Genomic DNA, 57,671 nt, shown 5'->3' with positions numbered 1-57,671 from the left:
GCCGTCGGCTACGCCCGGATGTCCATCGAGGGCATCGCGCGCCGCGCGGGCGTCGGGAAGACCGCGGTCTACCGCCGCTGGCGCTCCAAGCTCCACCTCGTCCTCGACCTGGTCTCCGCGCTGGCGGTCCAGGGCCTGCCCGCACCGGACACCGGCTCGCTCGACGAGGACCTGCTGCTCCTCTACAAGGTCATGTCCCGCGCCCTGAAACACCCCGTCGCCGGCCAGATCCTCCCCGACCTCCAGGCGGAGGCGGCCCGCAACCCGGAGATCGCCGACGCCCTCCAGAAAGCACTCCGGGAGGGCCAGCACGGGGTCGCCGCCGGAATCGTCACGGCGGCGATCACCCGCGGCGAACTCCGCGACGGCCTCGACGAGGACCTCGCGCTCGACCTGATCTCGGGCCCGCTCTACTGGCGCTCCGTGGTCGTCAGGAACCCGGCGCTGCCGAAGGGCCATCTGCAACGGCTGGCGGCGGCCACGGCGGCGGCGCTCAAGGCGCTGTGACCGCGCCGCGCCCCTCTGCGCCCCACCGGGCCCTGTGACCGCGCCGCGCCCCTCTGCGCCATACCGGTGTCGTCCGGGAGCGTCGGCACGAGCGGGCGCGCGGCCCTGTGGACGATGGGCCGCATGCATACGACGTTCCTACCGGCGGCAGCCCGGCGGTCCCGTACCGGCGTGACCGCTCTGGCGTGGGCGCTGGTCGCGGGGCTGCTCCCCGTCCTCGGCCTCGGCCTGGCGGCCGCTCCGGCGGCCGCCGCCCCGCTGCCGGGCGGCCTCGGCCCGTGCGTCCCCGGCGACTGCCCGGACCCGTACCCGGGCATCAACAACGGCTCGTACGCCGGCCGCGACGACGCCGTCAACATCTTCGTCGGCGACGACTTCCTGGTCAGGGGCGGCGCGGCCGAGGCCGAGGGGCGCAGCGTCGTCCTCGGGAACTTCGACCTGAACAAGTCGGGCGGCAGCAGCGTCTACGACATCGGGGAGGCGGGCGTCGGCTCCCGCGTGCCCCCGTCGGACGGGGCGGACTGGCTGACCACGGGCGGCAGCGTCAATGTCGCGGACGGACAGCGGCTGCTCGCCGAGCGCGGCGTCGTCCGGTACGGGGTCGACACCACCGGCACCATCAACGCGGCCAGGCTCGTGCACGACCCCGACGCGGCAGCCCCGTACGAGAACCTGCGCGACGACCTCTCCACCGCCAGCCAGTGCTACGCGCGAGAGGGCGGCGAGCCCCGCGAGGCGACCGGCACCACCGTCAACCAGGGCTACCAGACCCTGTTCACCGGGGACGGCACGTCGAAGCTCCAGGTCTTCAACGTCGACTTCGACCTCGTGGGCTCGGGCGGCGGACAGCAGGGCGTCGTCTTCGCCAAGATCCCCAAAGGCGCGACCATCCTGGTCAACATGGTCGGCGACGCGCGCATCATCAACACCTACAGCGGCGGCATCGACGACGCGACGGACCCCCTCAACTCCTACCGCGACCGGCTCCTGTGGAACTTCCCGGACGCCGTCTCGGTCGACCTGAAGGGCACGGGACAGTTCCAGGGCAGCTTCCTGATCGGCGACCAGCGGTCGACGACGACCGTGTCCCTGCCCGGCATCAACGGCCGCTTCTTCACCACCGGCTCCCTCACCCACACCAGCCCCGCGGGCAACGGCGGCCAGGAGTTCCACGCCTACCCGTTCAACGGCGACCTGCCCGCCTGCGTGACACCGAACGTCATCGGCCAGGTCAAGGTGGTCAAGCGCGACGCCGACACGCACGCGCCGCTGCCCGGCGCGGAGTTCCAGCTGTGGCGCGAGACCAACGGGACCGACGGGCTGCAGACCTCGGGCGGCGACCCCGACACCCAGGTCGGCGACCCCTGCACGACCGGCGCGGACGGCGTCTGCCAGAAGGCCGTACGGACGGGCACCTACTACTGGCGCGAGACATCGGCCCCCGCCGGGTACGAGCGGCCCTCCCCGAACGTCTTCGGCCCCCTCACCCTCACCCCGGCCGACACGGGCAGTGGCGTCGAGATCACGGCCGACAACCGGCGCGAGACGACTCCGGCCGCCAAGGGCTCCCTCCGCGTGGTGAAGAAGGACGCCAAGACGGGCGCGCGGCTCGCCGGAGCCGTCTTCGAGGCCTGGCGCGAGACCAACGGCCGCAAGGGACTCCAGACGACCGGCACGCGACGGGACACCCGCGTGGGCCCCGGCTGCGCCACCGACCGCGCGGGGATCTGCCGCTTCACGGGCCTGCGCCCCGGCACCTACTACCTGCGGGAGACGGCGGTCCCCGAGGGCTATGTCCTCCCGGCCGACCGGGTCTTCGGCCCCTACCGCCTCACGGCGGCGAACAGCGAGCAAGGGGTGACAGTGACGCTGAAGAACAAGCGGGGCGAGCAAGGAAAGGGCGGCAAATGAGAACGCCGGGTCGCGGACGCGGACCGGCGATCCTCCTCTGCCTCCTCACCCTGGGCCCGGGGCTCGCGACCGCCGCCACCCCGGCGGCCGCCGCCCCCGCCTGCACCGCCCCGACCGGCCCCTACCAGCGCGAACTCGAGAAACATCTGCACCGCCCGGTCGACGGCGTCCAGTCCCGCGCCGACTGCGAGGCCATCCGCGCCCTCCAGACGAAACACCGGATGCCCCGCAAGGACGGCTACGCCGACCTCGGCACCTACCGCACCCTGGTCGCCGTCCAGGCCCGCCCGAACCCGAACGCCGCCGGCCGCTGCCCCGTCCGCACGTACCGGGTCACCTGCGTCGACCTCGGCCGCCAACTCCTCTGGGTCCAGCAGAAGAAGCGGATCCGGTTCGCCCCGGTCCCCGTCCGCACCGGACGCGACCTCCAGGAGACCCGCACGGGCTGGCACACCGTCTACTGGCGCAGCCGCCACCACCGCTCCACCCTCTACGACAACGCGCCCATGCCCTACGCCCAGTTCTTCGACCGCGGCCAGGCCCTGCACGGCCACCCCGGCCACCTCTTCGACGGCGGCGGCTCGGCGGGCTGCGTCAACCTGACCGTCCCCGACGCGAAGCGCCTCTGGAACCTCCTGGCCAAGGGCGACAAGGTCTACGTCTGGGGCTCGAAGCCGGGCACGCGAGGCTGAGGCCCGGCGCGGCGCGGCGCCGAGGAAGACGGGCCGGGCGGCGGAGCGCGGCGTTCAGGCCGCCCCGCCCGCCATCCGGTTCATCACCCCCATCCGGTTGGACGCGTTGATGAGGCTGATGAACGCGATGAGCGCGGCGAGCTGTCCCTCGTCGTAGTGCTTGGCCGCGCGCTCCCAGACCTCGTCCGGGACGCCCCCCGCCGCGTCGGCGATGCGCGTGCCCTGCTCCGCCAGTTCGAGGGCGGCACGCTCGGCGTCCGTGTGGACGGTGGCCTCGCGCCAGGCGGCGACCAGGTGGACGCGGGCCGCGCTCTCGCCCGCGTCGGCGAGGTCCTTGCTGTGCACGGCGGTGCAGAAGCCGCAGCCGTTGATCTGGCTGGCCCGGAGGAGGATCAGGTCCTGGGTGGTCCTCGGGACGCGGGAGCCGGTGATGAGGGCCTGGCTCGCGGAGGCGAAGTACTTCAGGGCCTTGGCCACCACCGGGTCGCCGAAGAGGTCGAGGCGGGGGCTGTGGGCGTGGTGGTCCGTGTGCTGCGTGTGCTGCGTCATGGCGTCGCTTCGTCCTTCGGTACGGGTTCCCCGGCGCCGCACCTCGTGGCGCGGCGTCCTGTCGGGCATGGGATGCCGGCGGCCGGCTTGCCGTGACGCCACTGCCCTGTGACCTGAATCACCCCGAGCCGGTCGGTATCGGCTGTCACAGGCGGCCGCCGGCCGGTGTCCCATGGGCGAACCGACCGGACGCGGAACAGAATCAGGAGCCCCACATGGCCGCCGCCGACCCCGCCACCGAAGCCTTCGTCGCCCACCGCAACCTCCTCTTCACCGTCGCCTACGAGATGCTCGGCTCCGCCGCCGACGCCGAGGACGTGCTCCAGGAGACCTGGCTGCGCTGGAGCGGCGTCGACCTCGCGACCGTGGTCAACCAGCGCGCCTACCTCGTCCGGATCACCACCCGGCAGGCCCTGTCCCGCCTCCGTACGCTGGGCCGCCGCAAGGAGTCGTACGTGGGCCCCTGGCTCCCGGAGCCGCTGCTCACCGCGCCCGACGTCGCCGAGGACGTCGAACTGGCCGACAGCGTCTCGATGGCGATGCTGCTCGTCCTGGAGACCCTCGCGCCGACCGAGCGCGCCGTGTTCGTCCTGCGCGAGGTGTTCGACCTCGGCTACGACGAGATCGCGGAGGCCGTCGACAAGAGCCCGGCCGCCGTCCGGCAGATCGCGCACCGGGCCCGCGCCCACGTCGCGGCACGACGGCCGCGCGGCACCGTGTCGCCCGCCGAGACCCGCGGCGCCCTCGCCGCGTTCCAGCGGGCCGTCGACACCGGTGACCTGCAGGGTCTGCTCGACATGCTCGCCCCGGACGTCGTCTTCCTCGGCGACGGCGGCGGCGTCGTCCGCGCCGCCCTCGCCCCGGTCGTCGGCATCGCGGACGTCACCGAGGTCCTCGTCCGTTTCACCACCACCGGCGTCTCGGCCGAGCCGACCCGGATCAACGGCGCCCCGGGCCTCGTGCTCCGCCTCGGCGGCGCACTCGTCGCCGCCGTCGCGGTCCGTATCGACGACGGCCTCGTCACCGGGCTCTACGCCGTCCGCAACCCGGAGAAGCTGGCGCGGGTCGACCGCGAGACCCCCGTGAGCCGCTGACCGCCCGGGCCCGCCGCTATGCGCTATGCGACCCGCGTCGCCCCCGCGAACGGCATCTGGTCGATCGGCGCGATCCGCACCGGCGCGCTCGGGTTCGGGGCGTGGATCATCTGGCCGCCGCCGATGTAGAGGCCGACATGGCTGATCCCGGAATAGAAGAACACCAGGTCACCGGGGCGGAGCTGGGAGCGCGGAACGCGCTGGCCCGCGTCGATCTGCGCGTACGTCGTGCGCGGCAGGGACACCCCCGCCGCGCGGTAGGCGGCCTGCGTGAGCCCCGAGCAGTCGAACGCGTTCGGGCCGGTGGCGCCCCAGACGTACGGGCTGCCGAGCGCACCCCGCGCGAACGAGATCGCCGCGGCGGCGCGGGAGTTCGGCGCCTCGGCCGTGATCGCGCCACCCCGGGTCGTGGAGCGTGAGGCCCGGTCTGCGGCGCCCGTCGCCGTCGCCCGGGCCGCCGGTGTCAGCCGGTCGAGCAGCGCGCGCGCCTCCGCCAGCTTCCCCGTCACCGTCTTCTTCTGCTTCTTCAGCTCGGCCTGCTTGGCGCGCAGTTCCGCGAGCGACCCGTCGGCCTGCGCGCGCAGCTGGTCGATCTCCCGCAGCTCCTTGCGGACCCCCGCGAGCGTGGCCGCCTGCCGCGTGCCGACACGGTCCGCGAGCGCCGCCCGGTCGAGGTAGCGGTCGGGGGCGGAGGAGAGGAGGAGCTGGACGGACGGGTCGACGCCGCCCGAGCGGTACTGCGCCGCCGCGACCGCGCCGAGCCGCTCGCGCCGGGAGTTCAGGGACTCGGTCCTGCGGGACGCCTCGTCCTGCAAGGCGTCCACCCGCTGACGGGCCTGCCCGGCCTTCTCCTTCGCGCCGTTGTACTTCTCGGTGGCGACCTCCGCCTCCTGGTACAGCCGGTCGACCTTCGCCTTCACCTGAGCGGGGGTGAGGTCCGGCTCGGCGTGCGCCGCGCCGCCGTCGAGGGCGGTGACGGACGCCGCGGAGGCGAGGGCGAAGGTGGCCGCGGTGCGGACCGTGCTGCCACCGAGGACACGCTGGCGGGGCTTGCGATGCGCTGCCGGCACGAAGTGCCACGTCCTTCCGGTCGTACTGCCGCCTCGTCGCACGTCCGGCGGCGGCCCGCACAGGGGGAGCTGGCCGCCGCCGGACCTTTCTCGGCGGTGGTGTCCGGCTGCCGCCCCTGGCCCGGGCGGCGGTGGGGAGCCGGTCACCTGAGCAAGGACGCTAAACCTCGGCGTAACGGGTCGGCCGCGCATTGTTCGCAACTGACCCCTTGTTTACGGGCGGTGGCGCGGAGTGACAGCCCGCTGTCCGACGCCGCCCGCTGTCAGCGCACGACAGACGCCCCATTAGGCTCCGCAACCATGGACGTACTCATCCATTTCTTCGTCGGCCTGCACATCATCGGCATCGCCGCGCTGCTCGGCGGTTTCCTCACGCAGATGTCGGCGCTGGGCCGGGGCGAGGCCCGATTCAACAAGGCGATGCTGCATGGCGCGCTGACCATGCTGGTGACCGGTGTCGCCCTGGTCGGCCTCAACCAGGCCGACGACCACACCGTCAACAACATCAAGATCGGCGTGAAGCTGGCGGTCCTGATCGTCATCCTCGGCATCGTCTATGTGAAGCGTGACGAGGAGAAGGCGGAGAAGGGCCTGTTCGCGGCCGTCGGCGCCCTCACCCTCGCCAACATCTTCATCGCGGTGCTCTGGACCTGAGCACCCGCTCGTCGTCAGGCGGGCCGCACCACGCTGTGGATCGAGGACGTCCCGTCGTAGTAGATCGACTCCTCGCGGACGTACGCGCCCGGCTTCGGCGCGTGGATCATCATCCCGTCGCCGAGGTAGAGGCCGACGTGGCTGATGTCGTCGTAGAAGAAGACCAGGTCACCGGGTTGGATGTCGGAGAGCGGGACCGTCGTGCCGGCCTCCACCTGGTCCCAGGTCGTGCGCGGCAGCGAGATGCCCGCGGCCTTCCACGCCGCCTGCGTGAGGCCCGAGCAGTCGTACGAGCCCGGCCCCGTCGCGCCCCACACGTACGGCTTGCCCTCCTGGGCCTTGGCGAACGCGAGCGCCTGCGCCGCCTTCGCCGCGTAACCGGACGAGGCGCTACCGGAGGCGCTGCCGGACGAGCCGGACCCCGTCGACCCGGTGCTGCCCGAGCCTGAACCGGCGCCCGAATCCGCCTGCTCCTGGGCCGCCGCCTCCGCCGCCGCCTTCCGCTTTTGCTCCTCCTCCGCCTTCTGCTTCGCCGCCAGCTCGGCGGCCTTCTTGCGGGCCGCCTCCTCCTTCTTCTTCTCGATCGCGGCGAGCCGCCGCTTCTCCTCCGCGGTCAGCTTCGACAGCAGCTCACGGGCGTCGGACAGCTTCGACTGCACGCTCTGCTTCGACGTCCGCAGCTCGGTCTGCGAGGAGGTGAGCTGACGCAGGTTCTCCTGCGCCTCGGTGCGCTTCTCCGCGGTCGCCCGCTGCTGCTCCTGGTAGGCGTCGACGGCCTTCTTCTGGTCCGCCGTCGCCCGGCTGAGCAGCCGGTCCTGCGCGAAGTAGTCCTCGGGGTCGTCCGCGAGGAACATCGTCGCGGTGTCGCTGATCCCGCCCGTCCGGTACTGCTCGGCGGCGAACCGGCCCAGCTCCTGGCGGGCCGTGTTCATCTGGTCGGTGCGCTTCGCGATGTCGTCGAGGAGCCTGTCGACCTGCCGCTTCTTGCTGTCGGTCTGCTCCTTGGCCGCGTTGTACTTCTGCGTGGCGGTCTCCGCCTGCCGGTACAGCGTGTCGACCTTCTTGCGCACCTCTTCGAGGCTCGGCTTCGCCGGCGCGGGCGCCGCCTGGGCGGTCTGCGACAGCAGGGCGACGGAGGTGAGGGCGGCGGTCGTGATCCCGACCGCGGGGGTGGTGCGCAGGCCACCGGTCATCCGGGAGCGGGTGCGCGGCTTGCGGTGCGACGCCAAGGCAGGCGACTCCTTCCGTGCTCCGCCTACCGGGTTAGCTGTCGGGTTCGGGCGTACGGAAGGCTGCCCTACGGCCGGCCGCCCGCTGTCGCCGACAGCGAACCGCCCGGCCGATTCACCCCAGGTTCGGTGGGTCCCCGGTTCCCTACCTCACGGCGTACGGGACTCGGCGGGGGCAGCCCGCTCGCCGCGGCGCTCGCGGTCGTGGGGACGGACGGCCCGCGCAGCACCGTAGCCAACTCGTGATGCCGCTGTGAAGGATGTTGTTCGATATGCCCGATACATTTTCGTGACCTTGGCGACAGTGCGGCGCGGTGTCCTGAAGGAGGGGGCGGCGTGTCAGTGGGTCCGCCTAAACTCGTAAGGCGATGAGCAGCCTCTTTGACGACAGCTTCCTGGCGGGCCTCCAGAACCGGACCGATGGGCCCCCGCCGCCGCCCGACAGCGAGCACGACGGACCGGAGCCCGAGCCGATCCCGGACGACCTGTTCGGCGGGAAGTTCGACGTACCCCCGGCCAGGGACGCCTACTACCGGGGCGGCGCGCCGCGCCCGGCCGTGGACGCGGCGGCGCTGCTGGAGGGGCTGAACGAGAACCAGCGGGCGGCCGTCGTGCACGGCGGCTCGCCCCTGCTCATCGTCGCGGGCGCCGGTTCCGGCAAGACCCGCGTCCTCACCCACCGCATCGCCCACCTCCTCGGCGAGCGCGGCGTGCACCCCGGCCAGATCCTCGCGATCACCTTCACGAACAAGGCCGCGGGCGAGATGAAGGAGCGCGTCGAGTCCCTGGTGGGCCCGCGGGCGAACGCGATGTGGGTCTCCACCTTCCACAGCGCCTGCGTGCGCATCCTGCGCCGCGAGTCGAAGAAGCTCGGCTTCACCTCGTCGTTCTCGATCTACGACGCCGCCGACAGCAAGCGGCTCATGGCCCTGGTCTGCCGCGACCTGGACCTCGACCCGAAGAAGTTCCCGCCGAAGTCCTTCAGCGCCAAGATCTCGAACCTGAAGAACGAGCTGATCGACGAGGAAGACTTCGCCAAGACCGCCGCCGACGGGTTCGAGAAGTCCGTCGCCCAGGCGTACGCGATGTACCAGTCGCGGCTGAGGGAGGCCAACGCCCTCGACTTCGACGACCTGATCATGACCACGGTCAACCTGCTGCGCGCGTTCCCCGACGTCGCCGAGCACTACCGGCGCCGCTTCCGCCACGTCCTCGTCGACGAGTACCAGGACACCAACCACGCGCAGTACGCGCTCGTGCGCGAACTGGTCGGGCCGGCGGAGGGGGAGGACGCCGACCCCGCCGAGCTGTGCGTCGTCGGCGACGCCGACCAGTCGATCTACGCGTTCCGCGGCGCCACGATCCGCAACATCCTCCAGTTCGAGGAGGACTACCCGGACGCGACGACGATCCTCCTGGAGCAGAACTACCGCTCCACCCAGACGATCCTCAGCGCCGCCAACGCGGTGATCGAGCGCAACGAGTCGCGCCGCCCCAAGAACCTGTGGACCAACGCGGGCGCGGGCTCCCAGATCACCGGCTACGTCGCGGACACCGAGCACGACGAGGCCCAGTTCGTCGCCGAGGAGATCGACCGGCTCACCGACGCCGGCGAGGCGAAGGCCGGGGACGTCGCCGTCTTCTACCGGACCAACGCGCAGTCCCGTGTCTTCGAAGAGATCTTCATCCGTGTCGGCCTGCCCTACAAGGTCGTCGGCGGCGTCCGCTTCTACGAGCGCAAGGAGGTCCGGGACGTCCTCGCCTACCTGCGCGTGCTGGCGAACCCCGAGGACTCCGTCCCCCTGCGCCGCATTCTGAACGTGCCGAAGCGCGGCATCGGCGACCGCGCCGAAGCCATGATCGACGCCCTCTCGCAGCGCGAGAAGATCTCCTTCCCGCAGGCGCTGCGCCGCGTCGACGAGGCGTACGGCATGGCGGCCCGCTCGACCAACGCCGTGAAGCGGTTCAACACCCTCATGGAGGACCTGCGGACCATCGTCGAGTCCGGCGCCGGACCGGCCACCGTCCTGGAGGCCGTCCTGGAGCGCACCGGATACCTCGCCGAGCTGCAGTCCTCCACCGACCCGCAGGACGAGACCCGCATCGAGAACCTGCAGGAACTCGCCGCCGTCGCCCTGGAATTCGAGCAGGAGGCCGCGCAGGCGGCCACCGAGGGTGAGGGCGAGGGCGCCGAAGGGGAGACCGGGGGTGCCGATCTCTCCGCCTTCCTGGAGCGGGTCGCGCTCGTCGCCGACTCCGACCAGATCCCCGACGAGGAGGACGACGGCAGCGGCGTCATCACCCTGATGACCCTGCACACCGCCAAGGGCCTCGAATTCCCCGTCGTCTTCCTGACGGGCATGGAGGACGGCGTCTTCCCGCACATGCGCTCCCTCGGCCAGACCAAGGAGCTGGAGGAGGAGCGCCGCCTGGCCTACGTCGGCATCACGCGCGCGCGGGAGCGGCTGTACCTGACCCGCTCCTCCATGCGCAGTGCCTGGGGCCAGCCCTCGTACAACCCGCCCTCGCGCTTCCTGGAGGAGATCCCGGACACGCACCTGGAGTGGAAGCGCAAGGGCGGCTCCGCCCCGGCGCCCTCCACGAAGGGCATCGGGGGCGGCATCGCCGCGTCACTGTCCTCGTCGCGCTCCCGTACGACCCCGGCGTTCGCCACGCGCCGCGCCAACGAGAAGCCGGTGGTCTCCCTGGCCGTCGGTGACCGCGTCACCCACGACCAGTTCGGCCTCGGCACGGTCGTCGGCGTCGGCGGCTCGGGAGGGAACGCGGAGGCGACGATCGACTTCGGCGACCCGAAGCCGAAGCGGCTCCTGCTGCGGTACGCGCCGGTCGAGAAGTTGTAAGCGGTTCTTACGTCGGGTCCAGGCCGTGGCTGCGGAGCCACGGCAGGGGGTCGATCGCTGCGCCGCCGTTCGGCCGCACCTCGAAGTGCAGGTGCGGTCCGGTGGAGTTGCCCGAGTTGCCCGAGTGCGCGATCACGTCACCGGCCTTCACGGGCCCGTTCGCCACGGTGTACGAGGAGAGGTGGCAGTACCACGTCTCCGTACCGTCCTTCGCGGTGACTATCGCCATGTTTCCGTACGCCGTGTTGAACTGCGTGCGCACGGTCCCGTCGGTCGCCGCCATCACCGGCGTCCCGTACCAGACGGGGAAGTCGATGCCGCTGTGCACGGACATCCAGTTGATGCCCGCCTGCCCGAAGTAGGCGCTCAGCCCGTGCCGCGCGACCGGCAGCGCGAACTTGGGGCGCGCCGCCTCCTTGCGCGCGGCCTCCTCGGCGGCCTTCTTGCGGTCCTCCTCCTGCTGCGCCCGCAGATCGATCCGCTCCTGCGTGCGGCTCGCCCGGTCGGCGAAGTCGCCCGCGTCCGCGGAGAGATCCTTCAGCTGCGTGTCCAGCTGGTTGTTGGCGACGGACGGTTTCACCGCGCTCGCGTCGGGCGCCGACATCGCCTGTGCCTGCCCGGCGTCGTCCCCGCCGCCGCCCACCGACGCCGCCGCGATCCCGGCGACCCCGACCACGCACACCGACGGCACCGCGATGGTCAGCAGCGCGGAACGTTTCGCGGGGGTGCGGCGCCTGGAACGGGCGGCTGAACGGGTCGCCGCGCGGCCCTCCGCACGCGTCTCCGCGCGGGGCTTGAACTCGGGCGCGGCCTCCGGCTCCGGCTCAGCGTCGGGTTCGAGTTCGAGCTCGGGTACGGGCTCCGGCTCGTCGTGCGCCTGAGGGTATTCGGCGGGGCTGTACTGGTCCGGAACGTAGGCGTGGGCCGCGGTGTCGGTGGCGGGATCGGGCTCCGCCGAGTTCCACGCGGTGGCGTCGTACGCGCCCGTGTCGTAGGCCGTCGTCCCGAAGACCGGCGCCTCGAAGGTCTGGGTGGCGTCGGGCCGCATGTCGTAGACCGGTGTGCCGTACGCCTGCGTGTCGTAGGACTGGGCGGGCCACTGGCCGGTGTGCTGCTGCTCCTCGCTCACCGCCCAGACGGCGGTCGTGTCGTAACTGCCCGTCTCGTAGCTGCCCGTCTCGTACCCGCTCGTGCCGTAGGCGTACGCGGAGGTGTCGTACGAGGAAGTCGGCCACTGGCCCGTGTTGTAGAAACCCGATTCGTGGGAACCCGTGTCGTACGACGCCGCGTTGTACGAGGTGTCGCCCGGAAGGTCACCGAAGAGGGGGTCGGCGCCGAAGCTGGTCGTGGAGTGCCCGTCGAACGCCGCGTAGTGCGCGGTCCCCGACGGATGACGGTCGTTCACCAACTTCTCTTTCGCCTCGACAACAGGGGCTGCCAGAGCAGTGTCGGCGACTGTACCCGGCGGTACGAGGGCGGGACAATCTTCGGCAGGTTTCGTGCCCCGCGTAATCGGGCAATCAGCCGCCTTTCGGTGAACTGCGGGCGCACTGTTGGCTCTGAGTTCGAGGTCCGTTCGACGATTCGCCGGATTTGCCCACCCGGTCAGGCGCCGTCAGCGCATCGTCGGCACGTCATCGGCGCGTCATCGGCGCGGCACCGGCGGTCCGTCTCAGGCCACCGTCAGGCCGCCGACCGAGTCGGCGGCAGTGCCTCCCTCCCGCGTCGGATCGGCGTCGAGCGCCTGCCGGATGCCCGTCGCGACGGCCGGGTGCACCGGCAGGGCGAGGTGTCCGATGCCCGTCACGCGCACGTTCTGCGCCTGCAGATCCCCGTGGTCCACGCACGCCGTCTCCAGCGGCACCATCAGCTGGTCGAGATCGCTCCAGAAGCTCACGAACCGGGTACGACAGCCCGGCGCGGGCCTCCTCAACTCCTCGATCACCGACGAGCCGGGGCGCATCTGCCGCACGATCGGGTGCGCGTCCGCGAGCGGCGCGACCCGGGTGCCGGCGTGCGGCGTGCCCAGCGTGACCAGGGTGCGGATCCGCTCGTCGCCGCCGAGCCGCTGCACGTAATACCGCGCGATCAGTCCGCCCAGGCTGTGGCCCACCACATCGATCCGCTCCTGGCCCGTACGCTCGCACAACTCCTCCACGTGCCGCGCGAGGAGCGTCGCCGCCGTCCTGATGTCGCAGGTCAGCGGCGAGTAGTTGAGCGACTCGACCTGGTGCCTGCCGTGCTGGGCCAGGCTGCGGCGCAGCAGGACGAAGACGGAACGGTTGTCGATGAAGCCGTGCAGGAGGAGGACCGGGGGCCTGGCCCTGGCGGGCAGTCGCGGCGCGTCCGCCAGCTCCCTCATCCCGTGGAGGGGGTCCGGGGCGCCGTCCGGCTGATCGTTCTGCGCGTCCGGGGAGTCCGGGGAGTCCGGCGCGTCCGGGAGCTGGAGTTCGGGGTGCGTGAACGCCTCCGGGTGCCTTCGTTCCGGGAGGATGCCCGAGGGGTAGAGGAGCAGATGGCCCGCGAGGATCGCCAGCTCCAGCGCGGTCGCCTTCATCAGGGCGATCGAGAGCCCCGCCAGTCTTACCGGCAGCACCCGGCAGAGCGGGCGAAAGGGCGAACTCCTCGTGACCTGCATAGGCCAGCCTCCCGTCGGCACGCGGCGGGCGGCTCCGTCCCCCGTGTGCACTCGATGGGGAGCCGGGCGAAGTTGCGTCCCGCGGGCGTGTCGTACGGATGGCGGCGCGATCGCGCGGCCTCCTCGGAGCGACTCCCCTCGCGCCTGTCCCGGAAAAGACGATGTGCCGACCGGAACGGTTGCGGCGCGCAATGAACATGTCCCTTTGTGTGATTTCCCCCTCCCCGTGCACCGTGAAACGGGCGCTTGCGGGATGCTGTCGATAACGTTCGTTCACTTCGGATGTCCCGGATGGGTATCCGGACCCGCCGGCCCGGGTACCAAGCGGTTACCAGGGCTCGGGGTCAGTCACTTCATGGAGGCAGTGATGGGTGTGGCAGCCGGTCCGATCCGCGTGGTCGTCGCGAAGCCGGGGCTCGACGGCCACGATCGCGGGGCCAAGGTGATCGCGCGGGCGCTGCGCGACGCCGGTATGGAGGTCATCTACACCGGGCTGCACCAGACGCCCGAGCAGATCGTGGACACCGCCATCCAGGAGGACGCCGACGCCATCGGTCTCTCCATCCTCTCCGGCGCCCACAACACCCTCTTCGCGCGTGTCATCGAACTCCTCAAGGAGCGCGACGCCGCCGACATCCAGGTCTTCGGCGGCGGCATCATCCCCGAGGCCGACATCCCGCCGCTCAAGGAGCAGGGCGTCGCCGCGATCTTCACCCCCGGTGCCACCACCGCCTCCATCGTGGACTGGGTGCGGGCCAACGTCAGGCAGCCCGCCGGGGCGTAGGCCGGTCCCGTCCCGTCCTGTCCCGTCCCGTCCTGTCCCGTTCCGGTTGCCGGTCAGGCTCTGCGCGGCAGCAGCTCCTCTCGCATCGTGCGGCGCAGGCGCAGCGTGCCCAGCAGGCGTTGGAACGCCTCCGACCAGTAGCTGCCCGCGCCGGGGGCCGAGTCCTCCGTCTCCTCCACGGTCGCCGTCAGCCCCTCCAGGCGTACGGCCTCCTCCGGATCGAGGCACCGCTCCGCCAGGCCCATGACGCCGCTGAAGCTCCACGGGTAACTGCCCGCGTCGCGCGCGATGTTCAGCGCGTCCACGACAGCGCCGCCGAGCGGAGGCGTCCAGGGTGTGGCGCACACCCCGAGCAGCTGGAACGCCTCCGACAGACCGTGCGCGGCGATGAACCCCGCGACCCACTCCGCCCGCTCCGCCGCCGGCAGCGCCGCGAGCAGCTTCGCCCGCTCCGCGAGCGACACCGCACCGGGGCCCGCCGCGTCCGGCGCCGTCGGCGTGCCGAGCAGCGCCCGCGACCAGCCGGTGTCGCGCTGGCGCACCGCCGCTCTGCACCACGCCGCGTGCAGCTCGCCCCGCCAGTCGTCCGCCACCGGCAGCGCCACGATCTCCCGCGGGGTGCGGCCGCCCAGCCGCGCCGGCCAGCGGTCCAGGGGCGCGGCCTCGATCAGCTGACCGAGCCACCACGACCGCTCGCCCCGGCCAGCGGGCGGTTTCGCCACCATGCCGTCGCGCTCCATCGCCGCGTCGCACTCGTGCGGGGCCTCGACGACGACCGTGCCCGTCGTACGGTCGAGCGCCACGCAGGACAGCGCCCGGTCCGCCATGCGTCCGGCGAGCGCCGAGCGCGGCAGGGCGGAGAGCAGCTCGGCGGCCGTCGCCCGGACGTTGCGGCTGCGGTCGGCCAACGCCCGCTCCAGGAACGGCTCGTCCGCGTCAGCCAGGCCCGTGCGCAGGGAGTCCAGGAACATGAGGCGGTCCTCGGCGCGCTCGGTGCTCCAGGTGCTCTTGAGGAGGGCGCGGGCCGCCTCCGGGTCGTGGTCGCGGAGTGCCGCGAGCAGGGCCACTCTCTCCGCGAACAGGCCCTCCTCCCACAGGCGTTGTATCTGTTCGGGCTCGTCCGGGGCGGCAGTGCCGCGCCTGAGCCCGGGGCCGCCCGCAGCGCGAACTTCCAGTCCGGGTTGAGGCGGGCCAGCCACAGGGCGCGGGGGCCCGCGAAGGTCAGCGCGCCGGGGCGGAGGTCCGTGCGGCCGCGGGCCGCGTCCAGCAGGGCCGGGAGCAGTTCGGGCGGGGGCGCGTAGCCGTGGCTGTTCGCCGTGGCCAGCCACTGGGGGAGGAGTTCGAGGAGGTCGGGGGTGGCGCCCCGGCGGGTGGTGCCGGTGCCGGGGCGGTCGGCGAGGAGCAGGGCGAGGCGGTTGCGGGCGAGGGGTGGCAGCGGGGGGCGCGGGTCCGCTGCCGCGGGGGTCGGTGGGGTGGTGGCGGGGGCCGGGAGCAGGCCCGCTCGGCGGCGTACGGTCTGGAGCGCCGCCTCGTCGAGGAGCTGTTCCGGGGTGAGGGACGGGCGGCGGTCCGTGCCGAGCAGCGCTGTCGTCACCAGGTCGTCCCACGTGGGGTGGGTGGTCTTTGTCTCGGGCATCGGCTTGCTCCTCCGCGTTGTCGTGCGCCCCTCGTGGTGGCGTGGGGCGGGGCCGCGCCGGCGTGCCTCCTCGGCCGCGTCGGTCCCGCCGCCCTCTGCCGGCCCAGGGGTGCGTCGTCCTGTGCTGGGTTCCTGCGGTGTCCTGCGGTGTTCTGCGGTGTCTTGCGGGGGCACCCCGACACGTTCCCTTCCGTCGTCGGGCGGGTGCGGGCCGTCGGGGGTTCGATCGGTGTGCGGTCGGTGCGCTGTCAGTGCAGGGGTATGACCCTGGGGGACTCCTGTGTCCATGCCGACAGCGGGGTGAAGCCCTTGTGGCCGCACTCTCCGAACACCGTCAGCGGGGCGCCGCCCGAGAGGGCCATCAGGCGCCAGAGGTCGGGGGGCGAGGAGGTGCGGGCCGGGACGGGCAGGGACGAGGTGCCGGCCGCGTCCGTCAGGTGCCAGGTGTGGTTGGGCGAGGTTCGGGTCGGTATGACGTTCCGCAGGGTCACCGGCCGGCTCTCCAGCCATGGGTCCGCCGTCAGGGCCCTGCCGTAGGCCGCGAGTGCCTGGGGGATGGTGGTGCCCTCGGGGTGAGCGGGCTCCTCGGGGTGGGCGGGCCTCTCGGGGTGGGGCGTGGGTTCCGGCTCTGTGAGGGGTGTCTGGTGCGTGGTGGTCAGGTCCGCGCGGAGGGTTCCCGCTCCTGGGTGCGGGGTGAGCTCCGCGTCCAGGGTCAGGCCCGTCGGCAGTGCCAGGGCCGGGGCGCGGCCCGCCGCTCCGAAGGAGAGGAGCAGGGCCGTGTGGTCCGTCTTCTCGCCGTGCAGCCAGATGCGGCGCGTGGTGAGGTGGCCGTCAGCCGTGTCGTACTGGGAGAGGACCAGCCAGCGGTCGCGCAGGGGAGTGGCGGTCGGGGTCGCCGCGAGACCTGTGCGGGTGCGGACCGTGGTGGCCAGGTCTTCGGGGAGTGCGGTGCGGTGCAGCCACGCTCGGGTGAGCAGGTGCAGGAGGGCACACTCCTCCAGGAGACGCATCGGCCAGCCCGGTCCTGATGCCGGGATCGCGCCCAACTCGCGTACCCGCGCCGCCAGTCCGGGTGCCTGCGCGTCCACCATGCGGGCCGCCGTCTCCTCCCACAGCCCGTACCCCGCCTGCTCCGCCTGCGCCAGTCCGCCGCGGAGCAGATCGGTCAGGCGCTGTTCCAGCTCGGTGGCGCCTGTGGTGATCCGCTGGGTCCGGCGCTCCGCCCTGCGTCGGGCCGCCTCCTGGTTGGTCGTGGAAGTGGCGGAGGCCGAGGCGGGAGAGGCGGCGGGTTGCTTCGGCTGTGCTCGCTTCCTACGGGACTCCAGCCACTGTTCCGTCCACTCCGGGGGTGTCCGCTCCGGCGGCACGTGCGTGTCGTCCGCCGCCCAGAGCAGGAGCAGGCCCAGTGCGTGTTTGCACGGGAACTTCCGGCTCGGGCACGAGCACTTGTACGCCGGGCCCGTCCCGCCCGTGTCCACGATCGTCTGGTACGGCTTGCTGCCGCTGCCCTTGCACAGTCCCCATACCGCCCCCTCGGCCGAACTCCCGGTCTCCGACCACGGTCCGGCCCCTCCGAGCCTGCTTCCCGCCCTCTGTGACGAGGCGTCAGGCGCCAGTGCCAGCACCTGGTCCGTCGTCCAGCGCACCCCCTGCTGAGTCATGTCTTCGACGGTAGATCCCACCACTGACAATCCATCGGGCTCCCCTGTTGACCTGCGGTGATCGTGCGGGCCTGAGCGATTGTCAGTGGCGTGGTGCACCGTGGGACCAGTTGCGCGGCGAGGGAGTTCAGCATCTCGTCGTGGTGATTCGAGTTGGGCTAGTCGAGGGGTGGGAAGCCATGACCGTTTCCGTCGAGGACCGGGCCGGCGAGCAAGCCGGGGGAGAGGTGCTGCGGGCGCACGCCGAGGACGCGTTCGCCGCTGAACTCGCGGCGCTGGCCGCCCAGGACGACCGGCCCCGGCCGGCCCGCTGGCGTCTGTCGCCCTGGGCCGTCGCCACGTATCTGCTCGGGGGCACGCTGGCGGACGGGACGGTGATCACACCCAAGTACGTGGGGCCCCGGCGCATCGTCGAGGTCGCCGTGACGACGCTGGCGACCGACCGCGCGCTCCTGCTGCTCGGGGTGCCCGGCACCGCCAAGACCTGGGTGTCCGAGCATCTCGCCGCCGCCGTCAGCGGGGACTCCACGCTTCTCGTGCAGGGCACGGCGGGCACGCCGGAGGAAGCGATCCGGTACGGCTGGAACTACGCGCAGCTGCTGGCCCACGGGCCGAGCCGGGACGCGCTGGTGCCCAGTCCCGTCATGCGGGCCATGGCGGACGGCATGACGGCGCGGGTCGAGGAGCTGACCCGCATCCCCGCCGACGTGCAGGACACGCTCATCACCATCCTGTCCGAGAAGACGCTGCCGATACCGGAGTTGGGGCAGGAGGTGCAGGCCGTGCGCGGGTTCAACCTGATCGCCACGGCCAACGACCGGGACCGGGGAGTCAACGATCTGTCGAGCGCGCTGCGGCGGCGGTTCAACACCGTGGTGCTGCCGCTGCCCGCGAGCGTCGAGGCCGAGGTCGACATCGTCTCGCGCCGGGTCGAGCAGGTCGGGCGCGGCCTCGGGCTGCCCGCCGGTCCCGACGGCATCGACGAGATCCGGCGGGTCGTCACCGTCTTCCGTGAGCTGCGCGACGGCGTCACCGCTGACGGGCGCACCAAGGTGAAGTCGCCGAGCGGGACGCTCTCGACGGCCGAGGCGATCTCCGTCGTCACCAACGGGCTCGCGCTCTGCGCCCACTTCGGGGACGGCGTGCTGCGGTCCTCGGACGTCGCCGCCGGGATCCTCGGCGCCGTCGTCCGTGATCCGGCGGCCGACCGGGTGGTCTGGCAGGAGTACCTGGAGGCCGTGGTCCGCGAGCGGGACGGGTGGAAGGACTTCTACCGGGCCTGCCGCGAGGTGAGCGCATGACAGGGCCGCTGCTCCTCGGCGTCCGGCACCACGGGCCGGGCTCCGCGCGCGCCGTGCGCCGTGCGCTGGACGCGGCCGGGCCCCGGGTCGTGCTCATCGAGGGCCCGCCCGAGGCCGACGCGCTGGTGCCGCTCGCCGCCGAGGAGGACATGCGGCCGCCGGTCGCGCTGCTCGCGCACGTGGTGGACGAGCCCGGGAAGTCGGCGTTCTGGCCGTTCGCCGAGTTCTCGCCCGAGTGGGTCGCCATCCGCTGGGCGCTGGAGCACGGGGCGCCGGTCCGCTTCATCGACCTGCCCGCCGCGCACACCCTGGCGATGCGGGACGGCGAAGAGGAGACACCGGGCAAGGAGGAGGCGGCGGAGGGCGCGGAGGGCGCGGAGGGCGCGGAGGGCGCGGAGGACGTACGGATCGATCCGCTGCGGGTCCTCGCCGAGACCGCCGGGTACGACGACGCCGAGCGCTGGTGGGAGGACGTCGTCGAGCACCGGGAAGGCGACGCCTTCGCCGCGCTCGGTGAGGCCATGGGGGCGCTGCGCGAGACGCTCGGGGACGGCGGGCACGGACGCGACCTCGTGCGCGAGGCCTACATGCGGTTGCAAGTGCGGGCCGCCACGCAGGAGTTCGGGGACGACGTCGCCGTGGTGTGCGGGGCGTGGCATGTCCCCGCGCTGCGGCAGAAGACGACGGTCACCGCGGACCGCGCCCTGCTCAAAGGGCTGCCCAAGGCCAAGGTCGACCTGACCTGGGTGCCGTGGACCCACCGCAGGCTCGCCCGCGCGGGCGGCTACGGCGCCGGGATCGAGTCGCCGGGCTGGTACGGGCATCTGTTCAGCGCCCCCGACCGGCCCGTGGAGCGGTGGCTGACCAAGGTCGCCGGGCTGCTGCGCGACGAGGACCGCATCGTGTCCTCCGCCCACGTCATCGAGGCGGTGCGGCTCGCGGAGAGCCTCGCCGCGATGCGCGGACGGCCGCTCGCCGGACTCACCGAGACCACCGACGCGGTGCGGGCCGTGCTCTGCGAGGGGTCCGACGTCCCGCTCGCGCTGATCCACGACAAGCTCGTCGTCGGTGACGTGCTCGGAGAGGTGCCCGACGCGGCGCCCGCCGTGCCGTTGCAGCGTGACCTCAGCCGCCTCCAGCGCAGTCTGCGGCTCAAGCCCAGTGCGGCGGAGAAGGAGCTGGACCTCGACCTGCGCGGTGACACGGACGTCGCGCGGAGCCGTCTGCTGCACCGGCTCCGGCTCCTTGGAGTGCCCTGGGGCGAGCCCGCCAGATCGGCCCGCGGTTCCACCGGCACCTTCCGCGAGACCTGGCGGCTGCGGTGGGAGCCCGAGCTGTCCGTCCGGGTCGCCGAGGCCGGGATCTGGGGGACGACCGTTCTCGCCGCGGCCGGGGCCAAGGCCGCCGCGGACGCCGTCGCCGCGAGCGCCCTCGCCGACGTGACGGCGCTCGCCGAGCGGTGCCTGCTGGCCGAGTTGCCGGACGCGTTGCCGGTCGTCATGCGGGTCCTCGCCGACCGGGCCGCCCTGGACGCCGATGTCGGCCACCTCGCCCAGGCCCTGCCCGCACTGGTCCGCGCCCTGCGCTACGGGGACGTGCGCGGCACCGGCACCGGGGCCCTCGCCGGCGTCGCCACCGGGCTCGCCCAGCGGATCTTCGTGGGGCTGCCCCCGGCCTGCGCCAACCTCGACAACGACGCGGCCGAGGAGATGCGCGGTCACGTCGACGCGGTGCACTCCGCGCTCGGACTCCTCGACGACGCCGCACTGCGCGTCCGCTGGCGCACCGTGCTGCACACACTCGCCGCGCGGGACAGCGTGGCCGGTGTCGTCCGGGGGCGTTGCGCGCGCATCCTGCTCGACGAAGGCGCCCTGGAGGACGAGGGCGCGGCCCGGCTCATGGGGCTCGCCCTCTCACCCGGCACCCCGCCGGGCGAGGCGGCCGCCTGGATCGAGGGCTTCGTCGGCGGCGGCTCCGGGGGCGGGCTCCTCCTCGTCCACGACGAGCGGCTGCTCGGCCTCGTCGACGCGTGGCTGGTGGGCGTGTCGCCGGACGCGTTCACGGATGTCCTGCCCCTGCTGCGGCGCACCTTCTCCGCGTACGAGTCCGGGGTGCGGCGCACGCTCGGGGAGCTGGTCCGGCGGGGGCCGGCGACTTCGGCCCCGGTGACCGGGGGCTTGCCGCCCGGGTTCGCGGATCGGCTGGATGGGGAGCGGGCGGATGCGGTGGTGTCGGTGGTGCGGATGTTGTTGGGGGCGGGGTCGGGGGCGTTGTGACGCCGGGTGCGGGGTGGTGCGGGGGCGGGGCGCGGGGTGCGGGTGGGGGTCAGGGGTGGGGTGGCTGGGTTGTGGGGCCGACCGCGGGGCCGTCGTGGCTGGTCGCGCAGTTCCCCGCGCCCCCGAGACGCGCACTCCGTGCGCCATCTCAGGGGCGCGGATTCAGCCCCGCGTGTCGCGCAAGGCGGATGTATTCGCATGAGACATGGGACATGGGACATGGGACGGAGGCGGCGACATGACAGAGACCATGAGCAGCGGTGACGAACGGTTGCGGCGGTGGCGGCTCGTCCTCGGGGGCGACGCGGCCGACGGCACGGGGCACGGGCTGACGGGCCGGGACGCCGCGATGGACGGCGCCCTCACCGCCCTGTACGGCTCCGGCGGCCCCGCAGGACCCGGGCGACAGAACAACGGCGGCAGCCGAAGCGCGGGCCTCGGGGGCTCCGCCCCCTCCGTCGCCCGGTGGCTCGGCGACATCCGCACGTACTTCCCGTCCTCCGTCGTCCAGGTCATGCAACGCGACGCGATCGACCGGCTCGGCCTGTCCGCGCTGCTCCTCGAACCGGAGATGCTGGAGGCCGTGGAGGCGGACGTGCACCTCGTCGGCACCCTGCTCTCGCTGAACAAGGCGATGCCGGAGACGACGAAGGAGACGGCCCGCGCAGTGGTCCGCAAGGTCGTCGAGGAGCTGGAGAAGAAGCTCGCCACGCGCACCCGCGCCACCCTCACCGGCGCCCTCGACCGCAGCGCCCGGATCAGCCGGCCCCGCCACCACGACATCGACTGGAACCGCACGATCGCGGCCAACCTGAAGCACTACCTGCCGGAGTACCGCACGATCGTGCCGGAGCGGCTCATCGGGTACGGGCGGGCCTCGCAGTCGGTGAAGAAGGAGGTCGTCCTCTGCATCGACCAGTCGGGCTCGATGGCCGCGTCCGTCGTGTACGCCTCGGTCTTCGGCGCCGTGCTGGCGTCCATGCGGTCGATCCGGACCCGGCTCGTCGTCTTCGACACGGCGGTCGTGGACCTCACGGACCAGCTCGACGACCCGGTCGACGTTCTCTTCGGCACCCAGCTGGGTGGCGGCACCGACATCAACCGCGCGCTCGCCTACTGCCAGTCGCAGATCACCCGCCCCGCCGAGACAGTCGTCGTCCTGATCTCCGACCTCTACGAGGGCGGCATCCGCGACGAGATGCTGAAGCGGGTCGCCGCGATGAAGGCGTCCGGGGTGCAGTTCGTGACGCTGCTCGCCCTGTCCGACGAGGGGGCGCCCGCCTACGACCGGGAGCACGCGGCGGCGCTGGCCGCGCTCGGCGCACCGGCGTTCGCCTGCACCCCCGACCTGTTCCCCGACGTGATGGCCGCGGCCATCGAGAAGCGGCCGCTGCCCATACCCGACGCAGGGGCGGAAAGCGGGGCCGCGGCGGCAAACCGGAAATGAGTACCCATCGGTAACACGGGGCTTGCGCAGGCGCACACGTCCCGTGCGAGGATTCGCGCACCGTGATCTATGCGACCGTGTCTCCCGCCCCTGCCGAGCGCCTGCCGCGCCCGGTGGCGAGACGCCGCGCGCTCCAACTGGCGCTGCTGCTGGGCGGGTTGATCGGTCTCGGCTTCCTGTGCGGCGGCCAGGCCCACGCGCAGGAGGACGCCTCGCACGCCGTTCGTCACACGGTGGTGGCGGACACGGACGCGGGCACGGACTCGGACACGGGCACGGACTCGGATGAAGGCCGTCGCGGGTTGCTCGGCGGAGTACTCGGGCAGGACGAAGCGTCGTCCGGTGTCGTCGGGGCGGTACGGGACACGGTCCTGCGCCCGGTCCTCGGCACCGTGCGGAACACCGTGCAGAACACGGTGCAGGACGTGACCGAGCCGGTCGGCGAACTGCTCGGGCAGGTCGGAGAGGTCGTGGACGGGGTCGTCCCGGCGACCTCGTCACCGTCACCGTTGCCGTTGCCGGACGGGCCGCCGGCGCTCCCCGGGCTGCCGGACGCGCCCGGTGGGATCGTTCCGCTGCCCGCCCCGTCCGAGCCCTGGACGCCCACCACCCCCGTGCACCAGGCCGAACCCCCGGCGTCCGCCGAGCCCGCCGGGTCCGGCGCCGACGCCACCGGCTCCGCCGCGTCCGGCGCATCCGGCGAGCCCGGCGCGTCCGCCGCCTCCGCCGACGAAGACCGGGCCGAGCGCTCCGGCGCCGCGCGCGGCAAGCGGCACGCCCCTGGTCCGTACGCCCTCGCGCCGGTCGGCCCGACGGCGTACGGCTCCGCCGGGACCGGCGTCGTACCGCGCGACCGGGCGGACGCGCACCCGCGCCACTCCGCCGCGGTCCGGCACGCCGCCGCGCCCCGGCCCGCCGTGCCCGGCGCCCCGGCGCACCCGGACGGCGTACCCGTGGCGGGTGCTTCCGCGGGTGACGGCGGCGGTTCGCGCCACGGCGATGTGCACGCCGCCGCGTTCGGCAGCCGCCGGGTGCCGGTGCTGCTGCCGCCCGGCGCGTTCGTCCGCGGCACGGCCGCGCCGGTGACCGACCGGCATCGCGACATTCCCGTACTCCCTGGCTAGACAGCCCGGCATCTGACCGACGCCGGAGTGCCCTGTCAGCCGAATCCGTCGGCGTGACCTGGCCTGTCACCGGCGTGCGGGCGGTCCCGTTGGGGACGGGCCGCCCGTTCCGGGCCCCACTGTGTGTCGTGTGCGCCGCATGCGAGGCACGGGGCTCATCGGGTGGCCTCACCGTGCGTACCCCCGCGCGGTGAGGCCGCGAACGACCGTACGAAAAAGGGTCGGAAGGACGCGCTCTGTGACAGGTATCACCGCTCATGTGTGATCTGCGATTTAGAAGCCGTCGGTGAGCGGCGATAACCTGCGAGACGGACATGCCGCGTACCCGGCCACTGTGTACGCCTCGTACGCCTCCCTTGTGACAGCGGAGTCACGTTGCCCATCGCGGCACGCCCACGCAGGAAGATCGAACCGCGAGATCACTGATAGGGACGGACGCGCGTGGACCTGTTCGAGTACCAGGCGAGGGACCTCTTCGCCAAGCACGGTGTACCGGTGCTGGCCGGTGAAGTCATCGACACGCCTGAGGCAGCCCGCGAGGCGACCGAGCGGCTTGGCGGCAAGTCCGTCGTCAAGGCGCAGGTGAAGGTCGGCGGCCGCGGCAAGGCCGGCGGCGTCAAGCTGGCCGCCTCCACCGACGAGGCCGTGCAGCACGCCACCAACATCCTCGGCATGGACATCAAGGGCCACACGGTCCACAAGGTGATGATCGCCGAGACGGCCCCGGAGATCGTGGAGGAGTACTACGTCTCCTTCCTCCTGGACCGCACCAACCGCACCTTCCTCTCCATCGCGTCCGTCGAGGGCGGCATGGAGATCGAGGAGGTGGCGGCCACCCGCCCGGAGGCCGTCGCCAAGACGCCGATCGACGCCAACGAGGGTGTGACCCCCGAGGTCGCCCGCCGCATCGTCGAGGACGCCAAGTTCCCGGCCGAGGTCGCCGACAAGGTCGCCGACGTGCTGGTCACGCTCTGGAAGACCTTCATCGAGGAGGACGCCCTCCTCGTCGAGGTCAACCCCCTCGCCAAGGTCGCCTCCGGTGACATCATCGCCCTCGACGGCAAGGTGTCCCTGGACGAGAACGCGGACTTCCGCCACCCCGACCACGAGGCGCTCCAGGACAAGGACGCGGCCGACCCGCTCGAGGCCGCTGCCAAGGAGAAGAACCTCAACTACGTCAAGCTCGACGGCGAGGTCGGCATCATCGGCAACGGTGCCGGTCTGGTCATGTCGACCCTCGACGTCGTCGCGTACGCCGGTGAGAAGCACGGCGGCGTGAAGCCGGCCAACTTCCTCGACATCGGTGGCGGCGCCTCCGCCCAGGTGATGGCGAACGGCCTGGAGATCATCCTCGGCGACTCGGACGTCAAGTCCGTCTTCGTCAACGTCTTCGGCGGCATCACCGCCTGCGACGAGGTCGCCAACGGCATCGTCCAGGCGCTCGCGCTCCTGGAGGAGAAGGGCGAGAAGGTCGAGAAGCCCCTCGTCGTGCGTCTCGACGGCAACAACGCCGAGCTGGGTCGCAAGATCCTCTCCGACGCCAACCACCCGCTGGTGCAGCGCGTGGACACCATGGACGGCGCGGCCGACAAGGCCGCCGAGCTCGCGGCCGCGAAGTAAGGGACGAGGGACAGAACAGCCATGGCTATCTTCCTCAACAAGGACAGCAAGGTCATCGTCCAGGGCATGACCGGTGCCACGGGCATGAAGCACACCAAGCTCATGCTGGCCGACGGCACGAACATCGTCGGCGGCGTGAACCCGCGCAAGGCCGGCACCGAGGTGGACTTCGACGGCACGTCGATCCCCGTCTTCGGCTCCGTCGCCGAGGCGATCGAGAAGACGGGCGCCAACGTGTCCGTCCTCTTCGTCCCGCCGGCCTTCTCCAAGGCCGCCGTGGTCGAGGCGATCGACGCCGAGATCCCCCTCGCCGTCGTGATCACCGAGGGTATCGCCGTCCATGACTCCGCCGCGTTCTACGCGTACGCGAAGTCCAAGGGCGACAAGACCCGCATCATCGGCCCGAACTGCCCCGGTCTCATCACGCCGGGCCAGTCGAACGCCGGCATCATCCCGGGCGACATCACGAAGCCGGGCCGCATCGGCCTGGTCTCGAAGTCCGGCACGCTGACCTACCAGATGATGTACGAGCTGCGGGACATCGGCTTCTCGTCCGCCGTCGGCATCGGTGGCGACCCGGTCATCGGCACGACGCACATCGACGCGCTCGCCGCGTTCGAGGCCGACCCCGAGACCGACCTCATCGTCATGATCGGCGAGATCGGCGGCGACGCCGAGGAGCGCGCGGCCGACTTCATCAAGGCCAACGTGACCAAGCCGGTCGTCGGTTACGTCGCGGGCTTCACCGCCCCCGAGGGCAAGACCATGGGCCACGCCGGCGCCATCGTCTCCGGTTCGTCCGGCACCGCCCAGGCGAAGAAGGAGGCCCTCGAGGCCGCCGGCGTCAAGGTCGGCAAGACCCCGACCGAGACGGCGAAGCTCGCGCGCGAGCTGCTTTCGTAGCCGGTAGCCGGTAGCCGGTAGCCGGTAGCCGGTAGTCGGTAGTCGTACGTACATCAGTGGGCCCGCACCGTCACCGGTGCGGGCCCACTGATGCGTCCGGAGGTTATTCGGCGGCCGGTACGAGCCGCTCCGGGCCGCCGCTCAGCTCCGCCCGCAGCAGCGTGCGGAGCTGCCGTTCCCGCTCCGACAGCGGACCCGGGCCGGCCGGCGCGGGCACGCCGCTGACCGGGGCGCCGGGCGCGGGGACCGGCTCGTAGTGTGTCGGGGCCACCCGCAGCGTCAGCACCGTCGCCCCGACGATCAGCGTCGTGACGGCGATCGCCGCCCGCGTCCAGAACCGGGTGCGCCGCTCACCGACCTCCCGCACCAGCGTCGGCTTCGGCGCGTCCAGCTTCTCCGCGCCCGCGAGGCCGCTCAGCCGCCGGTGCAACTGCTCGGGGACGGCCAGCTCCGGCAGCCGTTCGGCGACGGCCTCGCGCGCGTGCAGGATGCGGTTGGCGGCGGCCGGCGTACTGGCCTCCGTCTCGGCGGCCGTCTCCGGCAGATCGAGGCCGACCCAGTCGTAGAGCAGCAGCGTGCGCCGGTACACGGGCGGCAGGCTCTGGAGAACGTCGAGGAGCTCACGGTCCGCGGGCTCCGCGGGCGGCGCGTCCGGGCGGCGGAAACCGGGGCGCAGCCGGTGCCAGGGCGACATCGCGTACTCGTACGCCGCCGCGCGCACCCAGCCGGCCGGGTCCGGGTCGACCGCGACCTCGGGCCAGCGCTGCCAGGCCAGCTGGAACGCGCGCTCGACGGCTTCGCGGGCGAGGCCGCGGCGGCCGCAGAGCAGGTAGGTGTGGCGGACCAGGAGGGGCGCGGCGTAGGCGTACAGGGCGTCGAAGGCCTGGGCCGGGGGGCGGGTGACGGCCTGTCCGGGCGCGGCGGCCTCTGCGACGGGGGCGGGGGGCTCCGCCGTGGCGAGTGAGACGGCCTTCGCGGCGGGCGCCGCCGGATCCTCGGCGGATGCGGCGGATGGGGCGGCTTCGGCGGGTCGCGGGGCTGATCCGGAGGCGGGCTTCCCGGTCGCCTTCCGGATCGCCTTGCGGGGCGCCGGGCGTTCCACCGGGGCGAGCAGCAGCTCCGCGTACTTCTCCCTCCTCGTTCCCCCGGGCGTGGTGCGGCCCGACTCCCACGCGCGGAGCGTCTCCCGCGTCACGCCGATCTTCGCGGCGAGCTGGGCCTGGGTCAGGGACTTCGCCTCACGGAGCCTGCGGCGCTCCTTCGGCGTCGGCAGTGGGGTGGCGGCGCTCTGCGTCATGAGGTACTCCACACACCCTTTCGCGCCAAAAAGTACATAAATGTATCTTGAGCGACACATCCATACTTCGCCTGTTACGCGAGGAAAGCGGGTGTCCTTGGCAGCATGGGCCCGTGACGCAGATGACCGGCCGTGGACCGTCGATGCCCGTGCTCCTGACCCGCGTGCGCGAACGTTCGCCGGGGCCCGCCGCCGGGATGTTCGGCGGGTTCGTCGCCGCGGGGCTCGGACTCGGCCTCTTCGCGGTCCTGGTGATCGCGATGTGGATCAGCTCGCCCTACCCGGACAGCGGCCCCGGCGGCGCACTGCACACCGCCGCCGCGCTGTGGCTGCTCGCGCACGGTGCCGAGATCATCCGGACGGACACGCTGTCCGGCACGCCCGCCCCGGTGGGCGTCAGCCCGCTGATGCTGCTCGCGCTGCCCGTGTGGCTGGTGTTCCGGGCCGGGCGGGACGCGGCCGAACCCCCGGAGGACGAGGCCGACGCGCCGCCCGCGCCCGCCGCCGGGGTGTGGGGCGGGGTCGCGCTCGGCTATCTGCTGATCGGTGTCGCCGCCGCGCTCTACACCTCCGGCGGGGAGTTGCGGCCCTCCTGGATCAGCTGCGTCGCCCACCTCGTCCTCGTCGCCGTGGCGGCGTCCGGCGCCGGGGTGTGGACCGCGCACGGCAGGCCGTACGGGCCACTGCCGCAGGCCCTGCGCAGGGCGCTCGACGTGCTGCCGCGGATCCTCGTACGGGAGGTCCTCCCGGTCGCCGCGCGGGCCGCTGCCGCGGGGGTCCTCGTCCTGCTCGCCGGGGGAGCGCTCCTGGTGGCGGTCGGACTCGTCTGGCACGGGGGCGCCGCGCGGGAGGCGTTCACCCAGCTCACGGCGGCGTGGACGGGGCGCATCGGCGTCCTGCTGCTCTGCCTGGCCCTGGTGCCGAACGCGGCGGTCTGGGGCGCCGCGTACGCCCTCGGGCCCGGCTTCGCCGTCGGCGCCGGGCACACCGTGGGGCCGCTCGGCAGTGCGGGCGGGCCGCTGCTGCCCGCCGTCCCGCTGCTCGCGGCGGTGCCACCGGAGGGCGAGGGAACGCCGCTGACCTGGGCGGTCGCGGCCGTGCCCGTCGTGGCGGCGGTGACCGTGGCCTGGTTCGTGGTGATCGGGGGCGAGCGGTCCGGCTGGTCGCGGGGGCGGACGGCCTACGGCGCGGTCGTCGCGGCGGCGCTGTGCGGAGTGGCGCTCTCCGTGCTCGCCGTGGCGGCGGGCGGCGCGCTGGGCGTGGAGCTCCTCGCCACGTTCGGCCCCGCCGGCTGGCTGACCGGCCTCGCCGCGACGGCGTGGACCGGCGCGGTCGGGCTGCCGGTGGCGCTGGTGGTGCGGTGGCTGCGCGGCAGGCGGGGCGGGTCGAGGGGTGCGCCCGTGACTGACGGGGCCGGGCCCGAGCCCGCGTCCGGGACCGGGCCGAGGGCGCCGGGGGCCAGGTTCCCGGCCGAACCGGGGGCGGGGCCCAGGGCCGGGTTCGTAGCGGGGGACGAGGACGAGGACGAGTACGGGGAGGTGTCCGGGGACGGAACCAAGGCGCGGCGGCGCGGGCTGTGGCGCCGGAAGAGCGCCGGGCGGACCAGCGCGGCACCGGAGCCCGGACCGGCCGTCGGGGCGGACGACGACTTCGACCCCTTCGACTTCTTCGACGAGGCGTCTCGCGCGGAACGCTGGGCCATCCTGCGGGACGGCCCATTGACCCCGGAACCCAAAGCACAACTGGCCGCGCTGTCACAGTCGCCCTCGAACCCGGGCCAGCATCCGGCCCCGGCCCCGGACCAAGAACCGCCCTCGAACCCGGAGGACCCGGCCCCGACGCGAAACTCGGACCCAGACCCAGACCCAGACCCGGCCCCGGACCCAGGCCGACACTCGGACCAGAGCCCGGACTGAGGGTCAGACCGACCCTGGGGCCCATGCCAGGACCGGGCCCGAGCCCCCGTCATCAGGCCCCTTCGGCCCCCGTCAGCGGGATCCGAGCAGTGGCCGGAGCTGCTTCGGGAGGAGGTCTTCGCAGGATTGGGTGGCCGCGTGGGTCAGGGCGTCCGAGCGGCACTCGTAGTAGTCGCTGTAGACGAGCTTCGCCGCGAACATCGACGCCACCATGGCCAGCGCCAGCGCCCCCGTGACGAGGCCGCTGATCGCCGCCGTCGTCTGCGGACGGGAGGCGGGGGCGCCGTCGGCCTTCGCGGGCGGGGCCGGGGTGTCCGGGTTCGGGGTACGGGGCTTCGCGCGGAGGGCGCTGATGCTCCAGTACAGGGCGAGCGCGCCGAGCAGCAGGGCCACGTACGGCCAGGCGAACAGGGCGAAGAAGAAGCCCCACATGCCCGACAGGAGCGCGTAGCGCGCACGCCGCTGGGCCGGGTCGGTGGGGTCCCAGCGCATGCCGCCGGAGCCGGGGCCGCGGCCGGGGCCCTGTCCTTCGGGGCCGCCCTGGCCGCCGTTGTTCCCCGGGCGGTCGCCGAACCGGCCGCCCTGCGCGGGGCCGGGCTGGCGGTCGCTCCACTGGCTGCCCCAGGGCGAGCGGCTGTCGCCGTGCTCGCCCTGTTCGGTGTCGGAGCCCTCGGGCCTGCGCGGCTGCCAGGGGCGGTCCGGGGCGTCCTCGGGCGGCGGTGCGAACGGATTGTCCGCGCCGGAGTTCCCGGAGTTCCCGGATCCGCCGGAGGCCCCGGAGTTCTTGCCCTCGTCGGACTCCTTGGACTCCTGGGACTGGCGAAGGCTTCGGTCCGGCATCAGGTGTGCGTCTTCCCCTAGGTCGTCGGTTGCGCAGGCGTCCGTCTCGTGGGACGTCGTCGGTCGGATCGCGCCTGCGGTTTGGTCCGTTCTTTACGTTCCCTCACGTCAACGTTCCGCACCCGCTCCGCGTTCCGCGCGAAGGCTCGCTCTTCCCGCACGCTGACGCTACCTCCCGGCCGCGCCCCCGTCCCGTGGGGGCTGGCTGGTGTGCCGGTATCGTTGCTGACGGTCGGCCGCTTCGTAGAGTCCCCCGTACGGGGCAGCGCGAAGCTTCCGTAGGAACATACAAGTACGCCCCTGTACGAGAAAGGGCCCCGCCGTGGCCAAGGCCAAGCGCCTCGTCGTGCTGGTCTCCGGATCAGGTACGAATCTGCAGGCTCTGCTCGACGCCATCACGGAGCGGGGAGCGGACGCTTACGGCGCGCAGATCGTCGCCGTCGGCGCCGACCGGACCGGCATCGTCGGTCTGGAGCGCGCCGAGCGCGCCGGGATCCCGACGTTCGTCCGCCGGGTCGGGGACCACGAGACCCGCGAGGACTGGGACCGCGCGCTCGCCGAGGCGACGGCCGCGTACGAGCCGGACCTGGTGGTCTCCGCGGGGTTCATGAAGATCGTGGGCAAGGAGTTCCTGGCCCGTTTCGGCGGCCGGTTCGTGAACACGCACCCGGCCCTGCTGCCCAGCTTTCCCGGTGCCCACGGTGTGCGCGACGCCCTCGCGTACGGCGCGAAGGTCACCGGCTGCACCGTCCACTTCGTCGACGACGGCGTCGACACCGGCCCGATCATCGCCCAGGGCGTGGTGGAGATCGTGGAAGCCGATTCGGACGACGGTGAGCGCGCTCTGCACGAGCGCATCAAGGAAATCGAGCGCACGCTGCTCGTCGATGTCGTGGGGCGTCTGGCCCGTAACGGCTACAGCATTGAGGGACGAAAGGTAGTTATTTCGTGACCGCCGAGAGCAACAAGCGGCCCATCCGCCGGGCGCTGGTCAGCGTCTACGACAAGACCGGTCTGGAGGAGCTGGCGCGCGGGCTCCACGAGGCGGGTGTCGAGCTGGTGTCCACCGGTTCGACCGCCGCGAAGATCGCCGCCGCCGGGGTCCCGGTCACCAAGGTCGAGGACGTCACCGGGTTCCCCGAGTGCCTCGACGGGCGCGTCAAGACCCTGCACCCCAAGGTGCACGCCGGCATCCTCGCCGACCTGCGCCTGGAGGACCACCGGAAGCAGCTCGCCGACCTGGGTGTGCAGCCGTTCGAGCTGGTGGTCGTGAACCTGTACCCGTTCAAGGAGACCGTCGCCTCGGGCGCGACCCCGGACGAGTGCGTCGAGCAGATCGACATCGGCGGCCCCTCGATGGTCCGCGCCGCCGCCAAGAACCACCCGTCGGTCGCCGTGGTCACCAGCCCGCGCCGCTACGCCGACGTCCTCGCGGCGGTCAAGGACGGCGGTTTCGACCTCACCACGCGCAAGCGGCTCGCCGCCGAGGCGTTCCAGCACACCGCCTCCTACGACGTGGCCGTCGCCTCCTGGTTCGCCGCCGACTACGCGGCCGCCGACGACAGTGGCCACCCCGAGTTCCTCGGCGCCACGTACACGCGCAAGAACGTCCTGCGCTACGGCGAGAACCCGCACCAGGGCGCGGCCCTCTACGTCGACGGCACCGGCGGCCTGGCCGAGGCGGAGCAGCTGCACGGCAAGGAGATGTCGTACAACAACTTCACGGACACGGACGCCGCGCGCCGTGCCGCGTACGACCACGAGGACCCCTGCGTCGCGATCATCAAGCACGCGAACCCGTGCGGTATCGCCGTCGCCTCGGACGTCGCGGAGGCCCACCGCAAGGCGCACGCCTGCGACCCGCTCTCCGCGTTCGGTGGCGTGATCGCGGTCAACCGCCCGGTGACCAAGGAGATGGCGGAGCAGGTCGCCGAGATCTTCACCGAGGTCATCGTCGCGCCCGACTACGAGGACGGCGCCCTCGAAGCCCTCACCAAGAAGAAGAACATCCGCGTGCTGCGGGCCCCGAACGGCCCGTCCGCCCCGGTCGAGACCAAGCAGATCGACGGCGGCGCGCTCCTCCAGGTCACCGACCGCCTCCAGGCCGACGGCGACAACCCGGCCTCCTGGACCCTCGCGACCGGCGACGCGCTCTCGCAGGGCGAGCTGGACGAGCTGGCGTTCGCGTGGAAGGCGTGCCGCGCCGTGAAGTCCAACGCGATCCTGCTCGCCAAGGACGGCGCCTCCGTCGGCGTCGGCATGGGCCAGGTCAACCGCGTCGACTCCTGCAAGCTCGCCGTCGAGCGGGCGGGCGAGGAGCGGGCGCGCGGTGCGTACGCCGCCTCGGACGCGTTCTTCCCGTTCCCGGACGGGCCGCAGATCCTCATCGACGCGGGCGTCAAGGCGATCGTGCAGCCCGGCGGCTCGATCCGTGACGAGCAGGTCGTCGAGGCCGCGAAGAAGGCGGGCGTGACGATGTACTTCACGGGGACGCGCCACTTCTTCCACTGAGCACCACCCCGTACGCGAGGAGGGCCCGCCGGTCACCGACCGGCGGGCCCTCCTCGTGCGTTCGCGCGTGTCAGCCCTTCACGTGCACGACGACCGTGCTCGCGACCTTGTCGTGCCAGCCCTGCCTGCGGCCCGACTTGTCCCAGAAGGGGGAGAGGTAGACGAGGAGCGCGCCGATGCCGCAGGCGAAGCTGCCGACGGTGGGGATGATCCAGCGCAGGAAGCCGCCGCCGATGCCCGGCTTCGCCCCGGTCTCCGCCTTCAGGACGCGGATGCCGACGGCCAGCTTGCCGAGCGTCGCGCCGACGAAGGCGATCATCAGGACCTGGTAGAGCAGCACGACGAGCATGAAGACGCCGGCGATCGGCAGCGTCGCGGACTGGAAGTCCGACGTGGCGTTGTTCACGCAGGTGTCGTACGTGGACGAGCCGGCGTCGCAGGCTTGTACCGCGTCGATGAAGTCGCTGAACTTCGGTGCCAGGAACACGATGTAGACGATGCCGATGAGTACCCCGTCGATCAGCTGGGCGCAGAGTCTGCGGCCCATCGAGGCGAGCGGCGGCACACCGGGCATGCCCATGCCATTGTTCGGCCCGGGCATTCCCTGCTGCTGCGGGTGCTGCGGATACGCCCCATAGGGCTGTGACTGGCCCGGCTGCTGCGGGTAGCCGTAGCCCTGCTGCGGCGGGACGCCTTGCGGGGCCTGCTGGCCGTACGGGTTCGGCTGCGGCGGTTGCTGACCGTAAGGGTTGTTCGGTTCGCCGTAACTCATGGCGAGATTCCTCCGGGGACGACTACGGGGACGGCGCGGCCCCGCGGAGGAATGCGGAGGTTAAAGAACGGAATTGCCACCACTTGCGCGGTTCGCCCCCCTGCCGCCGTCCGCGGCACTGCGTGGATCATGCTCCTTAATCGGACATGCTCCTGTCCAGTGGGCCGTCGGGCCGTTGTGCAAGTGCAACTTGGGCGAAGCAGGGGCGCCCTGAAAGAATGGGCACCATGACCGCCCAGATTCTCGATGGCAAGGCCACCGCAGCCGCGATCAAGTCCGAACTGACCGCCCGCGTGGCGGCCCTGAAGGAGAAGGGGGTCACGCCCGGGCTCGGCACCGTCCTGGTCGGCGAGGATCCCGGCAGCCAGAAGTACGTGGCAGGAAAGCACCGCGACTGCGCGCAGGTCGGCATCGCCTCCATCCAGCGCGAGCTGCCCGCCACGGCCACGCAGGAGGAGATCGAGGCCGTCGTCCGCGAGCTGAACGAGGACCCGGCCTGCACCGGCTACATCGTCCAGCTGCCGCTGCCCAAGGGCATCGACGAGAACCGCATCCTCGAACTGATGGACCCGGCCAAGGACGCGGACGGCCTGCACCCGATGAACCTCGGCCGCCTCGTCCTGAACGAGCCGGCGCCGCTGCCCTGCACCCCCTTCGGCATCATCACGCTGCTGCGCAAGCACGGCGTGGAGATCAAGGGCGCCGAGGTCGTCGTCGTCGGCCGCGGCGTGACCATCGGCCGTCCGATGCCGCTGCTGCTCACCCGCAAGTCGGAGAACGCGACCGTCACCCAGTGCCACACCGGCACCCGTGACCTCTCCGCGCACCTCAAGCGCGCCGACATCGTCGTCGCCGCGGCGGGCGTCCCGCACCTGATCAAGCCCGAGGACATCAAGCCGGGCGCCGCGATCCTCGACGTCGGTGTCTCGCGCGACGAGAACGGCAAGATCGTCGGCGATGTGCACCCCGGCGTCGCCGAGGTCGCCGGCTGGATCTCCCCGAACCCCGGCGGTGTGGGCCCGATGACCCGCGCCCAGCTCCTCGTCAACGTCGTCGAGGCGGCCGAGCGGAACGCGAACGGTGTTCGCTGACGCCTCCCGGGACGGCGCGCGCACCAAGAAGCGGGGCACGCGCCGCTTCCCGCTGTGGACCCGCGACACCGCGCGCCCCGAGGGCGGCGGCCGCGCGGCCCCCGCCGACGCGCCCGTCCCCGCCCGCCAGTGGCCGTTGATCGCGGTGCTCGTGGTGACCGGGCTCGGGCTGCTGCTCACCGCGTTCGGCCTGTTCCGGGTCGGCACCATCCTGGTGGGCGTGGCCCTCCTCGGCGGCGCCGCGCTGCGCTGGGTCCTGCCGTCCGTCGGCATGCTCGCCGTGCGCTCCCGCTTCACGGACCTGATCACGTACGGGGTGCTCGGGCTCGCCATCGTGCTGCTCGCGATGATGGCGCAGCCGAACCCGTGGCTGAAGATCCCCTTCCTCCAGGACACGCTGCACTTCACCTTGCGGTGACGGTTCGTCGCCGGGTGACTGTCCGACGCGCGGGGCCTCCGGGACGGAGGCCCCGCTTCCTTGTGTGGCGATGTCCGGTCCGCCTCCGGGTTTTTGTCGGCAGAGGGCGCACACCGCCGTCCCGCCGGGAACTGTCACCCTGGCTCTACGCATCCCAGTCAGTCGGGGGGACGCTGGGAAAACGGCGGGGTAATTCGGCACGTACGGGGGCTCGTACAGGCTCGTACGGGCTCGTACGGGGGGAAGAGGGGTAAGCAATGCCTCGATGGAAGGCGCTACTACCGGACGAACTCGACCCGCAGCTGGCGGAGTTCACCGCCCAGCTCCGCAGACTGGTCGACCGCAGCGGACTCGGCATCGCCGCGCTGGCGGACCGCACCGGGTACAGCAAGACGTCCTGGGAGCGGTATCTGAACGGACGGCTGCTCGCGCCCAAGGGCGCCGTCGTCGCGCTCGCCGAGGTGACCGGCACCAGCCCCGTCCACCTGACGACCCTGTGGGAGCTCGCGGAGCGCGCCTGGAGCCGCTCCGAGATGCGCCACGACATGACCATGGAAGCGATACGGATATCCCAGGCGCGGGCGGCGCTGGGGGAGTTCGGGGGACCGACCGCGACGGCTGCCGTGGGGCCGGGCGCCGGTGCGGCGGGTGCGACGGGTGTGGGTGGTGCGGGTGGTGCGGGTGGTGTGCCGACCGTGCCGCCGCAGAGGTCGGCGCCGCCGGTGGGCCAGTTCGGGCCACCCGTCGATTTCACGGTGCCCGTCCCTCAGGTCTCGCCCTCGTACGCGCCCCCGTCCTCGCCCTCGCCCTCGCCCTCGCCTCCGGAGGGGCCGGGCTCCGGGGCCGGTGGCGGGCGGGGCAGGCGGCGGGTGCTCGTGTTTTTCGCCGGGGCCGTCGGCACGGCGCTCCTCGTTCTCGTCGCCTACGTTCTGACCAGCTATCTCACCGGCCACCACAAGGACAGGAAGGCCGAACCCCCGCCGTCGCCGACGACCAGCGCGCCCGTACTGCCCGCCGGTGTCGAGTGCGTGGGCGCGGGCTGCACCGGCAAGGACCCGGAGGCCATGGGGTGCGGCGGCGACCAGGCCGACAGCCCCGCGCGGGCCGTCGTCGGCGCCGTCACCGTGGAGGTCCGCTACAGCAGGACGTGCGCGGCGGCATGGGCGCGGATCCAGGGCGCGGCGCCGGGCGACAGCGTCCGACTCGACGTGGGCCGCAAGAAGTCGAAGAAGGGACTGGTCGGCGACGCCGACACGGACGCGTACACGCCGATGGTCGCGGTGGGATCGCCCGCGGACGCGAAGGCCTGCGCGACGCTCGTCTCCGGACAGCGCGGCTGCACCGAGTAGGGCGCCCGCCCCGGACCCCGTACGGCAGCGGCCGACGACCGTGCATGGGTACGTGCATTCGGGGAAGGCGCAGGAGTACCCCCACGGGATGGTCACTCGGTGACACCCCGGCGGCCGCCGATGCCCCTTCCCCCGGGCCGGCGGCCGCCCCGTGTCCGGGGCCCCCTCCGTCGATCGCCCTTTGATCGCCCTGTGGGGTGAGCCACACGTACCGATAGGTCCGGCCGGGGCGCGGCGCGATAGCCTGACGAGCGGATCTCTTGATGCCGAGAGATCGATCAAAAGACCCGCTGTCCTACGGAGAACGCCATGACCCGCACTCCCGTGAACGTCACCGTCACCGGCGCGGCCGGCCAGATCGGCTACGCACTGCTCTTCCGCATCGCCTCCGGCCAGCTGCTCGGCGCGGACGTGCCGGTCAAGCTCCGCCTCCTGGAGATCACCCCGGCGCTCAAGGCCGCCGAGGGCACCGCCATGGAGCTCGACGACTGCGCCTTCCCGCTGCTCCAGGGCATCGAGATCACCGACGACCCGAACGTCGCCTTCGACGGCGCCAACGTCGGCCTCCTCGTCGGCGCCCGCCCCCGCACCAAGGGCATGGAGCGCGGTGACCTCCTGGAGGCCAACGGCGGCATCTTCAAGCCCCAGGGCAAGGCCATCAACGACCACGCCGCGGACGACATCAAGGTCCTCGTCGTCGGCAACCCGGCCAACACCAACGCCCTCATCGCCCAGGCCGCCGCGCCGGACGTACCGGCCGAGCGCTTCACCGCGATGACGCGCCTCGACCACAACCGCGCGCTGACGCAGCTCGCGAAGAAGACGGGCTCGACGGTCGCCGACATCAAGCGCCTGACGATCTGGGGCAACCACTCCGCCACCCAGTACCCCGACATCTTCCACGCCACGATCGCCGGCAAGAACGCCGCCGAGACCGTGAACGACGAGAAGTGGCTCGCGGACGAGTTCATCCCGACCGTCGCCAAGCGCGGCGCCGCGATCATCGAGGCGCGGGGCGCGTCCTCCGCCGCCTCCGCCGCCAACGCCGCGATCGACCACGTGTACACCTGGGTCAACGGCACGGCCGAGGGCGACTGGACCTCCATGGGCATCCCGTCGGACGGCTCCTACGGCGTCCCCGAGGGCCTCATCTCCTCCTTCCCCGTCACCACCAAGGACGGCAAGTACGAGATCGTCCAGGGTCTCGACATCAACGAGTTCTCGCGGGCGCGGATCGATGCGTCCGTCGCGGAGCTGGCGGAGGAGCGGGAGGCTGTGCGAGGCCTCGGCCTTCTCTGACCTTCCGGTCGGACCGGGTTTGCCGCCCATGGCGAGTCGTCGGTGCGACTCGCCATGGGCGGTTTCCGTTCGTCCGGCGAGCGCGGGGCGCGTCACCACGCGTCCGCGGCGGCCGGTGTCCGGGCCGGCACCGGTTGCCCGTAGCCCGCGTACAGCGTCGTCGTGTCGGTCCTGCGCGCCCCGGGCGCACCGGCGCCGACCTCGGTGTACTTCAGGGCGTACGGGGTGCCGCGGGCGGCCACGTACAGGGTCTCGCGGGTGCCGTCCTTCTCCGTGCCGGTCAGCGGGATGACGGGGGTGCCGTCCAGGGTCGTCGGCGCGCCCTTCGTGACGGCCTTGCCGGACTCCGCCCCGCCGCGCAGTTGTTCCCGCAGGGCGTCGAGGTCGCAGACCCGCGCGTAATCCTTGAGGACCGGGGCGGTGACGGGGCCGGTGACCCAGTGGCCCTTGAACCGTTCGGCCGCCGCCCGGCCCTTGGCGCCCGGCACCCGCGCCCGCCACAGCGCGTCGTCCATGCGCAGCCAGAGCCGGTCCCCGCGCCGGACGATGTCGGCCTCGCCGTCCGCTCCGAACGTGAGCGTCGCCGTGCAGTTCTTGTCCTGGTCGAGCGCGAGGTCCATCGCGGAGGGGGCGGTGGCGCCGGCCCCCGTCGACCGGTCGACCACCGTGACGTGCAGCGACGCGGCGTTCAGCAGTTCGTGCCGCGCCTTGTCGGAGATCTCGGCGGCGGGGAGCCCTTCGACCGACCTCTCGCCGGATTTATCGCCGGACTTCTCGGCCGACTTCCCGACCGACTTCTCGGCCGACTTCTCGACCGGCCTCTCGGCGTCGCCGCCGTCGCCCGACCCCGCGGTCGCCGCGATCAGCGTCGCCGTACAGACGGCCGCCACCAGCACCCACCCGTACCCGTTCCTTGCCATGGCGCACCCCCCGAGGGCAGATCGTCCTTCAGGGTACGTTTCGCCGCTTTCCTCGGCACATACGCCGTCGTACCGGTGACGCGGCGCACTTTCGACCGTCGAACGCGCATGGTTCCCGCTGCCCCGGGCAGGGGCATCCGGCATCACGGCAGAGCGCGCCGAGAGGCCGTTCCACGGTGCTCGGAGCGCTGCGGAACGGAAGCGGAAGGCGAAGCAGGACGTGTCAGACGGGGCAGTACAGAGCACCATCCATGTCGGCGGAGAGTGGCGCGGCGCCGCCTCAGGGGCGACCCGGGAGATCCTCGACCCCGCGGACGGCAAGCCGTTCGCGGTGATCGCCGAGGGCGGCGCGGAGGACGCGGACGCCGCGATCGCCGCCGCGCGCCGCGCCTTCGACGAGGGGCCGTGGCCGGGGACGCCGGTCGCCGAGCGCGCCGCGCTGCTGCGCCGCGTCGCCGACCTCCTCGTCCGCGACCGGGAGAAGATCGGCCTCCTGGAGAGCCGGGACGCGGGCAAGACGGTGGAGGAGGGCCGCGTCGACGTCGACTGCGTCGCGGACGCCTTCCGCTACTTCGCCGACCTCGTGATCGGCGAGGGCGCGGGCCGTGTCGTCGACGCGGGCTCCGATGACGTCCACAGCGTCGTCGTGCACGAGCCGGTCGGCGTCTGCTCGATGATCACGCCCTGGAACTACCCGCTGCTCCAGGCCAGCTGGAAGATCGCCCCGGCGCTCGCCGCGGGCAACACCTTCGTCATCAAGCCGAGCGAGATCACGCCGCTGACCACGGTCGTCCTGGTCGAGCTGCTGACGGAGGCGGGGCTTCCCGACGGCGTCGCCAACATCGTGACGGGCCCCGGCGCCTCCGTGGGCGCCCGCCTGGCCGACCACCCCGACGTCGACCTGGTCTCCTTCACCGGCGGCCTGGTCAGCGGCGTCAAGGTGGCGCAGGCCGCCGCCGCGGGCGTCAAGAAGGTCGCCCTGGAACTCGGCGGCAAGAACCCGAACGTCGTCTTCGCCGACGCCTGCGAGACCGAGGACGGCTTCGACACCGCCGTCGACCAGGCCCTCAACGCCGCGTTCATCCACAGCGGCCAGGTCTGCTCCGCCGGGTCCCGGCTCATCATCGAGGAGTCCGTCCGCGAACGCTTCGTCGCCGAACTCGCCCGCCGCGCCGAGAAGATCCGTCTCGGCCGCGGTACGGAGGACGGCGTCGAGTGCGGGCCGCTCGTCAGCGAGCAGCAGCGCGACAAGACCGAGTCCTACGTCGCCTCCGCGCTCGCCGAGGGCGCTGTCCTGCGCAGCGGCGGCAAGCGCCCCGAGCCGAGCGCCGTACGCCCCGCCACCGGCTACTTCTACGAGCCGACCGTCCTCGACCAGTGCCACCGCGAGATGCGCGTCGTCCGTGAGGAGACGTTCGGGCCGATCCTCACCGTCGAGACGTTCCGCACGGAGGACGAGGCCGTCACCCTCGCCAACGACACCGAGTACGGGCTCGCCGGCGGCGTCTGGACCGCCGACCCGGGCCGCGCCCGCCGCGTCGCCGCCCGCCTGCGCCACGGCACGGTCTGGATCAACGACTTCCACCCCTATCTGCCGCAGGCCGAGTGGGGCGGCTTCGGCAAGAGCGGCGTCGGACGGGAGCTGGGCCCGGCCGGGCTCGCCGAGTACCGCGAGGCCAAGCACGTGTACCAGAACCTGGCGCCGAAGCCGGTGCGGTGGTTCGCGGGCTGACCCCGCGCGCCCGGCCTTTTCGACACCTAAGTACCGCGCCCTGCACTGGAGTTGACGCATGTCCATGAATCCCGAACCCCCGACGGACACGTACGACTACGTGATCGTCGGCGGCGGCACCGCCGGATCGGTGATCGCCTCCCGACTGACCGAGAACCCCGAGGTCACCGTCGCCGTCATCGAGGGCGGCCCGAGCGACATCGACCGCGACGACGTCCTGACCCTGCGCCGCTGGCTCGGCCTGCTCGGCGGGGACCTCGACTACGGCTACACCACGACCGAGCAGCCGCGCGGCAACTCGCACATCCTGCACAGCCGCGCCAAGGTCCTCGGCGGCTGCTCGTCGCACAACACCCTGATCTCGTTCAAGCCGCTCCCGGGCGACTGGGACGAATGGGCGGCCGCCGGGGCCGAGGGCTGGGACCACAAGGCGATGGACCCGTACTTCGGCAAGCTGCGGAACAACATCGTCGCCGTCGACGAGAAGGACCGGAACGCCATCGCCCGCGACTTCGTCGAAGCGGCGCGGGCCGCGACCGGTGTGCCGCGCGTGGAGGGCTTCAACAAGGCCCCGTTCAAGGACGGCGTCGGCTTCTTCGACCTCGCCTACCACCCCGAGAACAACAAGCGGTCGTCGGCGTCGGTCGCCTACCTCCACCCGCACATGGAGGCGGGCGACCGCCCGAACCTGACGCTGCTCCTGGAGACGTGGGCGTACAAGCTCGACTTCGTCGACGGCGACGGCGACGGCGACGGCGGCGCTCCGCGCGCCCGCGGCGTGCACGTCCGCGCGAAGGACGGCGGGGAGAGGCTGATCGCCGCGCGCCGCGAGGTCGTCGTGTGCGCCGGGGCCGTCGACACGCCCCGGCTGCTCCTGCACTCCGGCGTCGGCCCCCGGGGCGACCTGGAGCGGCTCGGCATCCCCGTCGTGCACGACCTGCCGGGCGTCGGCGAGAACCTGCTCGACCACCCGGAGTCGGTCGTCGTCTGGGAGACGGACGGACCGATCCCCGACAACAGCGCCATGGACAGCGACGCGGGCCTGTTCGTCCAGCGCGACCCGGAGGCCGCCGGGCCCGACCTGATGTTCCACTTCTACCAAATCCCGTTCACGGACAACCCGGAGCGGCTCGGCTACGTCAGGCCCGAGCACGGCGTGTCCATGACCCCCAACATCCCCAAGCCGAAGAGCCGCGGCCGCCTCTACCTGACCAGCGCGGACCCCGAGGACAAGCCCGCCCTCGACTTCCGCTACTTCACGGACGAGGACGACTACGACGGGCGCACCCTCGTCGACGGCATCCGCATCGCCCGCGAGATCGCGAAGACGCAGCCGCTGGCCGGCTGGCTCAAGCGCGAGGTGTGCCCCGGCCCCGACGTCACCGGTGACGAGGAGCTGTCCGCGTACGCCCGCAAGGTCGCCCACACCGTCTACCACCCGGCCGGCACCTGTCGCATGGGCGCCGCGAGTGATGAACTCGCTGTGGTGGACCCCGAGTTGAGGGTGCGCGGGCTGCGCTCCATCCGAATCGCCGACGCGTCCGTCTTCCCGACGATGCCCGCGGTGAACCCGATGATCGGGGTGCTCATGGTCGGGGAGAAGTGCGCCGAGATGCTGGGTGGTGACGCGTGATGAGTACGCAGACCGTCGTGAAGGACCCCGCCCCGGACGCAAACGCGGGCCCGGGCTCCGCCGAGGCCGTCTTCTCCGTCCGCAACCTGTGGAAGGTGTTCGGCCCCAAGCCCGAACGCGTCCCCGGCGACCCCGGGCTGGCCGGGCTCGGCGCCGCCGAGCTGCGCTCCCGCACCGGCTGTACGGCCGCCGTGCGCGACGTCTCCTTCGACGTGCGGCGCGGCGAGGTCTTCGTTGTCATGGGCCTGTCCGGCTCGGGCAAGTCCACCCTGGTGCGCTGCCTGACCCGCCTCATCGAACCGACGGCCGGCTCCCTGTCCATCGACGGCGAGGACGTCCGCGCCATGGACAAGAGCCGGCTCCGCGCCCTGCGCCGCCACCGCGCCGCGATGGTCTTCCAGCACTTCGGCCTGCTGCCGCACCGCACGGTCCTCGACAACGTCGCCTACGGCCTGGAGATCCAGGGCGTCGGCCGCGCCGAACGCCGGGCGAAGGCGCTCGAGGTCGTCGAGAAGGTGGGCCTCCAGGGCCTGGAGTCGCGCCGCCCCGGCCAGCTGTCCGGCGGCCAGCAGCAGCGCGTCGGCCTCGCCCGCGCGCTCGCCGTGGACCCCGAGGTCCTCCTCTTCGACGAACCGTTCAGCGCGCTCGACCCGCTGATCCGGCGCGACATGCAGGAGGAGGTCGTGCGCCTGCACCGCGAGGAGGGCCGCACGATGGTCTTCATCACCCACGACCTCAACGAGGCGCTGCGCCTCGGCGACCGCATCGCCCTCATGCGCGACGGCCGCATCGTCCAGCTCGGCACGCCGGAGGAGATCGTCGGCGCCCCCGCCGACGACTACGTCCGCGCCTTCGTCCGCGACGTCCCCCGCGAACAGGTCATGACGGTCCGCCGCGCCATGCGCCCCGCCGACACCGACGAGACGGCCCGCGGCCCCGAGATAGCCCCCGACGCCACGGTCTCCGAGGCGATCGACGCGGTGGCGCGCAGCGGGTTCGCGGTCCGGGTCATGGACGAGGGGGAGTGCGTCGGCGTCGTCGACCACGAACGGCTCCTGGGCGTCGTGGCAGGCACCGTGGACCAGGACGCGAAGAGCGAGCCCACGCCGACGGCCCCGCGCCCCGAACACGACGAGACACCGACGGCCCCGCGCCCCGTACGGGAGGACGCCGCGTCCGGCACGGCCTCGCGTCCCGTCGTACGGGAGGACGCCGCGTCCGGCACGCCCCCGCTCCGCGACGCCGGAGAGGACGGCTCCTGACATGGCCGTCACTGTCACCGTCACCCCGGCCGGGAACCAGGGCCCCAAGGGCTCGGAGGGCGCCCCGGAGGAGCGGAGCGTCCGGGCCCGTCGCAGCGCGGTGCTGCGCAACCGTGTGCTCGGGAAGCTGCTTCTGCTCGCCGCCCTCACCGCCGTCCTGGCCCCGCTCGTCAACGCCCGCTGGTCGAGCGGCACCTGGCCCGACGCCCTCACCGTCGACGTCTCCGAACCGCTCGGCAAGGCCAGCGACTGGATCATCGACAACCGGGACAGCCACCCCCTGTTCCTCTACTTCCTCGGCCACATCAGCAACGCGATCGTCCTCTCCGTCCGCGGCGTCTATCTCGTCCTGCTCGCCGCGGGCTGGGCGGGTGTCACGGCCGCGGCCGGACTGATCGCCTGGCGCGTCGCGGGCGTCCGCCTCGCCGTCACGTCCGTCCTCGCCCTGCTGGCGTGCGGCGTCCTCGGCATGTGGGTGCCCACGGTCCAGACGCTGGCGCTCATGGTGGTCGCCGTGGTCGCCTCGGTCGTCCTCGGCGCCCTGCTCGGGCTCGCCGCGGGCCTCAGCGACCGCATGAACCGCGCCCTGCGCCCGGTCCTCGACACCATGCAGGTGTTCCCGGCGTACGCGTACCTCCTGCCGGTCGTGCTGATCTTCGGCATCGGCGTGCCCGCCGCGGTCCTCGCCACCGTCGTCTACGCGGCTCCGCCCATGGCCCGCCTCACCGCGCTCGGCCTGCGCTCGGCCGACAGCGGCGTCATGGAGGCCGTCGCCTCGCTCGGCGCGACCGCCCGCCAGCGGCTGTTCACCGCCCGCCTCCCACTGGCCCGCAAGGAGCTTCTCCTCGGCGTCAACCAGACGATCATGATGGCTCTGTCCATGGCCGTCATCGCCTCCGTCATCGGCGCGGGCGGCCTCGGCGACCGCGTCTACCAGGCGCTCGCCTCGGTCGACGTCGGCGCCGCCCTCGCCGCGGGCATCCCGATCGTGCTGCTCGCCGTCGTCCTCGACCGGGTGACCGGCGCGGCGGGCGAACGGCTCGGCTCCCACGAGCCCCCGGCCCCCTGGAAGTGGGGCGTCGTCGCGGCCGGCACGCTCCTGGCGGCCCTCGCGGCCCGCTTCACCGACCACCTCGACTGGCCCGGCTCCTGGGTCGTCACCCTCGCCACGCCCGTCAACGACGCCGTCGACTGGATGACCGACCACCTCTACACCGGCGTCCCCTACGTGGGCGGCACCGCCGACTGGGCCGGTCACTTCACCACCTGGATCCTCGACCCCCTGCGCTCGGGCCTGACCTGGCTGCCCTGGTGGTCGGTGCTCCTGATCGTCGCGGCTCTCGCCTGGCTGATCGGCACCTGGCGCACCGCCCTGACCGCCGTCCTCGCCATGGCCGCGATCGGCGTGCTCGGCGTGTGGAAGCCGTCGCTCGACACGCTGTCCCAGGTCCTCGCCGCGGTCGCCGTGACGCTCGTCCTCGGCTTCGCCGTCGGTATCGCGGCCGCCCGCAGCGAACGGCTCGAACGCGTCCTGCGCCCCGTCCTCGACGTCTTCCAGACGATGCCCCAGTTCGTCTACCTGATCCCGGTCGTCGCGCTCTTCGGTGTCGGCCGCGCCCCGGCCGCCGCCGCGGCCGTCGTCTACGCGCTGCCCGCCGTCGTCCGCATCACCTCCCAGGGGCTGCGCCAGGTCGACCCGGCCGCGATGGAGGCGTCCCGCTCGATGGGCGCCACCACGGGGCAGCAACTGCGCAAGGTCCAACTGCCGCTGGCGCGCTCCGCGTTGCTCCTCGCCGTCAACCAGGGGGTCGTCCTCGTCCTCGCCGTCGTCATCATCGGCGGCCTCGTCGGCGGCGGCGCGCTCGGCTACGACGTCGTCTTCGGCCTCGCCCAGGGCGACCTCGCCACCGGCCTGGTCGCGGGCGCCGCGATCGTCTGCCTCGGCCTGATGCTCGACCGGGTGACCCAGCCGACGGAACGCCGCACCCGCCTCGGAAAGGGGGCCTGACATGCGCACACGTCACACACCGGCCGCGATCGCCGCCGCCTGCGCCCTCCTGGCCACCGCCGGCTGCGGCGCCGCCGACATGACCAAGCAGGCGTCCCCCTACGCCAACGCCCAGGGCGCGAGGACCGTGACCCTGTCCGTCCAGTCCTGGGTCGGCGCCCAGGCCAACGTCGCGGTCGCCCAGTACCTCCTGGAGCACGAACTCGGCTACCGCGTCGACACCGTCCAGGTCGACGAGGTGCCCGCCTGGGACGCCCTCAGCCAGGGCCGCGTCGACGCGATCCTGGAGGACTGGGGCCACCCCGACCAGGAACAGCGCTACGTCAAGGACAAGAAGACCATCCGCGGCGGCGGCGACCTCGGCGTCACCGGGCACATCGGCTGGTTCGTCCCCACGTACTTCGCGAAGCAGCACCCCGACGTCACGGACTGGAAGAACCTCAACAAGTACGCGGACCAGTTGAGGACGGCGGAGAGCGGCGGCAAGGGCCAGCTGCTCGACGGCTCACCCTCGTACGTCACGAACGACAAAGCGCTCGTCCAGAACCTCAAACTGGACTACCAGGTCGTCTTCTCCGGCTCCGAGGCCGCTCAGATCACCCAGATCAAGCAGTTCGCCAAGCAGAAGAAGCCGTTCCTCACGTACTGGTACCAGCCGCAATGGCTGTTCGAGAAGGTGCCGATGACCGAGGTGAAGCTGCCTGCCTACAAGGAGGGCTGCGACGCCGACCCCGAGAAGGTCGCCTGCGCCTATCCGCGGACCCCGCTGCAGAAGTACCTCAACGCCGACTTCGCCAGGAAGGGCGGCAAGGCGGCGGCCCTGCTGCGGAACTTCCAGTGGACGACGGAGGACCAGAACGAGGTCTCCCTCATGATCGCCGAGCAGAAGCTCTCGCCGGACGAGGCGGCGAAGAAGTGGATCGACGCACATCGCGCGACCTGGCAGGCGTGGCTGCCCGAGTAGCCGGGCAGGTTCTACGGTGCCGGGTGCCTTTCCTGACGGGGGCACCCGGCACAACCTTTCGGACCAGGTCCCGCGCGGCCCGGTCGTGGTGCAGCGCACGGAATACGTCCGCCCCGGCCGCGGTCACCACGCGGGCCCGCCCGGCTCGATCCTGCGGCTGACCATCAGCCGGTTCCAGCCGTTGATGACCGTGATCACCCCGATGAGGTGGGCGAGCTCCGCCTCGCCGAAGTGCTTCGCGGCGCTCTCGTACACCTCGTCGGGCACGAAGCCGTCCGTGAGGACCGTGACCGCCTCGGTCAGCGCGAGAGCCGCCCGCTCCCGTTCGCTGTACAGATCCCCGGCCTCACGCCAGGCGTCCAGCAACGCGACGCGCTTCGCGCTCTCGCCGTTCCTGTCGACGGCGACATCGACGTGCATGTCCAGGCAGAACGCGCACGCGTTGATCTGCGAGGCCCGGATCATCACCAGCTCGGCGAGGACCGGGTCCCCGAGCCCCTTCTTCGCGGCGGCGCCGAGCGCGGTCATCGCGTCCCGGACCCCGGCGTCCAACCACGTGGTCCGGGCGCTCACTTGAAGTCGCCCGCCTTGTAGTGTCCAGGCGATTGTCGTGTGGACACCCCGAACCGGTTCCACGCGTTGATCGTGGTGATCGCCGCGATCAGCTGGCTCAGCTCCCGCTCGTCGTAGAGCTTCGCCGCCCGCTCGTAGACCTCGTCGGGCACGAAGCCGTCCGTGAGCACCGTGATCGCCTCCGTCAGCTCGATCGCGGCGATCTCCTTCTCGGTGTAGTAGTGCTTCGACTCCTCCCAGGCGGCGAGCTGGATGATCCGCTCCACGCTCTCCCCGGCGGCCAGCGCGTCCTTGGAGTGCATGTCCAGGCAGAGCGCGCAGCGGTTGATCTGCGACGCCCGGATCTTCACCAGTTCGTACGTCACCGGGTCGACCCCCTGACGCGCCGCCGCGTCCAGGCGGACCATCGCCTTGAAGACCTCGGGGGCGTGCCGGGACCAGGCGAGCCGAGGAGTGTGCTCGTGCGCGTATCCGCCGTCCGTCCCGTGTGCCGCGTCGCCCTGCGGGGCCTGTCCTGAGGTGCTCTCGTGCGTGGTCATGAGGCGAGCCTACGAACAAGGTGGCCCAACGGTATGGTCCATTGTCATGGACAAATCCTGGGCCACTTCGCGCTCCGGTCAGGCGCTCGGCATCGACCTCCACATCGAGCCCACCGGCACGGGTACGGGGACCGGCACAGGCACCGGCCCGCGCACCGGCCTGCGCCGGGGCCTGACCGACGCGCTCCGCGAGGCCGTCCGCGGCGGGCGCCTCGCCCCCGGCACCCGGCTCCCCGCCACCCGCACCCTCGCCGTCGACCTGGGCATCGCCCGCAACACCGTCGCCGACGCCTACGCGGACCTCGTCGCCGAAGGCTGGCTCACCGCCCGCCAGGGCTCGGGCACCCGCGTCGCCGAACGCTCCGTCGACGCCCCGCGTCCCGCACCCGCACCCGCCCCCGGCCGCCGGGCCCCGGGCAGCCTCCTGCACGACCTGCACCCGGGCACCCCCGACCTCGCCTCCTTCCCCCGCGCCGAGTGGCTCAAGGCGTCCCGGCGGGCCCTGACCGCCGCCCCGAACGAGGCCCTCGGCTACGGCGACCCCCGCGGCCGCCCCGAACTGCGCACCGCCCTCGCGGGTTACCTCTCCCGCGCCCGGGGCGTCCACGCCCACCCCGACCGCGTCGTCGTCTGCGCGGGCTTCGCGCAGGGCCTGATGCTGCTCGGCGAGGTGCTGCGCCGCCGGGGCGTGCGGGACGTGGCCGTGGAGTCGTACGGCCTCGACGTCCACTGGAACCTCCTGCACCGCGCCGACCTGCGCACCCACCCGCTGCCCCTCGACGAACACGGCACGGACACCGGCGCGCTGGACACCGGAGCGCTGGACACCGGCACGCCGGGCGCCCGGTCCGCGGACGGGCCGTCCCGGGGCCCCGGACCCGGCGCGGTCGGCGCGGCCCTGCTCACGCCCGCCCACCAGTTCCCCATGGGCGTCCCGCTGCACCCGGACCGCAGGGCGGCCGCCGTCGACTGGGCCCGCCGCACCGGAGGGCTGATCCTGGAGGACGACTACGACGGCGAGTTCCGCTACGACCGCCAGCCCGTCGGCGCCCTCCAGGGCCTCGACCCCGACCGGGTCGTCCACCTCGGCACGGCCAGCAAGTCGCTCGCCCCCGGACTGCGGCTCGGCTGGATGGTCCTCCCGGCGTCCCTCACCGACGAGGTCGTGGCGGCCAAGGGTGCCACCGACTGGTCCTGCGGGGTCCTCGACCAGCTGACCCTCGCCGAGTTCCTGAACTCCGGCGCCTACGACCGCCATCTGCGCACCGCCCGCCTGCGCTACCGCCGCCGCCGCGACCAGCTCGTCGCCGCCCTCGCCCGGCACGCGCCCGCCGTCCACGCCACCGGTATCGCCGCGGGACTGCACGCGGTCCTCCAACTCCCGCCCGGCACCGAGCAGTCCGTGGTCCGCGCCGCCGCCTGGCACCGCCTCGGCGTCGCGGGCCTCTCCAGCTTCCGCCACGAGCACGCCGCGCCGACGCCCGCCGCGGGCGACGCCCTGGTCGTCGGCTACGGCACGCCGCCCGACCACGCCTGGGCCGGCGCCCTCGACGCGCTGTGCCGGGTGCTCCCGTAGCCGGTGGAGGCGGGCGGTGCGCGGACCGCGACCGCGTTCTTCTACGCTGGCAGGGCAGACGTGTCTGAACACCGACATGCCTGAGCATCGACAGACGGGGGAGTCCTGAGGATGGCGGAGAGACGGCGACGGCTGCGGTCGAGCACAGTGGTGCTCGGCGGCATGGGGGTGCTGGCCACGGCCCTGACCTCGTGCGGGTCCGATCCGGACCGGCGCTGCGTGGACCGCGACAGCTACGACACGTACAACGGCTACAAGATCGTCAGCGACCAGTACTGCAAGAGCGGCTCGGGCACGTCCTCCGCCGGCAAGGGCCGCAAGTCCACCGGCGGCACCACGAGCGGCAGCGGCAGGAGCGGACGGGTCGACGGCGCCTGGTACTACGACCCCGACGTCAGCGGCCGCCGCGCCGACGACGGCACCTTCAGCAAGAGCGAGGCCGTCGACCGCGGCGGCTTCGGCTGCTCGGGCGGGTCCGGGGGCGGCTGAACCGGGGATGCGGCGCCACACCATCAAGCCCCGCGACGGCTGGCAGCAGACCGTCGAGAACCAGGGCCTCGTCTACCCGCTCACCCGCTACCCCGACGACTCCCTGCGCCCCTACTGGGACGAGAGCGCCTACTACGCGTTCTCCCTCCCCGAGGTCGAAGCCCTTGAGGAGGTCGTCGAGGAGCTGCACGCCATGTGCCTGGCCGCGGCCGAGCACCTCGTCGCCGAGGACCGCCTCGCCGACCTGGGCATCACCGACCCCCGCCTCGGGTCACTCGTACGCGAGTCCTGGCACCGGCGCGCGGAACTGCCATCCGTGTACGGCCGTTTCGACCTCCGCTACGACGGCCGCGACGGCGGTCCCGCGAAGCTCCTGGAGTACAACGCCGACACGCCCACCTCCCTCGTCGAGGCCGCGAGCCCGCAGTGGTTCTGGATGGAGGAGCGCTTCCCCGGCGCCGACCAGTGGAACTCGCTCCACGAACGCCTGGTCGACGCGTGGAAGAAGCAGGCCGCGCTCCTGCCGCCCGGCAGCCCCCTGTACTTCGCGCACTCCGCCGCCGACGAACTCGGCGAGGACCTGATGACGGTGGCCTACCTGCGCGAGACCGCCGCCCAGGCGGGCCTGGACACGGAGGCGATCTCCGTGGAGGACATCGGCTGGGACCCCCTGTCGCGGCGCTTCGTCGACAAGCGGCTCCGCTTCATCCGCGGCTGCTTCAAGCTCTACCCCTGGGAGTGGCTGACCACCGACCGCTTCGCGCCGCACGTCCTGGACACGCTCGACAACGGCGGCGGCACCGGCACCACCCTGTGGATCGAACCCGCCTGGAAGATGCTCCTCTCCAACAAGGCGCTCCTCGCGGTCCTCTGGGAGCTGTTCCCGGGCCATCCGAACCTCCTGCCCGCCTACCTGGACGGCCCGCGCGAACTCGCCCGCACCACCGGCTACGTCGCCAAGCCCCTCCTCGGCCGCGAGGGCGCGGGCATCACCCTCCACGAGGCGGACGGCGCCGCTTCCGCGCCGCCCGTCCGCGACGAGCCCTGTTGCTACCAGGAGTTGTGCCCGCTCCCGGACTTCGACGGCAACCGGGTGGTGCTCGGCGCCTGGGTCGTGGAGAACGAGGCGGCAGGACTCGGCATCCGTGAGTCCGCGGGCCCGGTCACGGACGAGTACGCCCGCTTCCTGCCGCACGTCATCCGGTAGGGACCGTCAGCTGAGGACCGCCCGGAGCTGGTCGAGCCCCCAGTCCAGGTCCTCCTTGTTGATCACCAGCGGCGGGGCGATCCGGATCGTGGAGCCGTGGGTGTCCTTGACGAGGACGCCCCGCTCCAGGAGTTTCTCCGAGATCTCCCGGCCCGTCCCGTACGCGGGGTCGATGTCGACCCCGGCCCAGAGCCCGCGGCCCCGGACCTCCGTCACCTTGCCCGTCCCGGCGAGCAGGGCCAGCTCGGCGTGGAGGTGCTCGCCCAGCTCCGCCGCCCGCTCCTGGAACTCCCCGGTGCGCAGCATCGCGATGACCTCAAGGCCCACGGCGCACGCCAGCGGATTGCCGCCGAACGTCGACCCGTGCTCGCCCGGCCGGAACACCCCGAGCACGGCCTTGCTCGACACCACCGCCGAGACGGGGACGACACCCCCGCCGAGCGCCTTGCCGAGGACGTACATGTCGGGGACCACGCCCTCGTGCTCACAGGCGAAGGTCCGCCCCGTGCGGCCGAGGCCCGACTGGATCTCGTCCGCGACGAACAGCACGTTCCGCTCGCGCGTCAGCTCCCGTACGCCCGCGAGGTAGCCGGGCGGCGGTACGAGCACCCCCGCCTCGCCCTGCACCGGTTCGAGCAGCACCGCCACCGTGTCCTCGGTGACCGCGGCACGGAGCGCCGCCAGGTCCCCGTACGGCACGATGTCGAACCCCGGCGTGTACGGGCCGAAGTCCGCGCGGGCCTCCGGGTCGGTGGAGAAGCTGACGATGGTCGTCGTGCGGCCGTGGAAATTGTCGCTCGCGACCACGATCCTGGCCCGCCCGTCCGGCACCCCCTTCACCCGGTAGCCCCATTTGCGCGCGGTCTTCACCGCGGTCTCCACCGCCTCCGCCCCCGTGTTCATCGGCAGCACCATCTCCATGCCGCACAAGGCGGCGAGCTGCGTACAGAACTCGGCGAAGCGGTCGTGGTGGAACGCCCGGGAGGTCAGGGTGACCCGTTCCAGCTGGGCCTTCGCGGCGTCGATCAGCCGCCGGTTGCCGTGCCCGAAATTGAGCGCGGAGTATCCGGCCAGCATGTCGAGGAAGCGCCGCCCCTCGACGTCGGTCATCCAGGCGCCCTCCGCCGTGGCGACGACGACGGGCAGCGGGTGGTAGTTGTGCGCGCTGTGCTCGTCGGAGACAGCGATCAGGCTCTCCGTAGTGGTGTGCGTGTTCCCAGCGGCGTGGGCGGGGGTCACAGAAGTCACGGGATCTCCGTTCTTACGGCTCTGAAGGCCTTGCGGCTCTTACGGCGCGAAACGGGTTTGTCGCCCATTCCTATCGTCGCTCGCATCCTGGACGCGGAAACCTCCCGCACCGGCGCGCCCGGTAGGGTGAGAACGGGCCGTGACTGGCGCGCTGGGATGGGACCGACCATCGGGGAGCGGCCCGCGAACTGTGTGCCGTGCGCCTGGGCCGAACCGTGCACCGCCCCGTGCGCCCGCTCCCCGCGGGCCCGGGGGAACCCGTCCCGGAGGTCCGTCATGCCAGAGCCCACCCCGTCGTCCGCCGCCGCGTCCACCGAGTCGGTCGCCTTCCGCAGCGCCCTCGACGTCATCCGGGGCGTGGAGCCCCGGGTCGCCGACGCCATCGGCCAGGAGATCGCCGACCAGCGCGAGATGCTCAAGCTGATCGCCAGCGAGAACTACGCCTCTCCCGCCACCCTGCTCGCGATGGGCAACTGGTTCAGCGACAAGTACGCCGAGGGCACCGTCGGCCGCCGCTTCTACGCGGGCTGCCGCAATGTCGACACCGTCGAGTCCCTGGCCGCCGAGCACGCCCGCGAGCTGTTCGGCGCCCGGCACGCCTACGTCCAGCCGCACTCCGGCATCGACGCCAACCTCGTCGCCTTCTGGGCCGTCCTCGCCGACCGCGTCGAGGCCCCGGCCCTGGAGCGGGCGGGCGTCCGCAACGTCAACGACCTGTCCGACGCCGACTGGGCCGAGCTGCGCCAGGCCTTCGGCAACCAGCGCATGCTCGGCATGTCCCTGGACGCGGGCGGCCACCTCACCCACGGCTTCCGCCCCAACATCTCCGGCAAGATGTTCGACCAGCGCAGCTACGGCACCGACCCGGCCACCGGGCTCCTGGACTACGAGGCGCTGCGCGCCACGGCCCGCGAGTTCAAGCCGATGATCATCGTCGCCGGGTACTCCGCCTACCCCCGCCTGGTGAACTTCCGGATCATGCGGGAGATCGCCGACGAGGTCGGGGCGACGCTCATGGTCGACATGGCGCACTTCGCCGGTCTCGTCGCGGGCAAGGTCCTCACCGGCGACTTCGACCCGGTGCCGCACGCCCAGATCGTCACCACGACCACCCACAAGTCGCTGCGCGGCCCGCGCGGCGGCATGGTCCTGTGCGACGACTCGCTCGCCGACCAGGTCGACCGCGGCTGCCCGATGGTCCTCGGCGGGCCGCTCCCGCACGTCATGGCCGCCAAGGCCGTCGCCCTCGCCGAGGCGCGCCGCCCCGAGTTCCAGGGCTACGCCCGGGCCGTCGTCGACAACGCCCGCGCCCTCGCCGAGGGCCTCACCCGGCGCGGCGCCACCCTGGTCACCGGCGGCACGGACAACCACCTCAACCTGATCGACGTCGCCACCTCCTACGGCCTGACCGGGCGGCAGGCCGAGTCCGCGCTCCTCGACTCCGGCATCGTCACCAACCGCAACGCCATCCCCGCCGACCCGAACGGCGCCTGGTACACCTCCGGCATCCGCATCGGCACCCCCGCGCTCACCACGCGCGGCCTCGGCACGGCCGAGATGGACGAGATCGCCGCGCTGATCGACCGCGTCCTCACCGCCACCGAGCCCGGCACCACCAGCAAGGGCGCCACCTCCAAGGCGCAGCACGTCCTGGACGCCAAGGTCGCCGACGAGGTCTCCCACCGGGCGGCGGAGCTGCTGACCGGCTTCCCGCTCTACCCCTCCGTCGACCTCACCTGAGACACGCCCGGGGCGCCGGCCGCACCGGCCCGGCGCCCCACTGTGTTCCTCGTCTCAGCACACGCGCCGCGCACCTGGGCCCGAGCAAGGAGAGTCACCTGAGAGAATGAGGAGCATGGCCTCTGACAGTCCTCGCGTGCTCTCCGGGATCCAGCCCACCGCCGGCTCGTTCCACCTCGGCAACTACCTCGGCGCGGTCCGCCAGTGGGTGGCGCTGCAGGAGTCCCACGACGCCTTCTACATGGTGGTGGACCTGCACGCGATCACGGTTCCGCAGGACCCGAAGGAGCTGCTCGCGAACACGCGGCTCGCCGCGGCCCAGCTCCTCGCCGCCGGTCTCGACCCGGACCGCTGCACGCTCTTCGTCCAGAGCCATGTGCCCGAGCACGCCCAGCTCGGCTGGGTCATGAACTGCCTCACCGGGTTCGGCGAGGCGAGCCGGATGACGCAGTTCAAGGACAAGTCGGCCAAGCAGGGTGCCGACCGCGCCACCGTCGGCCTCTTCACGTACCCGATCCTCCAAGTCGCGGACATCCTCCTGTACCAGGCCAACCAGGTCCCGGTCGGCGAGGACCAGCGCCAGCACATCGAGCTGACCCGCGACCTCGCCGAGCGCTTCAACGGCCGCTTCGGCGAGACCTTCACGATCCCGGCGCCGTACATCCTGAAGGAGACGGCCAAGATCTACGACCTGCAGGACCCGACGGTCAAGATGAGCAAGTCGGCGTCGACGCCGAAGGGCCTCATCAACCTCCTCGACGAGCCGAAGATCACCGCCAAGAAGGTCAAGAGCGCCGTCACCGACACCGACACCGTGATCCGCTACGACGCGGAGAACAAGCCGGGCGTCAGCAACCTGCTCACCATCTACTCGACCCTCACCGGCGCCGGTATCCCGGAACTGGAGCAGAAGTACGAGGGCAAGATGTACGGTGCGCTCAAGACGGACCTGGCTGAGGTCATGGTGGACTTCGTGACGCCGTTCCGGACCCGCACCCAGGAGTATCTGGACGATCCGGAGACGCTCGACTCGATCCTGGCCAAGGGTGCGGAGAAGGCGCGTACCGTCGCCGCCGAGACCCTCTCCCAGGCGTACGAGAAGATCGGCTTCCTGCCCGCCAAGCACTAGCCCGCACCTGCGCAACGCCCGCCCGCACGCCCGCCACACGACGACAGGAGTTTGACGTGGGGACCGTAACGATCGGTGTCTCGATCGCGGTCCCGGAGCCTCACGGCAGCCTGCTCCAGGAGCGGCGTGCGGGCTTCGGCGACCCCGCGGCGCACGGCATCCCCACGCACATCACCCTGCTGCCGCCGACCGAGGTGGAGGCGGGCGACCTCCCGGCGATCGAGTCGCACCTGGTGGAGGTCGCCGCCTCCGGCCGCTCCTTCGCGATGCGGCTGTCGGGCACGGGAACCTTCCGGCCGCTGTCGCCCGTCGTGTTCGTGCAGGTCGTCGAGGGCGCCGAGGCCTGCACCTGGCTGCAGAAGCAGGTGCGGGACGCGTCGGGTCCCGTCGCCCGCGAGCTGCAGTTCCCGTACCACCCGCACGTCACCGTGGCCCACGGCATCTCCGAAGAGGCGATGGACCACGCCTTCGAGGAGCTCGCCGACTACGAAGCGGCCTGGTCGTGCACCGGCTTCGCCCTGTACGAGCAGGGCGAGGACGGCATCTGGCGGCGGCTGCGCGACTTCACCTTCGGCAGGCCCACGCTCCCCGCCCAGGCCCCCGACCGCTCCAAGCGCGGACGGCGGCTGCCCGCACGCTGAGCGCGGCGGCCCGTCAGACCGGGAGCCTGCGGAACAGCGGCCGCGGCACGTGCCGCAGCGCCGACATCACCACCCGCAGCGCCCCCGGCACCCACACCGTCTCCGAGCGGCGCCTGAGCCCCGTCTCGATGGCCAGGGCCACCGCCTCCGGCGTCGTGGCCATCGGCGCCTCCGCCCTGCCGGCCGTCATCTTCGAGCGGACGAAGCCGGGGCGCACCACCATGACGTGGACGCCGGTGCCGTGCAGCGCGTCCCCGAGCCCCTGCGCGAAGGCGTCGAGGCCCGCCTTGCTCGATCCGTAGATGAAGTTGGCGCGCCGGGCCCGCTCGCCCGCGACCGAGGAGAGCACCACCAGCGAGCCGTGCCCCTGGGTCTGCAGCGCACGGGCGCAGACCAGCCCGGCCGAGACCGCGCCCGTGTAGTTGGTCTGCGCGACCCGCACCGCCGCCATCGGCTCGCCCTCGTCCCTGGCCTGGTCGCCGAGGACCCCGAAGGCGAGGAGCACCATGTCGATGTCGCCCTCGGCGAAGACCTTGCCGAGCGTCTCCTCGTGGGTCTGCGAGTCCAGGGCGTCGAAGGGGACGGCGTGCGCGTCGGCGCCCACCTTCCGCAGTTGCGCGACCGCGTCGTCGAGCGCCGGGGAGGGGCGGCCCGCGAGCCACACGGTGCGGGTGCGGCGGGCGACGAGGCGGCGGGCCGTCGCCAGCGCGATCTCGGACGTGCCACCGAGGATGAGCAGGGACTGCGGGGTGCCGAAGGCGTCCTTCATGGGATCCGAACTCCAGGGGTGCGGGGCCGGCCGGCGGCCGGGGCGGGACAGGGCGGGCGCGCGGAGCGGTTCAGAGGTTCAGCCGTCGCGACAGGTCGGAGCGGAACACCTGCCGAGGGTCCATGCGCGCCCGCAGCGAGCGGAAGCTGTCCAGGCGCGGATACATGGCGGAGAGCAGTTCGGGGCGCACCCGTGAGTCCTTCGCCAGGTAGACGCGGCCGTCCGCCGCGGCCACTTCCTCGTCGAGTTCGTCGAGGAACGCGGGGAGTCCCGGCAGGTCGGCAGGGATGTCGAGGGCGAGGGTCCAGCCGGGCATGGGGAAGGAGAGCCAGCCCGCGTCGCCGTCGCCGAAGCGTTTGAGCACCGCGAGGAAGGAGGGGCAGCGGCGGTCCGAGATACGCCGCACGATGCGCCGGAGCGCCTCTTCCTTCCCGTAGCCGATCACGAACTGGTACTGCACGAATCCGCCGCGCCCGTAGACGCGGTTCCAGTGCGGGACGCCGTCGAGGGGGTGGAAGAAGGCCGGCATCCGCTGGATCTCGCCGACCCGGGACACCGGCGCCCTGCGGTACCAGAACTCGTTGAACAGGCCGACGGTCGTCCGGCCGAGCAGTCCGTTCGGGATGAAGGAGGGGGCGGCGGGGAGCCGGCCGGGGCGGAAGGCCAGCGGCGCCCTGCGGGTGCGGGCGGGCAGGGCGTCGAGCGGGGCGTGGTCGCCCCGGGTGAGGACGGAGCGGCCGAGCGCGGCTCCGCGGGCCAGCAGGTCGATCCAGGCGACCGAGTAGCGGTAGCGGTGGTCGGTGGCGGTGAGCCGGGCAAGCAAATCGTCGAGGTCGCGGGCGCGTTCGGTGTCGACCGTCATCAACGAGGTCTCGACGGGCTGCAGTCGCACGGTGGCGGTGAGGATGACGCCGGTCAGCCCCATGCCCCCGGCGGTGGCGTCGAAGAGTTCGGTGCCGCGCTCGACGACGCGGATCTCGCCGTCGGCCGTGAGGAGCTCGAAGGCGAGGACGTGGCGGGAGAACGACCCGGAGACGTGATGGTTCTTGCCGTGGATGTCGGCGCCGATCGCGCCGCCGACCGTGACGTAGCGGGTGCCGGGGGTCACCGGGACGAACCAGCCGAGGGGGAGGAGCACCTCCATCAGCCGGTGCAGCGAGATGCCCGCGTCGCACAGCACGGTGCCGCCCGCGGAGTCGATGGCGTGGATGGCGTCGAGGCCGGTCATGTCGAGGACGGCGCCCCCGGCGTTCTGCGCCGCGTCGCCGTAGGCGCGGCCCAGGCCGCGGGCGATGCCGCCCCGGCGGCCGGGGAGCGCGCACTCCCTGATCGCCGCCACGACCTCCTCGTACGAGCGGGGGCGCACCAGGTGTGCGGAGGTGGGCGCCGTCCGGCCCCAGCCGGTGAGGGGCGCGGTGTCGTAGCCCGGGGTCCGTGCGGGGGAGGGGGCGGCGGCGGGTGCGGGCACGGCGGTGGGGGCGGGTGCGAGGTCGGCAGCCATGTGCGAGACCGTATCGCCCGGAAAGGGGTAATTCACTCTAAATCTCACGATCCCTCCCCGGTACGGGTGATTCAGGGGATGTCGTGATGAATAGCCAACAATATGAAGGGGCCGGGCCACAGAGTGAGCCACATGGACGACATGGACCGTCGACTGTTGTCGGCACTGCGCGACTGCGGCACCGACCCGCGCGTGGCCGGGGCGGCGCGTGCGCTGTCCTGGGCGGGCGAACACGCGGCGCTGTGGCTGGCGGTCGGGTTCGCCGGGGCCGCCGCCGACCGCGAGCGGCG

General features: G+C 72.5%; 47 protein-coding genes, 1 pseudogene and 2 riboswitches (2 of these 50 running past the window's edge). Of the genes and pseudogenes, 32 read left to right on the top strand and 16 right to left on the bottom strand.

The genetic code is table 11. The features are described 5' to 3' along the window. The 3 genes from C1N81_RS20855 to C1N81_RS20845 form a co-directional block, all read left to right on the top strand. Positions 1-507, top strand: partial view of a TetR/AcrR family transcriptional regulator gene (locus tag C1N81_RS20855; protein ID WP_394431292.1) — the 3' portion only. Its footprint begins 132 nt before the window's first position; only the last 507 of its 639 coding nucleotides appear in the window; its start codon lies off the left edge, out of view; the stop codon is at positions 505-507. Positions 508-678: 171 nt separating this feature from the next. Further along, positions 679-2,418, top strand: coding sequence for a choice-of-anchor A family protein (locus C1N81_RS20850; RefSeq protein WP_394431290.1), 1,740 nt, complete (start codon positions 679-681; stop codon positions 2,416-2,418). Then, positions 2,415-3,110, top strand: coding sequence for a L,D-transpeptidase (locus C1N81_RS20845; protein ID WP_394431288.1), 696 nt, complete (start codon positions 2,415-2,417; stop codon positions 3,108-3,110). The genes C1N81_RS20850 and C1N81_RS20845 overlap by 4 nt, the downstream gene beginning before the upstream one ends. Before the next feature lie 54 nt (positions 3,111-3,164). On the opposite strand, the gene C1N81_RS20840 is transcribed toward C1N81_RS20845, so the two are convergent. Continuing rightward, positions 3,165-3,659, bottom strand: a complete 495-nt coding sequence (locus tag C1N81_RS20840; protein WP_394431286.1) for a carboxymuconolactone decarboxylase family protein — start codon at positions 3,657-3,659, stop codon at positions 3,165-3,167. Between the two features lie 215 nt (positions 3,660-3,874). Between C1N81_RS20840 and C1N81_RS20835 the strand changes: the two genes are divergently transcribed. Next, positions 3,875-4,753 carry an RNA polymerase sigma-70 factor gene (locus C1N81_RS20835; protein ID WP_394431284.1) on the top strand — a complete coding sequence of 293 codons (879 nt, stop codon included), beginning with the start codon at positions 3,875-3,877 and terminating at the stop codon, positions 4,751-4,753. 23 nt (positions 4,754-4,776) lie between these two features. Here C1N81_RS20835 and C1N81_RS20830 read toward each other — a convergent pair whose 3' ends face one another. Then, positions 4,777-5,823, bottom strand: coding sequence for a C40 family peptidase (locus tag C1N81_RS20830; RefSeq protein WP_394431282.1), 1,047 nt, complete (start codon positions 5,821-5,823; stop codon positions 4,777-4,779). Positions 5,824-6,123: 300 nt separating this feature from the next. Here C1N81_RS20830 and C1N81_RS20825 point away from each other — a divergent pair, with 300 nt between their 5' ends. Further along, positions 6,124-6,477 (top strand): hypothetical protein, encoded by a 354-nt coding sequence (locus C1N81_RS20825; RefSeq protein ID WP_394431281.1) that lies wholly within the window; start codon positions 6,124-6,126, stop codon positions 6,475-6,477. 14 nt (positions 6,478-6,491) lie between these two features. On the opposite strand, the gene C1N81_RS20820 is transcribed toward C1N81_RS20825, so the two are convergent. After that, positions 6,492-7,706 carry a C40 family peptidase gene (locus C1N81_RS20820; RefSeq protein WP_394431279.1) on the bottom strand — a complete coding sequence of 405 codons (1,215 nt, stop codon included), beginning with the start codon at positions 7,704-7,706 and terminating at the stop codon, positions 6,492-6,494. Positions 7,707-7,714: 8 nt separating this feature from the next. Then, positions 7,715-7,888: riboswitch (cyclic di-AMP (ydaO/yuaA leader) on the bottom strand. A gap of 186 nt (positions 7,889-8,074) precedes the next feature. On the opposite strand from C1N81_RS20820, the gene pcrA reads away from it, so the two are divergent. Beyond that, positions 8,075-10,567: a DNA helicase PcrA gene (gene pcrA, locus C1N81_RS20815; protein WP_394431277.1), complete on the top strand. Its 2,493-nt coding sequence runs from the start codon at positions 8,075-8,077 to the stop codon at positions 10,565-10,567. 7 nt (positions 10,568-10,574) lie between these two features. Here the strand turns inward: pcrA and C1N81_RS20810 are convergent, their stop codons facing one another. After that, positions 10,575-11,972: a M23 family metallopeptidase gene (locus C1N81_RS20810; protein ID WP_394431275.1), complete on the bottom strand. Its 1,398-nt coding sequence runs from the start codon at positions 11,970-11,972 to the stop codon at positions 10,575-10,577. 267 nt (positions 11,973-12,239) lie between these two features. Continuing rightward, a complete protein-coding gene (locus tag C1N81_RS20805; RefSeq protein ID WP_394431273.1) occupies positions 12,240-13,205 on the bottom strand; it encodes a lipase family alpha/beta hydrolase in 966 nt (321 codons plus the stop codon). A gap of 367 nt (positions 13,206-13,572) precedes the next feature. On the opposite strand from C1N81_RS20805, the gene C1N81_RS20800 reads away from it, so the two are divergent. Then, positions 13,573-13,989, top strand: a complete 417-nt coding sequence (locus C1N81_RS20800) for a cobalamin B12-binding domain-containing protein (RefSeq protein ID WP_394431271.1) — start codon at positions 13,573-13,575, stop codon at positions 13,987-13,989. Positions 13,990-14,042: 53 nt separating this feature from the next. Here C1N81_RS20800 and C1N81_RS20795 read toward each other — a convergent pair. Both C1N81_RS20795 and C1N81_RS20790 read right to left on the bottom strand, forming a co-directional pair. After that, positions 14,043-15,625, bottom strand: a pseudogene (locus C1N81_RS20795) (DUF5691 domain-containing protein). A 248-nt stretch (positions 15,626-15,873) separates the two neighbouring features. Then, complete coding sequence (locus C1N81_RS20790) at positions 15,874-17,286, bottom strand: SWIM zinc finger family protein (RefSeq protein WP_394431269.1); 1,413 nt, start codon at positions 17,284-17,286, stop codon at positions 15,874-15,876. Between the two features lie 179 nt (positions 17,287-17,465). Here C1N81_RS20790 and C1N81_RS20785 point away from each other — a divergent pair, with 179 nt between their 5' ends. From C1N81_RS20785 to sucD, 6 genes are all read left to right on the top strand, one after another. Continuing rightward, positions 17,466-18,587: an ATP-binding protein gene (locus tag C1N81_RS20785; RefSeq protein ID WP_394431267.1), complete on the top strand. Its 1,122-nt coding sequence runs from the start codon at positions 17,466-17,468 to the stop codon at positions 18,585-18,587. Beyond that, the gene (locus C1N81_RS20780) at positions 18,584-20,863 is read left to right on the top strand and encodes a DUF5682 family protein (protein WP_394431265.1); all 2,280 of its coding nucleotides are present in this window, start codon (positions 18,584-18,586) and stop codon (positions 20,861-20,863) included. The genes C1N81_RS20785 and C1N81_RS20780 overlap by 4 nt, the downstream gene beginning before the upstream one ends. 238 nt (positions 20,864-21,101) lie before the next feature. Then, positions 21,102-22,310: a VWA domain-containing protein gene (locus C1N81_RS20775; RefSeq protein ID WP_394431263.1), complete on the top strand. Its 1,209-nt coding sequence runs from the start codon at positions 21,102-21,104 to the stop codon at positions 22,308-22,310. A gap of 62 nt (positions 22,311-22,372) precedes the next feature. Beyond that, the gene (locus C1N81_RS20770) at positions 22,373-23,434 is read left to right on the top strand and encodes a hypothetical protein (protein ID WP_394431261.1); all 1,062 of its coding nucleotides are present in this window, start codon (positions 22,373-22,375) and stop codon (positions 23,432-23,434) included. Positions 23,435-23,875: 441 nt separating this feature from the next. Then, a complete protein-coding gene (sucC, locus tag C1N81_RS20765; RefSeq protein WP_394431259.1) occupies positions 23,876-25,054 on the top strand; it encodes an ADP-forming succinate--CoA ligase subunit beta in 1,179 nt (392 codons plus the stop codon). A 21-nt stretch (positions 25,055-25,075) separates the two neighbouring features. Next, positions 25,076-25,957, top strand: a complete 882-nt coding sequence (gene sucD, locus C1N81_RS20760; RefSeq protein WP_394431257.1) for a succinate--CoA ligase subunit alpha — start codon at positions 25,076-25,078, stop codon at positions 25,955-25,957. A 103-nt stretch (positions 25,958-26,060) separates the two neighbouring features. Here the strand turns inward: sucD and C1N81_RS20755 are convergent, their stop codons facing one another. Beyond that, a complete protein-coding gene (locus tag C1N81_RS20755) occupies positions 26,061-27,254 on the bottom strand; it encodes a helix-turn-helix domain-containing protein (RefSeq protein ID WP_394431255.1) in 1,194 nt (397 codons plus the stop codon). 122 nt (positions 27,255-27,376) lie between these two features. Between C1N81_RS20755 and C1N81_RS20750 the strand changes: the two genes are divergently transcribed. Further along, positions 27,377-29,170 (top strand): cell division protein PerM, encoded by a 1,794-nt coding sequence (locus C1N81_RS20750; RefSeq protein ID WP_394438102.1) that lies wholly within the window; start codon positions 27,377-27,379, stop codon positions 29,168-29,170. 72 nt (positions 29,171-29,242) lie between these two features. On the opposite strand, the gene C1N81_RS20745 is transcribed toward C1N81_RS20750, so the two are convergent. Then, complete coding sequence (locus tag C1N81_RS20745; RefSeq protein WP_394431253.1) at positions 29,243-30,010, bottom strand: hypothetical protein; 768 nt, start codon at positions 30,008-30,010, stop codon at positions 29,243-29,245. A gap of 322 nt (positions 30,011-30,332) precedes the next feature. Here C1N81_RS20745 and purN point away from each other — a divergent pair, with 322 nt between their 5' ends. Further along, entirely contained in the window at positions 30,333-30,962 is a 630-nt protein-coding gene (purN, locus tag C1N81_RS20740) for a phosphoribosylglycinamide formyltransferase (RefSeq protein ID WP_394431251.1), read from the top strand. Next, entirely contained in the window at positions 30,959-32,521 is a 1,563-nt protein-coding gene (gene purH, locus C1N81_RS20735) for a bifunctional phosphoribosylaminoimidazolecarboxamide formyltransferase/IMP cyclohydrolase (RefSeq protein WP_394431249.1), read from the top strand. The genes purN and purH overlap by 4 nt, the downstream gene beginning before the upstream one ends. Before the next feature lie 70 nt (positions 32,522-32,591). On the opposite strand, the gene C1N81_RS20730 is transcribed toward purH, so the two are convergent. Continuing rightward, entirely contained in the window at positions 32,592-33,293 is a 702-nt protein-coding gene (locus C1N81_RS20730) for an RDD family protein (protein WP_394431247.1), read from the bottom strand. Positions 33,294-33,520: 227 nt separating this feature from the next. On the opposite strand from C1N81_RS20730, the gene C1N81_RS20725 reads away from it, so the two are divergent. The 4 genes from C1N81_RS20725 to C1N81_RS20710 all read left to right on the top strand — a co-directional run bounded on the left by C1N81_RS20725 (position 33,521) and on the right by C1N81_RS20710 (position 37,450). Further along, on the top strand, positions 33,521-34,384 hold the full coding sequence (locus C1N81_RS20725) for a bifunctional methylenetetrahydrofolate dehydrogenase/methenyltetrahydrofolate cyclohydrolase (RefSeq protein ID WP_394431245.1): 864 nt from the start codon (positions 33,521-33,523) through the stop codon (positions 34,382-34,384). Further along, positions 34,374-34,802: a DUF3017 domain-containing protein gene (locus tag C1N81_RS20720; protein ID WP_394431243.1), complete on the top strand. Its 429-nt coding sequence runs from the start codon at positions 34,374-34,376 to the stop codon at positions 34,800-34,802. Before C1N81_RS20725 ends, C1N81_RS20720 begins: the two co-directional genes overlap by 11 nt. A 257-nt stretch (positions 34,803-35,059) precedes the next feature. After that, positions 35,060-36,151, top strand: coding sequence for an XRE family transcriptional regulator (locus C1N81_RS20715; RefSeq protein ID WP_394431241.1), 1,092 nt, complete (start codon positions 35,060-35,062; stop codon positions 36,149-36,151). Between the two features lie 309 nt (positions 36,152-36,460). Continuing rightward, on the top strand, positions 36,461-37,450 hold the full coding sequence (locus C1N81_RS20710; RefSeq protein WP_394431239.1) for a malate dehydrogenase: 990 nt from the start codon (positions 36,461-36,463) through the stop codon (positions 37,448-37,450). 92 nt (positions 37,451-37,542) lie between these two features. Here C1N81_RS20710 and C1N81_RS20705 read toward each other — a convergent pair whose 3' ends face one another. After that, positions 37,543-38,370, bottom strand: coding sequence for a hypothetical protein (locus C1N81_RS20705; RefSeq protein ID WP_394431237.1), 828 nt, complete (start codon positions 38,368-38,370; stop codon positions 37,543-37,545). A 220-nt stretch (positions 38,371-38,590) separates the two neighbouring features. Here C1N81_RS20705 and C1N81_RS20700 point away from each other — a divergent pair, with 220 nt between their 5' ends. From C1N81_RS20700 to C1N81_RS20680, 5 genes are all read left to right on the top strand, one after another. After that, on the top strand, positions 38,591-40,102 hold the full coding sequence (locus C1N81_RS20700) for an aldehyde dehydrogenase family protein (RefSeq protein WP_394431235.1): 1,512 nt from the start codon (positions 38,591-38,593) through the stop codon (positions 40,100-40,102). A 64-nt stretch (positions 40,103-40,166) separates the two neighbouring features. Further along, positions 40,167-41,735 carry a GMC family oxidoreductase gene (locus tag C1N81_RS20695; protein ID WP_394438100.1) on the top strand — a complete coding sequence of 523 codons (1,569 nt, stop codon included), beginning with the start codon at positions 40,167-40,169 and terminating at the stop codon, positions 41,733-41,735. Further along, entirely contained in the window at positions 41,735-42,997 is a 1,263-nt protein-coding gene (locus tag C1N81_RS20690) for a quaternary amine ABC transporter ATP-binding protein (protein ID WP_394431233.1), read from the top strand. Before C1N81_RS20695 ends, C1N81_RS20690 begins: the two co-directional genes overlap by 1 nt. A gap of 1 nt (position 42,998) precedes the next feature. After that, a complete protein-coding gene (locus C1N81_RS20685; protein WP_394431231.1) occupies positions 42,999-45,005 on the top strand; it encodes an ABC transporter permease in 2,007 nt (668 codons plus the stop codon). 1 nt (position 45,006) lies between these two features. Further along, positions 45,007-45,969: an ABC transporter substrate-binding protein gene (locus C1N81_RS20680; RefSeq protein WP_394431229.1), complete on the top strand. Its 963-nt coding sequence runs from the start codon at positions 45,007-45,009 to the stop codon at positions 45,967-45,969. Positions 45,970-46,092: 123 nt separating this feature from the next. On the opposite strand, the gene C1N81_RS20675 is transcribed toward C1N81_RS20680, so the two are convergent. Then, complete coding sequence (locus C1N81_RS20675) at positions 46,093-46,542, bottom strand: carboxymuconolactone decarboxylase family protein (protein ID WP_394431228.1); 450 nt, start codon at positions 46,540-46,542, stop codon at positions 46,093-46,095. Beyond that, complete coding sequence (locus C1N81_RS20670) at positions 46,539-47,081, bottom strand: carboxymuconolactone decarboxylase family protein (RefSeq protein ID WP_394431226.1); 543 nt, start codon at positions 47,079-47,081, stop codon at positions 46,539-46,541. Before C1N81_RS20670 ends, C1N81_RS20675 begins: the two co-directional genes overlap by 4 nt. Positions 47,082-47,127: 46 nt before the next feature. Here C1N81_RS20670 and C1N81_RS20665 point away from each other — a divergent pair, with 46 nt between their 5' ends. From C1N81_RS20665 to C1N81_RS20655, 3 genes are all read left to right on the top strand, one after another. Then, positions 47,128-48,657 carry a MocR-like pyridoxine biosynthesis transcription factor PdxR gene (locus C1N81_RS20665; protein ID WP_394431224.1) on the top strand — a complete coding sequence of 510 codons (1,530 nt, stop codon included), beginning with the start codon at positions 47,128-47,130 and terminating at the stop codon, positions 48,655-48,657. A 111-nt stretch (positions 48,658-48,768) separates the two neighbouring features. Beyond that, positions 48,769-49,146 (top strand): hypothetical protein, encoded by a 378-nt coding sequence (locus C1N81_RS20660; RefSeq protein WP_394431222.1) that lies wholly within the window; start codon positions 48,769-48,771, stop codon positions 49,144-49,146. A 7-nt stretch (positions 49,147-49,153) separates the two neighbouring features. Next, positions 49,154-50,353 carry a glutathionylspermidine synthase family protein gene (locus C1N81_RS20655; RefSeq protein ID WP_394431220.1) on the top strand — a complete coding sequence of 400 codons (1,200 nt, stop codon included), beginning with the start codon at positions 49,154-49,156 and terminating at the stop codon, positions 50,351-50,353. Positions 50,354-50,359: 6 nt separating this feature from the next. Here C1N81_RS20655 and rocD read toward each other — a convergent pair whose 3' ends face one another. After that, on the bottom strand, positions 50,360-51,592 hold the full coding sequence (gene rocD / locus C1N81_RS20650) for an ornithine--oxo-acid transaminase (RefSeq protein WP_394438099.1): 1,233 nt from the start codon (positions 51,590-51,592) through the stop codon (positions 50,360-50,362). 138 nt (positions 51,593-51,730) lie between these two features. Further along, positions 51,731-51,817: riboswitch (ZMP/ZTP riboswitch) on the top strand. Between the two features lie 60 nt (positions 51,818-51,877). On the opposite strand from rocD, the gene C1N81_RS20645 reads away from it, so the two are divergent. From C1N81_RS20645 to C1N81_RS20635, 3 genes are all read left to right on the top strand, one after another. Beyond that, positions 51,878-53,341: a glycine hydroxymethyltransferase gene (locus C1N81_RS20645; RefSeq protein WP_394431219.1), complete on the top strand. Its 1,464-nt coding sequence runs from the start codon at positions 51,878-51,880 to the stop codon at positions 53,339-53,341. A 115-nt stretch (positions 53,342-53,456) separates the two neighbouring features. Further along, positions 53,457-54,470 (top strand): tryptophan--tRNA ligase, encoded by a 1,014-nt coding sequence (gene trpS / locus C1N81_RS20640; RefSeq protein ID WP_394431217.1) that lies wholly within the window; start codon positions 53,457-53,459, stop codon positions 54,468-54,470. 56 nt (positions 54,471-54,526) lie between these two features. Beyond that, positions 54,527-55,111, top strand: a complete 585-nt coding sequence (locus tag C1N81_RS20635) for a 2'-5' RNA ligase family protein (RefSeq protein WP_394431215.1) — start codon at positions 54,527-54,529, stop codon at positions 55,109-55,111. 13 nt (positions 55,112-55,124) lie between these two features. Here C1N81_RS20635 and C1N81_RS20630 read toward each other — a convergent pair whose 3' ends face one another. Together C1N81_RS20630 and C1N81_RS20625 are read right to left on the bottom strand one after the other, a co-directional pair. Beyond that, positions 55,125-55,880, bottom strand: coding sequence for a decaprenylphospho-beta-D-erythro-pentofuranosid-2-ulose 2-reductase (locus C1N81_RS20630; RefSeq protein ID WP_394431213.1), 756 nt, complete (start codon positions 55,878-55,880; stop codon positions 55,125-55,127). A 70-nt stretch (positions 55,881-55,950) separates the two neighbouring features. Further along, positions 55,951-57,381, bottom strand: coding sequence for an FAD-binding protein (locus tag C1N81_RS20625; RefSeq protein ID WP_394431212.1), 1,431 nt, complete (start codon positions 57,379-57,381; stop codon positions 55,951-55,953). Positions 57,382-57,513: 132 nt separating this feature from the next. Between C1N81_RS20625 and C1N81_RS20620 the strand changes: the two genes are divergently transcribed. Next, positions 57,514-57,671 carry the beginning of a phosphatase PAP2 family protein gene (locus tag C1N81_RS20620; RefSeq protein ID WP_394431210.1) on the top strand. 361 nt of this gene lie beyond the right edge of the window, so 158 of the gene's 519 nt are visible here — the first part of the coding sequence; the start codon lies at positions 57,514-57,516; its stop codon lies off the right edge, out of view.

It is taken from the genome of Streptomyces sp. SGAir0957 (assembly GCF_043523415.1).
The sequence above is the reverse complement of the archived record's forward strand: the minus strand, read 5'-3'. Positions and strand labels throughout refer to the sequence as shown.

Coding starts and splice junctions, on each gene's coding strand:
- C1N81_RS20800 (WP_394431271.1), top strand. CDS start 13,573: ATGGGTGTGGCAGCCGGTCCGATCCGCGTGGTCGTCGCGAAGCCGGGG.
- C1N81_RS20630 (WP_394431213.1), bottom strand. CDS start 55,880: ATGAAGGACGCCTTCGGCACCCCGCAGTCCCTGCTCATCCTCGGTGGC.
- C1N81_RS20690 (WP_394431233.1), top strand. CDS start 41,735: ATGAGTACGCAGACCGTCGTGAAGGACCCCGCCCCGGACGCAAACGCG.
- C1N81_RS20680 (WP_394431229.1), top strand. CDS start 45,007: ATGCGCACACGTCACACACCGGCCGCGATCGCCGCCGCCTGCGCCCTC.
- C1N81_RS20725 (WP_394431245.1), top strand. CDS start 33,521: ATGACCGCCCAGATTCTCGATGGCAAGGCCACCGCAGCCGCGATCAAG.
- C1N81_RS20825 (WP_394431281.1), top strand. CDS start 6,124: ATGGACGTACTCATCCATTTCTTCGTCGGCCTGCACATCATCGGCATC.
- C1N81_RS20785 (WP_394431267.1), top strand. CDS start 17,466: ATGACCGTTTCCGTCGAGGACCGGGCCGGCGAGCAAGCCGGGGGAGAG.
- C1N81_RS20665 (WP_394431224.1), top strand. CDS start 47,128: ATGGACAAATCCTGGGCCACTTCGCGCTCCGGTCAGGCGCTCGGCATC.
- C1N81_RS20670 (WP_394431226.1), bottom strand. CDS start 47,081: ATGACCACGCACGAGAGCACCTCAGGACAGGCCCCGCAGGGCGACGCG.
- C1N81_RS20705 (WP_394431237.1), bottom strand. CDS start 38,370: ATGGCAAGGAACGGGTACGGGTGGGTGCTGGTGGCGGCCGTCTGTACG.
- C1N81_RS20775 (WP_394431263.1), top strand. CDS start 21,102: ATGACAGAGACCATGAGCAGCGGTGACGAACGGTTGCGGCGGTGGCGG.
- C1N81_RS20660 (WP_394431222.1), top strand. CDS start 48,769: ATGGCGGAGAGACGGCGACGGCTGCGGTCGAGCACAGTGGTGCTCGGC.
- C1N81_RS20655 (WP_394431220.1), top strand. CDS start 49,154: ATGCGGCGCCACACCATCAAGCCCCGCGACGGCTGGCAGCAGACCGTC.
- C1N81_RS20845 (WP_394431288.1), top strand. CDS start 2,415: ATGAGAACGCCGGGTCGCGGACGCGGACCGGCGATCCTCCTCTGCCTC.
- C1N81_RS20695 (WP_394438100.1), top strand. CDS start 40,167: ATGAATCCCGAACCCCCGACGGACACGTACGACTACGTGATCGTCGGC.
- C1N81_RS20750 (WP_394438102.1), top strand. CDS start 27,377: ATGACCGGCCGTGGACCGTCGATGCCCGTGCTCCTGACCCGCGTGCGC.
- C1N81_RS20710 (WP_394431239.1), top strand. CDS start 36,461: ATGACCCGCACTCCCGTGAACGTCACCGTCACCGGCGCGGCCGGCCAG.
- C1N81_RS20685 (WP_394431231.1), top strand. CDS start 42,999: ATGGCCGTCACTGTCACCGTCACCCCGGCCGGGAACCAGGGCCCCAAG.
- C1N81_RS20715 (WP_394431241.1), top strand. CDS start 35,060: ATGCCTCGATGGAAGGCGCTACTACCGGACGAACTCGACCCGCAGCTG.
- C1N81_RS20745 (WP_394431253.1), bottom strand. CDS start 30,010: ATGCCGGACCGAAGCCTTCGCCAGTCCCAGGAGTCCAAGGAGTCCGAC.
- C1N81_RS20625 (WP_394431212.1), bottom strand. CDS start 57,381: ATGGCTGCCGACCTCGCACCCGCCCCCACCGCCGTGCCCGCACCCGCC.
- trpS (WP_394431217.1), top strand. CDS start 53,457: ATGGCCTCTGACAGTCCTCGCGTGCTCTCCGGGATCCAGCCCACCGCC.
- C1N81_RS20755 (WP_394431255.1), bottom strand. CDS start 27,254: ATGACGCAGAGCGCCGCCACCCCACTGCCGACGCCGAAGGAGCGCCGC.
- C1N81_RS20780 (WP_394431265.1), top strand. CDS start 18,584: ATGACAGGGCCGCTGCTCCTCGGCGTCCGGCACCACGGGCCGGGCTCC.
- C1N81_RS20835 (WP_394431284.1), top strand. CDS start 3,875: ATGGCCGCCGCCGACCCCGCCACCGAAGCCTTCGTCGCCCACCGCAAC.
- sucD (WP_394431257.1), top strand. CDS start 25,076: ATGGCTATCTTCCTCAACAAGGACAGCAAGGTCATCGTCCAGGGCATG.
- C1N81_RS20805 (WP_394431273.1), bottom strand. CDS start 13,205: ATGCAGGTCACGAGGAGTTCGCCCTTTCGCCCGCTCTGCCGGGTGCTG.
- pcrA (WP_394431277.1), top strand. CDS start 8,075: ATGAGCAGCCTCTTTGACGACAGCTTCCTGGCGGGCCTCCAGAACCGG.
- C1N81_RS20790 (WP_394431269.1), bottom strand. CDS start 17,286: ATGACTCAGCAGGGGGTGCGCTGGACGACGGACCAGGTGCTGGCACTG.
- C1N81_RS20840 (WP_394431286.1), bottom strand. CDS start 3,659: ATGACGCAGCACACGCAGCACACGGACCACCACGCCCACAGCCCCCGC.
- C1N81_RS20730 (WP_394431247.1), bottom strand. CDS start 33,293: ATGAGTTACGGCGAACCGAACAACCCTTACGGTCAGCAACCGCCGCAG.
- C1N81_RS20645 (WP_394431219.1), top strand. CDS start 51,878: ATGCCAGAGCCCACCCCGTCGTCCGCCGCCGCGTCCACCGAGTCGGTC.